The 57,671-nt window shown below is 46.2% G+C and carries 57 protein-coding genes (1 of these 57 running past the window's edge); 51 read left to right on the top strand and 6 right to left on the bottom strand.

Annotated features, from left to right (window positions below):
- The 13 genes from FFM80_RS05140 to FFM80_RS05080 all read left to right on the top strand — a co-directional run.
- On the top strand, window positions 1–118 hold the end of the coding sequence (locus FFM80_RS05140; RefSeq protein ID WP_137639822.1) for an Asp23/Gls24 family envelope stress response protein. Its footprint begins 341 nt before the window's first position; only the last 118 of its 459 coding nucleotides appear in the window; its start codon lies off the left edge, out of view; it ends in the stop codon at window positions 116–118.
- Window positions 115–534, top strand: coding sequence for a transcription antitermination factor NusB (nusB, locus tag FFM80_RS05135; RefSeq protein ID WP_137639821.1), 420 nt, complete (start codon window positions 115–117; stop codon window positions 532–534). Before FFM80_RS05140 ends, nusB begins: the two co-directional genes overlap by 4 nt.
- Window positions 535–678: 144 nt before the next feature.
- Window positions 679–1,539 carry a bifunctional 5,10-methylenetetrahydrofolate dehydrogenase/5,10-methenyltetrahydrofolate cyclohydrolase gene (locus tag FFM80_RS05130; RefSeq protein WP_137639820.1) on the top strand — a complete coding sequence of 287 codons (861 nt, stop codon included), beginning with the start codon at window positions 679–681 and terminating at the stop codon, window positions 1,537–1,539.
- Complete coding sequence (gene xseA / locus FFM80_RS05125; RefSeq protein WP_137639819.1) at window positions 1,532–2,884, top strand: exodeoxyribonuclease VII large subunit; 1,353 nt, start codon at window positions 1,532–1,534, stop codon at window positions 2,882–2,884. Before FFM80_RS05130 ends, xseA begins: the two co-directional genes overlap by 8 nt.
- Entirely contained in the window at window positions 2,877–3,116 is a 240-nt protein-coding gene (locus FFM80_RS05120) for an exodeoxyribonuclease VII small subunit (protein WP_137639818.1), read from the top strand. The genes xseA and FFM80_RS05120 overlap by 8 nt, the downstream gene beginning before the upstream one ends.
- Window positions 3,109–3,999 carry a polyprenyl synthetase family protein gene (locus FFM80_RS05115; RefSeq protein WP_137639817.1) on the top strand — a complete coding sequence of 297 codons (891 nt, stop codon included), beginning with the start codon at window positions 3,109–3,111 and terminating at the stop codon, window positions 3,997–3,999. Before FFM80_RS05120 ends, FFM80_RS05115 begins: the two co-directional genes overlap by 8 nt.
- 11 nt (window positions 4,000–4,010) lie before the next feature.
- On the top strand, window positions 4,011–4,826 hold the full coding sequence (locus FFM80_RS05110) for a TlyA family RNA methyltransferase (protein WP_137639816.1): 816 nt from the start codon (window positions 4,011–4,013) through the stop codon (window positions 4,824–4,826).
- A gap of 77 nt (window positions 4,827–4,903) precedes the next feature.
- On the top strand, window positions 4,904–5,362 hold the full coding sequence (locus tag FFM80_RS05105) for an arginine repressor (RefSeq protein WP_137639815.1): 459 nt from the start codon (window positions 4,904–4,906) through the stop codon (window positions 5,360–5,362).
- 73 nt (window positions 5,363–5,435) lie between these two features.
- The gene (gene recN, locus FFM80_RS05100; protein WP_137639814.1) at window positions 5,436–7,130 is read left to right on the top strand and encodes a DNA repair protein RecN; all 1,695 of its coding nucleotides are present in this window, start codon (window positions 5,436–5,438) and stop codon (window positions 7,128–7,130) included.
- Between the two features lie 215 nt (window positions 7,131–7,345).
- Window positions 7,346–8,554 (top strand): betaine/proline/choline family ABC transporter ATP-binding protein, encoded by a 1,209-nt coding sequence (locus FFM80_RS05095; RefSeq protein ID WP_171001041.1) that lies wholly within the window; start codon window positions 7,346–7,348, stop codon window positions 8,552–8,554.
- Entirely contained in the window at window positions 8,551–9,180 is a 630-nt protein-coding gene (locus FFM80_RS05090; RefSeq protein WP_137639812.1) for an ABC transporter permease, read from the top strand. The genes FFM80_RS05095 and FFM80_RS05090 overlap by 4 nt, the downstream gene beginning before the upstream one ends.
- Before the next feature lie 13 nt (window positions 9,181–9,193).
- Window positions 9,194–10,129, top strand: coding sequence for an osmoprotectant ABC transporter substrate-binding protein (locus tag FFM80_RS05085; protein WP_137639811.1), 936 nt, complete (start codon window positions 9,194–9,196; stop codon window positions 10,127–10,129).
- Window positions 10,129–10,782 carry an ABC transporter permease gene (locus FFM80_RS05080; RefSeq protein ID WP_137639810.1) on the top strand — a complete coding sequence of 218 codons (654 nt, stop codon included), beginning with the start codon at window positions 10,129–10,131 and terminating at the stop codon, window positions 10,780–10,782. Before FFM80_RS05085 ends, FFM80_RS05080 begins: the two co-directional genes overlap by 1 nt.
- A 161-nt stretch (window positions 10,783–10,943) precedes the next feature.
- Here the strand turns inward: FFM80_RS05080 and FFM80_RS05075 are convergent, their stop codons facing one another.
- Window positions 10,944–11,279 (bottom strand): hypothetical protein, encoded by a 336-nt coding sequence (locus FFM80_RS05075; protein WP_137639809.1) that lies wholly within the window; start codon window positions 11,277–11,279, stop codon window positions 10,944–10,946.
- Between the two features lie 199 nt (window positions 11,280–11,478).
- Between FFM80_RS05075 and gmk the strand changes: the two genes are divergently transcribed.
- The 11 genes from gmk to FFM80_RS05020 all read left to right on the top strand — a co-directional run bounded on the left by gmk (window position 11,479) and on the right by FFM80_RS05020 (window position 23,953).
- Window positions 11,479–12,099, top strand: coding sequence for a guanylate kinase (gmk, locus tag FFM80_RS05070; RefSeq protein ID WP_137635203.1), 621 nt, complete (start codon window positions 11,479–11,481; stop codon window positions 12,097–12,099).
- Window positions 12,096–12,308, top strand: a complete 213-nt coding sequence (gene rpoZ, locus FFM80_RS05065) for a DNA-directed RNA polymerase subunit omega (RefSeq protein WP_105448330.1) — start codon at window positions 12,096–12,098, stop codon at window positions 12,306–12,308. The genes gmk and rpoZ overlap by 4 nt, the downstream gene beginning before the upstream one ends.
- A 553-nt stretch (window positions 12,309–12,861) precedes the next feature.
- Window positions 12,862–14,076 (top strand): bifunctional phosphopantothenoylcysteine decarboxylase/phosphopantothenate--cysteine ligase CoaBC, encoded by a 1,215-nt coding sequence (gene coaBC, locus FFM80_RS05060; protein WP_137639808.1) that lies wholly within the window; start codon window positions 12,862–12,864, stop codon window positions 14,074–14,076.
- 31 nt (window positions 14,077–14,107) lie between these two features.
- Window positions 14,108–16,531 (top strand): primosomal protein N', encoded by a 2,424-nt coding sequence (gene priA, locus FFM80_RS05055; protein ID WP_137639807.1) that lies wholly within the window; start codon window positions 14,108–14,110, stop codon window positions 16,529–16,531.
- A gap of 15 nt (window positions 16,532–16,546) precedes the next feature.
- A complete protein-coding gene (gene fmt / locus FFM80_RS05050) occupies window positions 16,547–17,497 on the top strand; it encodes a methionyl-tRNA formyltransferase (protein ID WP_137639806.1) in 951 nt (316 codons plus the stop codon).
- Window positions 17,494–18,837, top strand: coding sequence for a 16S rRNA (cytosine(967)-C(5))-methyltransferase RsmB (gene rsmB, locus FFM80_RS05045; protein ID WP_137639805.1), 1,344 nt, complete (start codon window positions 17,494–17,496; stop codon window positions 18,835–18,837). Before fmt ends, rsmB begins: the two co-directional genes overlap by 4 nt.
- Before the next feature lie 20 nt (window positions 18,838–18,857).
- Complete coding sequence (locus tag FFM80_RS05040) at window positions 18,858–19,604, top strand: Stp1/IreP family PP2C-type Ser/Thr phosphatase (protein WP_137639804.1); 747 nt, start codon at window positions 18,858–18,860, stop codon at window positions 19,602–19,604.
- On the top strand, window positions 19,601–21,622 hold the full coding sequence (gene pknB / locus FFM80_RS05035; RefSeq protein ID WP_137639803.1) for a Stk1 family PASTA domain-containing Ser/Thr kinase: 2,022 nt from the start codon (window positions 19,601–19,603) through the stop codon (window positions 21,620–21,622). The genes FFM80_RS05040 and pknB overlap by 4 nt, the downstream gene beginning before the upstream one ends.
- A gap of 108 nt (window positions 21,623–21,730) precedes the next feature.
- Window positions 21,731–22,627, top strand: a complete 897-nt coding sequence (gene rsgA, locus FFM80_RS05030) for a ribosome small subunit-dependent GTPase A (RefSeq protein WP_137639802.1) — start codon at window positions 21,731–21,733, stop codon at window positions 22,625–22,627.
- 22 nt (window positions 22,628–22,649) lie between these two features.
- Complete coding sequence (gene rpe, locus FFM80_RS05025) at window positions 22,650–23,303, top strand: ribulose-phosphate 3-epimerase (protein WP_137639801.1); 654 nt, start codon at window positions 22,650–22,652, stop codon at window positions 23,301–23,303.
- Entirely contained in the window at window positions 23,303–23,953 is a 651-nt protein-coding gene (locus FFM80_RS05020) for a thiamine diphosphokinase (RefSeq protein ID WP_137639800.1), read from the top strand. The genes rpe and FFM80_RS05020 overlap by 1 nt, the downstream gene beginning before the upstream one ends.
- A gap of 622 nt (window positions 23,954–24,575) precedes the next feature.
- On the opposite strand, the gene rpmB is transcribed toward FFM80_RS05020, so the two are convergent.
- The gene (rpmB, locus tag FFM80_RS05015) at window positions 24,576–24,761 is read right to left on the bottom strand and encodes a 50S ribosomal protein L28 (protein ID WP_137607503.1); all 186 of its coding nucleotides are present in this window, start codon (window positions 24,759–24,761) and stop codon (window positions 24,576–24,578) included.
- A gap of 236 nt (window positions 24,762–24,997) precedes the next feature.
- On the opposite strand from rpmB, the gene FFM80_RS05010 reads away from it, so the two are divergent.
- The 16 genes from FFM80_RS05010 to FFM80_RS04935 all read left to right on the top strand — a co-directional run bounded on the left by FFM80_RS05010 (window position 24,998) and on the right by FFM80_RS04935 (window position 42,929).
- Window positions 24,998–25,360, top strand: coding sequence for an Asp23/Gls24 family envelope stress response protein (locus tag FFM80_RS05010; protein ID WP_105448342.1), 363 nt, complete (start codon window positions 24,998–25,000; stop codon window positions 25,358–25,360).
- Between the two features lie 35 nt (window positions 25,361–25,395).
- A complete protein-coding gene (locus FFM80_RS05005) occupies window positions 25,396–27,093 on the top strand; it encodes a DAK2 domain-containing protein (protein ID WP_137639799.1) in 1,698 nt (565 codons plus the stop codon).
- A 284-nt stretch (window positions 27,094–27,377) separates the two neighbouring features.
- Window positions 27,378–29,417, top strand: coding sequence for an ATP-dependent DNA helicase RecG (gene recG / locus FFM80_RS05000; protein WP_137639798.1), 2,040 nt, complete (start codon window positions 27,378–27,380; stop codon window positions 29,415–29,417).
- A 38-nt stretch (window positions 29,418–29,455) separates the two neighbouring features.
- Entirely contained in the window at window positions 29,456–30,502 is a 1,047-nt protein-coding gene (gene plsX / locus FFM80_RS04995) for a phosphate acyltransferase PlsX (RefSeq protein WP_137639797.1), read from the top strand.
- Window positions 30,503–30,540: 38 nt separating this feature from the next.
- On the top strand, window positions 30,541–30,786 hold the full coding sequence (acpP, locus tag FFM80_RS04990) for an acyl carrier protein (RefSeq protein ID WP_137635190.1): 246 nt from the start codon (window positions 30,541–30,543) through the stop codon (window positions 30,784–30,786).
- Window positions 30,787–31,559: 773 nt separating this feature from the next.
- On the top strand, window positions 31,560–32,261 hold the full coding sequence (gene rnc / locus FFM80_RS04985; protein WP_137639796.1) for a ribonuclease III: 702 nt from the start codon (window positions 31,560–31,562) through the stop codon (window positions 32,259–32,261).
- 24 nt (window positions 32,262–32,285) lie between these two features.
- On the top strand, window positions 32,286–35,855 hold the full coding sequence (gene smc, locus FFM80_RS04980) for a chromosome segregation protein SMC (RefSeq protein ID WP_137639795.1): 3,570 nt from the start codon (window positions 32,286–32,288) through the stop codon (window positions 35,853–35,855).
- Between the two features lie 15 nt (window positions 35,856–35,870).
- On the top strand, window positions 35,871–37,376 hold the full coding sequence (gene ftsY / locus FFM80_RS04975; RefSeq protein ID WP_137639794.1) for a signal recognition particle-docking protein FtsY: 1,506 nt from the start codon (window positions 35,871–35,873) through the stop codon (window positions 37,374–37,376).
- A 143-nt stretch (window positions 37,377–37,519) separates the two neighbouring features.
- A complete protein-coding gene (locus tag FFM80_RS04970) occupies window positions 37,520–37,867 on the top strand; it encodes a putative DNA-binding protein (RefSeq protein WP_137635186.1) in 348 nt (115 codons plus the stop codon).
- A 22-nt stretch (window positions 37,868–37,889) separates the two neighbouring features.
- Entirely contained in the window at window positions 37,890–39,344 is a 1,455-nt protein-coding gene (gene ffh / locus FFM80_RS04965) for a signal recognition particle protein (protein ID WP_137639793.1), read from the top strand.
- 96 nt (window positions 39,345–39,440) lie between these two features.
- On the top strand, window positions 39,441–39,713 hold the full coding sequence (rpsP, locus tag FFM80_RS04960) for a 30S ribosomal protein S16 (protein ID WP_003638633.1): 273 nt from the start codon (window positions 39,441–39,443) through the stop codon (window positions 39,711–39,713).
- A gap of 17 nt (window positions 39,714–39,730) precedes the next feature.
- Window positions 39,731–39,988, top strand: a complete 258-nt coding sequence (khpA, locus tag FFM80_RS04955) for an RNA-binding protein KhpA (RefSeq protein WP_137639792.1) — start codon at window positions 39,731–39,733, stop codon at window positions 39,986–39,988.
- Between the two features lie 61 nt (window positions 39,989–40,049).
- Window positions 40,050–40,574 (top strand): ribosome maturation factor RimM, encoded by a 525-nt coding sequence (gene rimM, locus FFM80_RS04950; RefSeq protein ID WP_137639791.1) that lies wholly within the window; start codon window positions 40,050–40,052, stop codon window positions 40,572–40,574.
- On the top strand, window positions 40,574–41,314 hold the full coding sequence (gene trmD, locus FFM80_RS04945; protein WP_137639790.1) for a tRNA (guanosine(37)-N1)-methyltransferase TrmD: 741 nt from the start codon (window positions 40,574–40,576) through the stop codon (window positions 41,312–41,314). Before rimM ends, trmD begins: the two co-directional genes overlap by 1 nt.
- A gap of 115 nt (window positions 41,315–41,429) precedes the next feature.
- Window positions 41,430–41,786: a 50S ribosomal protein L19 gene (gene rplS, locus FFM80_RS04940; RefSeq protein WP_137639789.1), complete on the top strand. Its 357-nt coding sequence runs from the start codon at window positions 41,430–41,432 to the stop codon at window positions 41,784–41,786.
- 276 nt (window positions 41,787–42,062) lie between these two features.
- A complete protein-coding gene (locus FFM80_RS04935; RefSeq protein ID WP_137635180.1) occupies window positions 42,063–42,929 on the top strand; it encodes an SPFH domain-containing protein in 867 nt (288 codons plus the stop codon).
- 185 nt (window positions 42,930–43,114) lie between these two features.
- Here FFM80_RS04935 and FFM80_RS04930 read toward each other — a convergent pair whose 3' ends face one another.
- Window positions 43,115–44,551: a C69 family dipeptidase gene (locus FFM80_RS04930; protein WP_137639788.1), complete on the bottom strand. Its 1,437-nt coding sequence runs from the start codon at window positions 44,549–44,551 to the stop codon at window positions 43,115–43,117.
- A 236-nt stretch (window positions 44,552–44,787) separates the two neighbouring features.
- Between FFM80_RS04930 and FFM80_RS04925 the strand changes: the two genes are divergently transcribed.
- From FFM80_RS04925 to lysA, 3 genes are all read left to right on the top strand, one after another.
- A complete protein-coding gene (locus FFM80_RS04925) occupies window positions 44,788–45,681 on the top strand; it encodes a YitT family protein (RefSeq protein ID WP_137639787.1) in 894 nt (297 codons plus the stop codon).
- Between the two features lie 78 nt (window positions 45,682–45,759).
- Window positions 45,760–45,900: a 2-hydroxymuconate tautomerase gene (locus tag FFM80_RS04920; protein ID WP_137639786.1), complete on the top strand. Its 141-nt coding sequence runs from the start codon at window positions 45,760–45,762 to the stop codon at window positions 45,898–45,900.
- A 133-nt stretch (window positions 45,901–46,033) separates the two neighbouring features.
- Window positions 46,034–47,359: a diaminopimelate decarboxylase gene (lysA, locus tag FFM80_RS04915; RefSeq protein WP_137639785.1), complete on the top strand. Its 1,326-nt coding sequence runs from the start codon at window positions 46,034–46,036 to the stop codon at window positions 47,357–47,359.
- A 100-nt stretch (window positions 47,360–47,459) separates the two neighbouring features.
- Here lysA and FFM80_RS04910 read toward each other — a convergent pair whose 3' ends face one another.
- Window positions 47,460–47,831: a pyridoxamine 5'-phosphate oxidase family protein gene (locus tag FFM80_RS04910; RefSeq protein WP_137635175.1), complete on the bottom strand. Its 372-nt coding sequence runs from the start codon at window positions 47,829–47,831 to the stop codon at window positions 47,460–47,462.
- A gap of 231 nt (window positions 47,832–48,062) precedes the next feature.
- Between FFM80_RS04910 and murI the strand changes: the two genes are divergently transcribed.
- From murI to FFM80_RS04875, 7 genes are all read left to right on the top strand, one after another.
- Window positions 48,063–48,845: a glutamate racemase gene (murI, locus tag FFM80_RS04905; protein WP_137639784.1), complete on the top strand. Its 783-nt coding sequence runs from the start codon at window positions 48,063–48,065 to the stop codon at window positions 48,843–48,845.
- Between the two features lie 111 nt (window positions 48,846–48,956).
- Complete coding sequence (gene lepB / locus FFM80_RS04900; protein WP_137639783.1) at window positions 48,957–49,583, top strand: signal peptidase I; 627 nt, start codon at window positions 48,957–48,959, stop codon at window positions 49,581–49,583.
- Between the two features lie 211 nt (window positions 49,584–49,794).
- Window positions 49,795–51,309, top strand: a complete 1,515-nt coding sequence (locus tag FFM80_RS04895) for a YhgE/Pip family protein (RefSeq protein WP_137639782.1) — start codon at window positions 49,795–49,797, stop codon at window positions 51,307–51,309.
- Window positions 51,290–51,910, top strand: coding sequence for a TetR/AcrR family transcriptional regulator (locus tag FFM80_RS04890; protein WP_171001040.1), 621 nt, complete (start codon window positions 51,290–51,292; stop codon window positions 51,908–51,910). Before FFM80_RS04895 ends, FFM80_RS04890 begins: the two co-directional genes overlap by 20 nt.
- A gap of 6 nt (window positions 51,911–51,916) precedes the next feature.
- Window positions 51,917–52,840 (top strand): cation diffusion facilitator family transporter, encoded by a 924-nt coding sequence (locus FFM80_RS04885; RefSeq protein WP_137639780.1) that lies wholly within the window; start codon window positions 51,917–51,919, stop codon window positions 52,838–52,840.
- Between the two features lie 218 nt (window positions 52,841–53,058).
- Entirely contained in the window at window positions 53,059–53,817 is a 759-nt protein-coding gene (locus FFM80_RS04880; protein ID WP_137639779.1) for a potassium channel family protein, read from the top strand.
- Window positions 53,818–53,955: 138 nt separating this feature from the next.
- Window positions 53,956–54,225 (top strand): hypothetical protein, encoded by a 270-nt coding sequence (locus FFM80_RS04875; RefSeq protein WP_137639778.1) that lies wholly within the window; start codon window positions 53,956–53,958, stop codon window positions 54,223–54,225.
- Window positions 54,226–54,301: 76 nt separating this feature from the next.
- On the opposite strand, the gene FFM80_RS04870 is transcribed toward FFM80_RS04875, so the two are convergent.
- Complete coding sequence (locus FFM80_RS04870) at window positions 54,302–55,111, bottom strand: Cof-type HAD-IIB family hydrolase (protein ID WP_137639777.1); 810 nt, start codon at window positions 55,109–55,111, stop codon at window positions 54,302–54,304.
- Between the two features lie 142 nt (window positions 55,112–55,253).
- Between FFM80_RS04870 and FFM80_RS04865 the strand changes: the two genes are divergently transcribed.
- Complete coding sequence (locus FFM80_RS04865) at window positions 55,254–56,621, top strand: RsmF rRNA methyltransferase first C-terminal domain-containing protein (RefSeq protein WP_137639776.1); 1,368 nt, start codon at window positions 55,254–55,256, stop codon at window positions 56,619–56,621.
- Window positions 56,622–57,064: 443 nt separating this feature from the next.
- Here FFM80_RS04865 and FFM80_RS04855 read toward each other — a convergent pair whose 3' ends face one another.
- Window positions 57,065–57,583 carry a MarR family winged helix-turn-helix transcriptional regulator gene (locus tag FFM80_RS04855; RefSeq protein WP_137639774.1) on the bottom strand — a complete coding sequence of 173 codons (519 nt, stop codon included), beginning with the start codon at window positions 57,581–57,583 and terminating at the stop codon, window positions 57,065–57,067.
- Window positions 57,584–57,671: the final 88 nt, after the last annotated feature.

Below are 57,671 nucleotides of genomic sequence, written 5' to 3'. Positions count from 1 at the left end.
TAACGTACACATTACTGGGATTGTTACCGAAAAGACAGAAAGTGCCATTGATCCGAATAATCTTTTCGGCGATGCTGACCCTGAAGCTGATGAAAATGAAGATGGTGAAGAATCTTGAGTTTAACGCGTCATGAAATCCGTGAAAAGGCGTTCCAAGCACTCTTTGCTTTGAACTCTAATCCGGAAGCTGATGAGAATCAGCTTTACCAACAGTTACTAAATCCTGATGAAACTGATGAATTAGAAATTCCCAGTTACCTCAGCACGTTGGTGACGGGGGTATTAACCCATCAGACGGAATTGGATGGCTTGATTCAACCTTATCTAAGCAGTACCTGGTCGCTTGACCGGTTAGCCAAGACGGATTTAATCATCTTGCGCATTGCCTTTTTTGAGTTGAATTATGTCGATGATGTTCCGGGCAAAGTGGCCGTCAATGAAGCTATCGAATTAACGAAGGCTTTCAGCGATGACCAATCTCGGAAGTTCGTCAGTGGGGTCTTAGGTAAGGCCGTTACCCACGACGCCATTTAGTCTAAAACCGAACAATATGATGTTCAACCTTGAAAGTCTGGCAATTTGCCAGGCTTTTTTTAACACTTTCTAAGTAAACCCGCTATTTATCACCGCTCAGAATATGCTAAAATGGGAAAAGACAAACGAAGGAGCGTGACAGGTGTGACAACAATTATTGATGGTAAACAAGTCGCCAAGCAAGTCAATCAAGCAACCCAAAATGAGGTGGCGGCATTAGCTGCCCAGGGGGTCCAACCTGGGATTGCGGTGATTATTGTCGGAGCCGACCCGGCTAGTCAAATTTATGTGCGGAACAAGAATCGTAAGGCTACTAAGCTTGGCATGCATTCAGTTGTTCGGGAATTACCGGCAACGACTACCCAAGCAGAATTACTATCAATCATTGCTGAATATAATGCCGACAATCAGATTCATGGCATTTTAGTTCAGTCGCCATTACCTAAGCAGATCAATGAACCACTCATTACCTTGGCCATTGATCCGCAAAAAGACGTTGATGGGTTCCATCCAACCAACATGGGTAAGCTGATCACCAACTTCCCGGGAAATTATCCAGTTGCTAATACGCCACGCGGTATTATGACGTTATTGCGGGCTTATGATGTTGACCCGGCTGGAAAGACCGCGGTCGTGATTGGTCGTAGTACGATTGTCGGTAAACCGATGGCTGCGCTGTTGACTAATGCTAATGCGACGGTCACGATTGCCCATAGCCGGACGAAGGATCTCAAGGCTTTGGCACGCACCGCGGATATTTTGGTGGTAGCGACGGGGATTGCTCATCTGATTACGGGTGCTGATATCAAACCCGGTGCCACTGTTATTGATGTTGGTATGGATCGTGATGAAAACGGTAAGCTTGTTGGCGACGTTGATTTTGATTCGGCTCAAGGCGTGGCTGGCTTGATTACGCCAGTACCCGGTGGGGTTGGTCCAATGACGATTGCCACTTTGATGCAGACGACCGTTGAATTAGCAAAATGGAGTGATTTGAGTGAGTAACAGTCAAGATTACTTGACAGTCTCCGCGTTGACCCAATATTTAAAACGTAAATTTGAAGTTGATCCGTATTTGGGCAAAGTCTATTTAACGGGTGAGATTTCTAACTATCGTCCGCGGGCGAATGCCCATCAATATTTTAGTCTCAAAGATGACCATGCCAAGATTTCAGCAATCATGTTTCGCTCGGCTTTTGCCAAAGTGAAATTTCAACCAGAAGTTGGGATGAAAGTCATGGTCGTTGGCCGAATTGGGTTATATGAACCCAGCGGTAGCTATCAGATTTATATTGAACGCATGGAACCCGATGGCGTGGGGGCCTTGTATCAAGCTTATGAACAATTAAAAAAGAAGTTAGCAACGGAAGGGCTATTTAGTGCGGCTAAAAAGCCCTTACCGCGTTTTCCTAAACGGATTGCGGTCGTGACCAGTCCGAGTGGGGCCGTCATTCGTGATATCATTACGACCACGCGGCGGCGTTTCCCAATTGCTCAGATTGTGTTGTATCCAGCGCAGGTCCAAGGCGATGCCGCTGCACCAGAGATTGCCCGACAAATTGCGCGGGCTAATCAAGCGGGGAACTTTGATACGCTGATTATTGGCCGCGGGGGCGGTTCAATTGAAGATTTGTGGCCGTTCAATGAGGAGGTCGTGGCTCGCGCGATTGCGGATAGTGCGTTACCGGTCATTTCGTCGGTTGGTCACGAAACTGATACGACGATTGCCGATTTGGTGGCGGATGTCCGAGCTGCAACGCCGACCGCGGCAGCGGAACTGGCGGTGCCAGTCTTCAATGAAGTCATGCTACAACTTAATCAAGACCAAACGCGGGTCTTTAATGCCTTTCAGAATCTGGTCCAACATGACCGGCAACGACTGGCTAAGTTACAAGCATCATACGTCTTTACCCAACCGAATCGACTGTATGAAGGCTATTTACAGAAACTAGACTTTTTGAACGAACGGTTAAAGCAAGCTGGCCAACAAAATGTGGCGCAGGCGCAACAACAAGCGCAACGTGTAGTCCAACGACTGGCCCAGCAGACGCCGATTCATCGGGTGCGCCAAGCCCAGACCCAGTTAACCAATCTACAGCAACGGCTTAATCGTGGGACTACGTTATTGATGAACGCCAAGCAGCAACAGTTAGCACGCGCGATTCAATCGTTAGATCTATTGAGTCCGTTGAAGATTATGGGTCGGGGGTATGCGTTTGTAACGCACGATGATCAGATTGTGCGTTCGGCAACTACCTTAGCCCCGGACCAGACTGTCCAGATTCACTTGGCAGATGGGCAAGCAACGGCGAAAATTAGTAAGGTTGATGGAGGAAAAACAAATGGCTGATAAACCAACTTTTGAAGCAAACTTAACCAGTTTAGAAACAATTGTGAATCAATTAGAAAGCGGCGATGTGCCGTTGGAACAGGCTTTAGACCAGTTCCAAAAAGGCGTTGCTTTGAGTAAACAATTACAAGCCACCCTTGCTGGGGCCGAAAAGACCTTAACGAAGATGATGGATGAAAATGGCAACGAGGTCCCATTTGAACAACCGAAAGCGCCTGACGCCAATGAATAGGCAGTTATTAGCTGACTTTGAAGCGACGTGGGTCCCGCGAGTGAATACTTACTTGGACGAGAATCTACGGGAGGTCAGTGACCGCGCTGAATTGACGGCTGCCATGCGCTATTCGGTTTTAGCTGGCGGCAAACGTTTGCGACCATTACTGAGTTTAGCGGTATTGGCCACGTTTAACCAGCCGATTACGGCCGCAGAGTTACGGGCGAGTGTGGCGCTGGAATTGATGCATACTTATTCGTTGATTCATGATGATTTACCAGCGATGGATAATGATGCGTTACGCCGTGGTCAGCCAACCAGTCACGTTAAGTTTGGTGAAGACTTGGCAATTCTAGCGGGCGATGCGCTGCAGCCCTTAGCCTTTCAATGGCTGGCTGATAGCGGCTTGCCAGCGGACAAACTGGCTAAGCTGACGTTAGGCTTGGCGCAAGCAGCGGGGCCCCAAGGGATGGTGGCCGGTCAAGTCGCTGATGTTAAGTCGACGGGGACGCAATTGACCTTACCTGTTTTGCAACAGTTACATCGAGAAAAGACTGGGGCCTTGATTCACTATGCTGTTTTAGCCGGAGCGATTCAAGCTGGTGTTAGTGAACCAGTTCAAGCAGCATTGACTACATTTGGCGATGCTTATGGGCTAGCTTTTCAGATCTATGATGATATTTTAGATGTCACCAGTACACCGGCTCAGCTCGGAAAAGCGACGCACAAGGATGCTGGTGAGCATAAGAATACGTATCCCGGCTTGTTAGGTCTTGCCGGTGCACGCCAAGCGTTGCAAACGGCAGTAGCCAGCGCACAAACGGCGCTCGACCGCACGGAAGCGTTAAGTCAGACGGATACCGCGTTATTAGCATCATTTTTAACGTATTTTACGAATTAGAGGATTATTAGATGGAAAAAGAACGGATCGACGTCTTATTAGTACAACAGGGGTTATTTGATACGCGTGAGAAAGCCAAGCGGGCAGTGATGGCTGGTGAAATTTTAGGGGTTAATGAAGAACGGTTGGATAAGCCGGGCGTGAAGATTCCCGTCACAACCGAATTACATTTAAAAGGCAAGCCGATGCCGTACGTCTCACGGGGCGGTTTGAAGCTGGAAAAAGCGTTAAAGAGTTTTAAGATTGATGTCAGTGGTCGTATTGTGTTGGACATTGGGTCCTCCACGGGGGGCTTCACCGATGTCATGCTACAGAATGGGGCGCAAATGAGTTATGCCTTGGATGTTGGCAGTAACCAACTTGTTTGGAAGCTACGGCAAGATCCACGGGTCGAGGTTATGGAGCATACTAACTTCCGGTACAGCAAGTTGGCTGACTTTACGCGCGGCCAACCTAGCTTTGCGTCTATTGATGTCTCCTTCATTTCATTGCATCTTATTTTACCGCCATTGCATGCGATTATTGAAACTGGCGGTGAAGTGGTGGCGTTAATTAAACCGCAATTCGAAGCTGGGCGCGAAAATGTCGGTAAGCATGGGATTGTGCGCGACCACAGTGTGCATGCTGACGTTTTAACGGATATTGTGACCTTCGCTCAAACTGCCGGCTACAACGTCTTAGGGCTGGATTATTCACCAATCAAGGGTGGCGAAGGTAATATTGAATTTTTGATTCATTTGCAAGCCACTGACCAGCCAGCCACGATTGCGCCCACGGTTTCAATTGAGCAGACCCAGCAAAGTGCTTACGATCAATTGAATAAGTAAGCGATTTTAAAACGAGCCTTTCATATTTATGCATAATAGCTTATTATATGACTATAAAGACTCCGGGGGTGATCGGTTTGAAGAAGCAAGAGCGCCAACGCTATATTAAACGATTGTTAAGCTCAAACGAAATTGAACGACAAGAAGACTTTGTCAGATTATTACGTGCTGAAGATATTGACGTGACGCAAGCCACGATTTCAAGGGATATTAAAGACATGCAGCTGGTCAAAGTGCCCTCGGTGACGGGCGGCTACCATTATAGTATGCCCGTCCAAAAGAAGATGGATACGGAAAAGAAATTGCGACGGACCTTAAAGGATGCCTATGTGTCCTATGCGACGCAAGATAAGTTCGTGTTGATCAAGGTTTTGCCTGGGAATGGACCAGCGTTAGCGTCATTAATTGAAGCGATGCATTATGACAATGTCTTCGGGACATTGGGGGATGATGACACCGTGTTGATTATCGGCAAATCGTTGGATGCCACCTTAGACTTACAACAAACGCTTCAGCGACTATTAAGCGATAACTAAGGTTGACCGGATGGTTATCACAGACCTGCGCACAGTTTCTGTGGCGGGTCGTTTTTTTTAGGGAGGAATCGCGGTGTTACAAGAACTTTCAATTACTAATTTTGCTATTATTGAACATTTAGATATTGCCTTTGAAAATGGGATGACCGTTCTGACTGGGGAGACGGGGGCCGGTAAATCAATTATTATTGATGCGGTTGGGCTATTGGCTGGTGGTCGCGGGTCACAAGAATTCATCCGGACGGGGGCCGATAAAGCGGTCTTACAAGGGATGTTTATTCTGCCAGCTGATGGGGTGACTGCGCAGCTGCTCGATGAAGCGGGAATTGATCACGCGGACAATACCGTGATCTTACAACGTGAGATTGCCAAAAGTGGTCGGAACACTTGTCGCATTAACGGCATGCTGGTCAACACCACCACGTTAAAACGGATTGGCGAGACGATTGTCGATATTCATGGGCAAAATGAACACCAAGAATTAATGCAGCCAGATAAACATTTGGGCTTATTAGATGAATTTGCGGCTAGTAAGATTCGCAAACTGAAAACCAAATATCGGCAGCAGTATGAAGACTATCAGCAATTAAATCAAGAATTACGGCAAAAGAATGCCAATGAAAAAGAATGGGCCCAACGTTTAGACATGCTGAACTTCCAAGTGGAAGAGATTTCGGCGGCCCAAGTGCGGGTCGGTGAAGAAGCCGAATTAACGGCTGAGCGTGATCGCTTAGACAACTATCAAACGATTAACCAGGCGCTCCAGCAAAGTTACACCTTGTTAGCTGATGGGGAAGAAACTCCAGGGGCGGTCGATACAGTTGGAACGGCGATGAACGCGCTTGAGACAATTGCCAACTTAGATCCGGCGTTTAACGAGATTACAGTGAATGTCAAAAATGCATTTTATGCGTTACAAGATGCAGCGGGCCAAATCTCAAATCAATTAGACTTGCAAGAGTTTGACGAAGGCCGCTTAGATGAAATTGAACAACGGTTAGATGTATTGGGTCAATTGAAGCGTAAATATGGCGATTCTGAGCAGCAGGTGTTAGATTATTACAAGAAAATCGCTGCTGAATTAGCAGAGATGACTGATTCAGAAGAAAACAGTGAAGGGTTATCGCAGCGAGTTGCCGAGAAGAAGGACGCCTTGTTAGCAACTGGCCGGCAATTATCAGATAAGCGGCGGACTTGTGCCAAGACATTGCAACGGCAAATTCATCAAGAACTAAAAGATTTGTATATGGATAAAGCTGTCTTTGAAGTCCGCTTTAAGCCGACGAAGGGGCAAATCTTTCGCAGTGGTTTGGATAGCGTCGAATTCTATATTCAAACTAACCCCGGCGAGCGGATGCGGCCGTTAGCGAAGATTGCCTCAGGTGGTGAATTGTCCCGGATGATGTTGGCCTTGAAGACGATTTTCTCGGAATCACAAGGGATTACCAGTATCATCTTTGATGAAGTAGATACCGGGGTCAGCGGGCGCGTGGCCCAAGCAATTGCTGAAAAGATCAGCGGCATTGCCCGTTTCTCACAAGTATTATGTATTACCCATTTGCCACAAGTGGCAGCGATGAGTGATCATCATTACTTTATTGCTAAGAAGATTACCGGACAACGGACCAAGACCAGCGTCACCAAAATGGATCAAAAATCACGAGTCCAAGAGCTAGCCCGGATGTTAGCTGGGACCAAAGTAACCAAGTTATCGCTAGAGCACGCCGAAGAACTTTTACGGCTGGCTGGTGAAGAAAAAGCTGAATAATGCCAGTTTAACGTGTTAGAGCCTGAGATTTTTCCGACAGGCTCTTTTTGGCGTCTAAGTAGGTTTTAAGCGCGGAAACGCGATTATGAAAATAACAATTGTGTGACGAGTTGTTTGCAATTAGGTTTCAGTATAAGTTATCATTTAATGTGTAATGCATTAAATTAGTAATTTATAATAATAAAAAGATTGGAGTGATGAGGTTGTTTCTGACAATGGAACATTTGAATAAAACTTATCCAGGCGGCAAAGTTGCGGTCGAAGATTTTAATTTGGAAATTGAAAAAGGTGAATTTGTTTGCTTTATCGGGACATCTGGTTCCGGGAAAACAACGACCATGCGGATGATCAATCGGATGTTAAGTCAGACCTCGGGGACAATTAAGCTAGAGGGTCAAGATATTGGTCAGATGGATCCCGTTAAGTTACGGCGCAAGATTGGTTATGTGATTCAAAATATCGGGTTAATGCCACATATGACGATTCGTGACAATATTACAATGGTCCCGAAATTGTTGAAATGGCCCCAAGATAAGATGGATGAACGGGCTAAGGAAATGATTAAGTTAGTCGAATTACCAGAAGACTACTTAGATCGTTATCCTTCCGAACTATCTGGTGGGCAACAACAACGGATCGGGGTTGTCCGGGCCTTAGCCGCTAACCAAGATTTAGTCTTAATGGATGAACCCTTTGGGGCGTTGGATCCGATTACTCGTGAAGCTTTGCAAGACTTAGTTAAAGACTTGCAAGAGCGACTTGGGAAGACATTTGTCTTTGTTACGCATGATATGGATGAAGCGTTGAAGCTATCGACGCGGATTGTCGTCATGGATGGCGGTAAGATTATGCAAGTGGACACGCCTGATGGCATCTTACGGCATCCTGCTAACGAATTCGTTGAAAACTTGATTGGGAAAGATCGCTTGATTCAAGCGCGTCCAAGTATCACGACGGTTGGACAAGTGATGTTGAAGAGTCCGATTGCAACGACCCCTGGCAAGTCATTGACGGATGCGTTGCGATTAATGCATGATAAGCGAGTCGATTCCTTATTAGTGACGGATGAAGCCGGCATTCTGAAAGGAATGATTGGCATTGAAGATGTGGACTACAGCTTTAACTCCGCCACCAGTGTCGATGACATTATGAAGCGGGATATCTTTTATGTGCAATCTAACTCGTTAATTCGGGATACCGTTGAGCGGATCTTGAAGCGGGGCTTTAAAAACGTTCCGGTCGTAGATGACCAACACCGGTTGGTCGGGATTGTTACACGGGCAACCTTGGTCGATATTGTTTATGATGCCCTTTGGGGTGACGAAGAAGAAGATGAAGAATCTGATAACATTCATCACGGAGAGGATACCACCAAGGCTAAAGCCAATGATCAGACTGGCGCTGAAGGCGGTGATCAGCAATGATCACGTTCTTACAAACATATGGCACGCAACTGTTGATGAAGACGTGGCAACATATCTACATCTCAGCGATTGCGTTGGCATTAGGGATTATTGTGGCGGTACCGCTTGGGATCTTGTTAACGCGAGTTAAAAAGATTGCGAACGTCGTCATGGCAATTGCCAGTATGCTACAAACGATTCCTGCGATGGCGTTATTAGCGTTAATGATCCCGTTCTTTGGGATTGGGGCCATTCCAGCTATCATTGCGTTATTCATCTATTCACTCTTACCGATTCTGCGAAACACGTATTTGGGGATGGAAGATGTGGAGCCAGCCTTGATTGATGCGGCCAAAGGTATGGGACTGACCGGCTGGCAATCAATTATTAAAGTGGAAGTCCCAATGGCGGCACCCGTAATTATGTCTGGGATTCGCTTATCGGCAACCTATGTGATTGCTTGGGCAGCCTTAGCGTCATATATCGGTGCTGGTGGTTTAGGGGACTTTATTTTCAATGGTTTAAACTTGTATCGGACGGATTTGATTTTAGGTGGTTCGATTCCCGTGATTATTTTGGCGTTAATTGTTGATTGGTTATTGGGTAAATTAGAAGCCGTTGTTACCCCGCGGACGTCACAGGCGTAAGGAGGGAAACGACATGCAAAAAATTAAAAAATGGATTTTAGGTGCCGTTGCCACGGTTGCCAGTGTGTTCGTCTTAGCGGGCTGCGGCTTTCCGGGCTTAGCTGGGACATCGTCAGATACGGTGCGGATTGCCTCCCAAAACACCACTGAGCAACAAGTGATGGCTTACATGATTCAGGATATGATTCAGCACTATTCCAAGATGAATACGACCATCATTAATAACTTAGGTTCTGGAACGGTTAGTTTTAATGCGTTGAAGAACAAACAGGCCGATATTTCCGCGATTCGGTATACTGGGACCGACTTGTCCACGATTTTAGGTGAAAAAGTCGACCGGGCACATATCAAAGAAACCGACCAAAAGGTTAGAGACCAATTTGATACGAAATATCAAATGCACTACTTCCCATCATACGGGTTTGCGGATACGTATGCTTTTATGGTGACGAAGCAGACGGCTAAGAAGTATAACTTAAAGACGGTTAGCGATATGAAGAAAGTCGCGTCTAAGTTAACAGTTGGCTTGGATCAAACTTGGCTGGAACGAAAAGGTGACGGGTATGATGCCTTTCAAACGTTGTACGGTTACCAGTTCGGTAAGACTTATCCAATGCAGATTGGGTTAGTCTATGATGCTTTGGAATCCGGTAAGATGGATGCCATTCTGGGTTATTCGACGGATGGTCGGATTGGCAGTTATGACTTGACAATCTTAAAAGATAACAAGAACTTCTTCCCACCATACAATGCTAGTGCGGTTGCGACGAATGCCATCTTGAAGCAGCATCCGCAATTAAAGCCGATCCTATCACGGTTGAACGGTAAGATTAGCTTGAAGACGATGCAAAACTTGAATTATCAAGTCGATAATGACTTGGTAGAACCTGAAGTCGTGGCCAAGCAATTTCTTGAACAACACAACTATTTTGAAGGGAGTGACAAATAATGGCTCATATGAACATGCTGCAACAATTGATTTACTATTATCAACAAAACGGCGCGTACGTCTTAAGTCAGTTTGCTCGTCACTTCTTGATTTCAATTTACGGGGTGCTTTTTGCGGCGATTATCGGGATTCCAATCGGGATCTTTATTGCCCATCATAGTCGGTTGAGTGCGACAGTGATTGCGATTGCGAACGTCATTCAAACGGTGCCATCATTGGCGATGCTGTCAATTATTATGATTGGCTTAGGCTTAGGCGTGAACACGGTGGTCGTGACGGTCTTCTTATACGCATTACTGCCAATTATTAAGAATACCTATACTGGGATGCAAAATGTCAGTCCGACAATCTTGGATTCTGGTAAAGGGATGGGTATGACCCGTTGGCAGATTTTGCGGATCGTGGAATTACCGTTATCCTTATCCGTTATTATGGCGGGCTTACGGAACGCGTTAGTGCTAGCGATTGGGATTACCGCTATCGGGACTTTCGTGGGTGCCGGTGGTTTAGGTGATATCATTATTCGTGGGACCAATGCCACGGACGGTGGTGCCATTATCTTAGCCGGGGCTTTACCAACGGCGTTAATGGCTATTATCTCCGACTTGATCCTTGGCTGGATTGAAAAGAAAGCTGATCCAACGCAGAAATAAAAGTAATAAAAAAGATTGATTTACAGGCGTCAATTCTAACTCATTCAGGGAAGCTAGTTGAACTGTAACATCAATCTTTTTGTTTGCATCAAAAACACCAGGTCAATCGGCAAGGTTTGATTGAGACTGATCACATCTTTTGATGCAAGGTCTATTAAAGTTTAAGCCCGTTGTAAATAACGGATTTGATCTAAATTAATTAAATGCGTCAGGTGTTTTTCACGATTGATCAAGACGAGTTGTCCAGACGCTAAGGTCTTTAAGACGCCATGAATATTGTAGGGATGCGTCTGCGTTAAGGCTGGTTGCATTTGCAACATCACTTGATAATGCCGTTGCTGTGCTTGCTCCAAAAACAATGTCCGTTGAAAGGCGGGCATTTGCGGAAGCAAGGGCGCACTGGCTGCAGCAGCTGTCGTAATCTCGTCAAAGATTTGACGATACGACGTTTGAAAATTCTTAGAAATAGTTTGTAGACGCGTTTGTTTATTTTGCATATTAGCCACCTCGAACGTTTGTTTGTGTTTTTATTATACGAACGAACGTTCTGAAAAGCAAGCAATATTTTCCGTTTTCGACTAAAAGTTTTTTGTCAACGGGATGAAAAATGGTGGCAAGCCTAATAACACTTGCAATTACGCGGTAAAAAGTGCAAAATAATCTTTAAAACATATTTAATAAGGGGAATTTGCGATCATGGCGAAACAAGGCATGTTAATCGTCTTATCAGGTCCCTCTGGTGTCGGTAAAGGTACCGTCCGGAAGGAAATTTTTGACTCAGATGATAATGATTTTCAATATTCAGTCTCGATGACCACGCGGCACATGCGGCCGGGTGAAGTTGATGGAAAGGACTACTATTTTGTCTCCAAAGATGAATTCGAGGATGAAATCAAGAGTGGCGGTATGCTGGAATACGCCAAGTATGTTGACAACTACTACGGAACGCCCTTAAAATATATTAAGCAGTCTTTAGCAGCTGGCAAAGACGTTTTCTTAGAAATTGAAGTTAACGGTGCGATGCAAGTGCGTGAAAAGATGCCAGACGGGGTCTTTATCTTCTTAACGCCCCCGGACCTCATGGAATTAAAACACCGCATCATCGGTCGGGGGACTGATGATATGGCCGTCATCAATAAGCGGATGGCTAAAGCAGTTGGTGAAATTAAGATGATGCGTAACTATGATTACGCGGTGGTAAATGATGAAGTTCCTTTGGCTGCTGAACGGATCAAAGCGATTATTCGCAGCGAGCGCTTCAGTGTCAAACGAGTGATGCCAGAGTATGAAGAAATGTTAGGAGATGCAGAATCTTGATCTTATATCCATCAGTTGATGATTTATTAAAGCAAGTTAATTCCCGTTACTCATTGATCATGTTAGCTAGCAAGCGCGCTCATGAATTGGACGCCGGCGCTGCTCCCATGTTAAGTGAATACAAGTCTGTTAAGACGATTGGTCGGGCTTTGGAAGAAATCGCGGCGGGCGACTTAATGATTGACCCGGACGAAACCGATAAAGACTAGGATGACCAAGAGCGTCGAGGCCGTGTGCCTTGGCGCTTTTTTTATGTCATCAGTCTTGAAGCTTCACGTGACTGTTGATTCTTGATACAATTAACCTGTGCATGTTTAAAAGTTATTCATAAATGTTATCATTGTTGCTCCAGTCGGCTCAGCTGATGCCGGAACGTGGTGGGCGCGATTGATAAGCCAAAGTGCGGTCTCATCAATCAGCCTTTGACTAACCTGAGTAAAAAGCACTCAGCTAAGTCTAATTTCACCGGCTGAGCCGACCTGCGCTAGTTAACTGGCAGGGGCATGATTTTGTTTGCTTGGCTAATTGCATGGCAGCGACTGTCTTAACGCCGGGCGGGCCGGACAATGCTCAGTGGTGTCGTTTATCTTAGTCGTGGTTTTCGACTTAGATAAAGCCCGGCTTGTGAGACCGATTTTTGGCTCACAAACGCGGCCACCACGTTCCGGCATTGCTCCGGTCCAACCAGAGTGGCAACATGAACAAAACTAAAAATGAAAATGATCAGTCGTCTAAACATGACTGAAAAAGGGTGTGACTGGTGTGAGTATTTGGCAAGATCAACATGTGACAGTGGTTGTGAGTGGTGGAATTGCGAGTTATAAGGCCATTTATTTGGTGCGGCAATTAATGAAGCAAGGTGCCACCGTACGGGTGACGATGACGGCGCATGCGACTGAATTTGTAACGCCGCTGACCTTTCAAACGTTAACGCAACAACCGGTGTTTAGCGATGAGTTTACGATGCAAGATCCTAAGCATGTCGGTCATGTTGCCTTAGCCGACTGGACGGACTTGATGATTATGGTTCCGGCCACAGCTAATCTGATTGCTAAAGTTGCCAATGGGATTGCTGATGATGCAGCCACAACGACGATTCTGGCCACTACGGCTCCCAAATATGTGGTCCCAGCAATGAATTCACATATGTATGCTAATCCGGCGACCCAACGCAACTTAGCACAGTTGCAGACAGATGGCCTGCAAGTGTTGACCCCCGCTACGGGAATGCTGGCAGAAGGTTATGTCGGTCGTGGGCGGATGCCAGAACCGGATGAGATTGTTGATTGGCTCACTCAGACGTTGATTGACCAGCAAACGGATTTACCTTTACATGGTAAAAAAGTCTTAGTCACTGCGGGCGGGACGCGTGAGATGATTGATCCCGTACGTTATATTTCTAATCGATCTTCCGGTAAGATGGGCTATGCAATGGCGACAGTCGCACGTGAATTGGGTGCCGAAGTGACGTTGATTAGTACCCCAACAGCCTTAACTCAGCCGGCTGGGGTTCAGTATATTGAAGTCTTATCGGCGGCCGAGTTGTTAACTCAAGTGACGGCCAAGTTTGCCACTACCGATATGTTAGTGATGGCCGCCGCCGTTTCAGATTACCGACCAGTCAAAGCAGTTGACCAAAAGATTAAGAAACAACCTGGTCAAACTGGATTGACCTTAGAATTAACGGAAACGGCTGACATTTTGAAACAATTAGCGGCCCAAAAGACGGGTCAATTTGTGATTGGTTTCGCGGCTGAAACCCAACATTTATTGGCAAATGCCGAGAAGAAGTTAGCCGAAAAGAAACTTGATATGTTAGTTGCTAACGATGTGTCGCAACCGGGAGTGGGCTTTAATGGGGATACCAATCAGGTCACTTTATTAACGCCAAATAGCACGCCGGTGACGACCAATTTATTATCGAAAACTGAGATTGCCCACAGTGTCTTGACCGCGGCGATTAATCGCGGTGCCTAGACCAATGTGGGGTTAAGAGAGGAAGTTGACGGTGGCACAAATTGCACAAGTTTTGGTCGATGTGCCAACGATGCAGACCAATCGACCGTATAGTTATCGTATTCCCGCGGCTTGGCGTTCACAAGTCCAGCCTGGGATGCGGGTAGTCGTCCCGTTTGGTCGCGGTAAACGCCGCGTTCAGGGATTTGTTTTGGCCTGCAATGATGAGGACGAACCGGCGTATGATGGTGAGCTAAAAGCCATTGATACCGTGGTCGATCTAGCTCCAGTCTTGAATTCGGAAGCATTAGCGCTATCGAAGTGGCTGGCTGATAGTACCTTTTCATTTCAAATTACCTGTGCCCAAACGATGTTACCAGCCGTGATGCGGGCCAAGTATGTCAAGTTATTACGGACGACGGCGACCACCCCTACGGCTATTCAAACGACGCTGTTTCATGGTCAGACGAGTGTGCCGTTTGACGACGTGGCTACGACACCCGCCCAAGTGAGTGAACTGTTACGTTTACAGGCTGCTGGGGCCGTAGAAGTTTATTTTCAAGTTAAGAACCAAGCTCATCATAAAACGATGGTCGGCATCACCGCTGCTTTGGATCAAGCGGATTTAGTTGCCGCTGAGAAGACGGTTCGTGCTGGCGCTGCCAAGCAACTGGCACTGTTAAAGGGGCTACAGACGCTTAACGGCGAAACACTAGCGCAAAAAAAGTTTAGTGAACAGTTCGCTGTCAGTGAAGCGGTGATCCGGACCGGTGAACAAAAAGGGTGGTTGAAAAAGACGCCGATTGAAGTTTACCGTGATCCGTATGCAACGGCTAATATTAAGGCGACCAAGCCGCTGAAGCTCAATGATGAACAACAAGTCGCCGTTGATCGGATTGTGGCTGCCGTTCAACAGCCCGCTAAAACCACGTTTTTACTTGAAGGCGTGACCGGTAGCGGGAAGACGGAGGTTTATTTACAGTCGATTGCGGCGGCATTGGCTCAAGGTAAGACGGCGCTAATGCTGGTGCCGGAAATCTCACTGACACCCCAGATGGTCCAACGGGTCAAAGGCCGGTTCGGGAAAGCCGTGGCCGTCTTACACAGTGGTCTGTCCAGTGGTGAGAAATATGATGAATGGCGTCGCATCAAGCGCCAAGAGGCCCAAGTGGTCGTTGGCGCACGGTCGGCGGTCTTTGCACCTTTAACTAATCTAGGCTTGATCATTATGGATGAGGAACACGAAAATAGCTATAAGCAAGACGACGCGCCGCGGTATCACGCCCGTCAAGTAGCCTTGTGGCGTAGTCAGTATCACGATTGTCCAGTCGTTTTAGGTTCGGCGACCCCATCGTTAGAGACTCGGGCGCGGGCTGAAAAGGGCGTGTATCAACGGTTGTTGTTAGCCGATCGGGTCAATCAGCGACCGTTACCGAAAGTCTCAATCATTGATATGAAAACCGAGTTGCAAAAGCACGCTGAAAGTAACTTTTCTCAAGCGTTATTAGTGGCACTACAAGATCGATTAGATCGCCACGAACAGAGTGTGCTGATGTTGAATCGGCGTGGTTATTCGTCGTTTGTATTGTGTCGGGATTGCGGGTTTGTCTTGAAATGTCCCAACTGTGATATTTCACTGACTTTGCACATGGATACGCATACGATGAAGTGCCATTATTGTGGTCATGAAGAAGCGATTCCGCGGATTTGTCCGAACTGTCACAGTCACCAGATTCGTTATTATGGTACTGGGACGGAAAAAGTCGAAGAAGAATTACGAGACTTGTTACCAGATGCCCGGATTATTCGCATGGATAATGATACGACCCGTAAGAAGGGCGCCCATGCGCGGTTGCTGTCACAGTTTGGCAGCGGTGAAGCCGATATTCTAATTGGTACCCAGATGATTGCCAAGGGACTGGACTTTCCTAATGTCACGTTAGTTGGGGTCTTGAATGCCGATACGGCCCTGGGATTGCCTGACTTTCGGGCCAGTGAGCGGACCTTTCAACTGTTAACGCAAGTTAGTGGCCGGGCTGGTCGGGCAGAAAAAAGCGGGCATGTGTATATTCAGACGTTTAATCCGGATCATTATGCGATTCGTTTTGCCCAGCATCATGATTATGAAGGTTTCTTTAAGTATGAGATGCGGATGCGTCATCAGGGCGGTTATCCGCCATACTACTTTACAGTTCAGATTACCGCGAGTGACTTAGATGAAGCCATCGCTGCTAAACGTATGTACCAGTTATTACAGTGGCTCAAACCGCGATTAACCCCGTCAACGCAGATCTTGGGTCCAACGCCTAAGCCGATTGCCCGGGTTAATCGCCGCTACTACTATCAAATCGTCATTAAATACAAGCGTGAGCCGAATTTGGCGGCGACGTTAACCACGCTGTTGCATGAGACCCAAGTTCAACAACGACAAGGGTTGCAGATTGCGATTGACGTCGAACCCTTGCATTTTATGTAATTGGAGGAAATCAAATTGACATCCATTGTCTTTATGGGAACGCCCGCATTTGCGGCGCCTATTTTAACCAGTTTAATTGAAAATGGTTACGACGTAAAAGCCGTTGTAACCCAGCCAGATCGCAAAGTCGGTCGGAAACACATCTTAACCGCCTCACCAGTCAAACAAGTGGCGGTCGCACACGACATTACGGTCCTACAACCCGAAAAAATCGGGGGCAGTCCGGAAATGCAACAAATCATCGACTTGCAGCCTGATCTCATTGTGACGGCGGCCTTTGGTCAATTTTTACCGACCAAGTTGTTGAAGGCGGCGCAGATTGGGGCCGTTAACGTGCATGGTTCTTTATTACCGAAATATCGGGGTGGGGCGCCAGTTCAATATTCAATCATGAATGGCGAAGCCGAAACCGGCATCACAATCATCTATATGGTCAAAAAGATGGATGCTGGCGATATGTTGGCCCAACAAGCGATTCCAATTGCAGCCAACGATGATACTGGCACGATGTTTGACAAGCTGAGTCTCGTCGGCCGTGATTTATTGCTCGAAACGTTACCCAAGTTGATTGCTGGCGAACTTAAAGCCACACCGCAAGCGGAAGACCAAGTGACGTTTGCCCCAACTATCAAGCCAGAACAAGAACAATTGGACTTCTTTAACCAGACGGCGGCTCAGATTGATGATCAAGTCCGCGGGCTACGGCCAGCACCGATCGCCTATGCGATGCTCGATGGCAAACGGACTAAGTTCTGGCAAGTAACGCCACTAACTGAAACGGTGACGCAAGCACCTGGGCAAGTTGTCCGCAAGACCAAGCATGAATTAGTGCTAGCGGCGGCTAATCAGACGGCGCTGTCAGTGCAAGAATTGCAACCAGCTGGGAAACCTAAGATGACCATCACAGCCTTTTTAAATGGGGCCGTGGATAAATTTAATACTGGAGAGCAGGTAATTACAAAATGAGTGAAGTCGGCAATAGTGCCCGTTGGTTAGCGGTTTCAGCGTTAGCTAAGATCAAAGACGGTGCGTATTCAAATCTACAATTAAATCAATTAATTAATCAACATTCCATGGATCGGCGGGATATTAACTTATTAACCAACATGGTCTATGGGGTGATTCAACATCGCTTGACCTTGGAATACTGGTTAAAGCCGTTTGTGCGCCATCCGCATCAGCTCGATCCATGGGTGCATGAATTGCTTTTGAGTGCGCTTTACCAATGGCAATATTTGGATAAGATTCCTAAGCGCGCCGTTTTCAACGAAACGATTGAAATCGCGAAGGTGAAAGGTCACCCAGGTATTCGGCGGTTTGTGACCGGGGTTTTACACGAAATGGATCGGCGTGGCTTACCTGACTTTAGTACCATTGAAAATCCTGATGAACGTTTAAGTGTCACTTATAGTATGCCAATCTGGTTAATTGAGGAATTACGGCGTCAATTAGGGGCGGACAAGATGCAACAATTGATTGCATCTCTGAACCAACCGGCTAAGCAGTCATTACGGGTTAATGCCGCTATGACTGATGTTGCTGGCGTGATGACCGTGTTGACTGAGGAAGGCTTAGACGTTGAAGCCAGCCAAGTTTCACCACTCGGGATTGTTGTTAATGAAGGCCAAGCCATCAATACGAGTGCCATGAAGTATGGGATGTTTACGATTCAAGATGAGAGTGCGCAACTGGTCGTGCCAGCTTTGGATGTTCAACCCAGTGACCTGGTCTTAGATGCCTGTGCCGCTCCTGGTGGGAAGACCACCCAAATTGCGGCGGCTTTAGACGTTGATCAAGGCGGCCAAGTCGTTGCCTTAGATATTCATGCGCCTAAGGTTCGGTTGATCGGTAAGAATGCGGCTCGCATGAACGTTGCTGATCGGGTAGCGGCCACCGAATTGGATGCCCGCAAAGCCGAAGCTGAGTTTGGAGCAGCCCATTTTGACAAAATCTTGGTCGATGCGCCTTGTTCTGGTTTGGGCCTAATTCGCCGGAAACCAGAAATTCGTTATGAAAAGTCGTTACAAGATAGTTTGAACTTACAAAAAGTCCAATTATCAATTTTAACGGCCGTGGCCCCAACCTTGAAAAAAGGTGGTATCATGACGTATAGCACTTGTACCATTCTCGAACAAGAAAACCAACAGGTGGTTAAAGCCTTCTTAGCAGACCACCCAGACTTTGAATTAGTTAAAACGCCGACTGCCAATCATTTAAAAGCAGATCGGCCTGACAAGACATTGTCAATCTATCCGGATGATTACTTGTCAGATGGCTTCTTCATTGCCTGCTTACGAAAAAAATAACAGTGGAGCGTGGATAAACCGTGGATTTTGCATACCGGTCTGATATCGGCCAACAACGCAAAGAAAATGAAGATTACGTCGGGGTTTTTAAGAACACCGCGGGGATTAATTTTGCCATTGTTGCGGATGGCATTGGTGGTCATCAAGGTGGCGATGTGGCGTCAGAAATGGCGGTCTCGCACATGGGCTATCGGTTTGAAAATACCACCTTTAGCGACCCAACCGATGCTGTAAAATGGTTAGCCGCTGAAGTTCAAGATGAAAATCAGCATATTATTGAGAAGGCCCGTGAGTTTTCAGATTTAAACGGCATGGGGACGACGATGGTCGCAACCTTGATGTTTAATGATGAATTCTTGATGGCCAATATTGGCGACAGTCGTGGTTATTTATTCCGCGATGGTCAGTTGCAACAATTGACGGAGGATCACTCATTAGTTAACGAGCTGGTGAAGCGGGGTGAAATCTCGGCGGAACAAGCGCGGCAACATCCGCAAAAGAATATCATTACCCGGACACTCGGTATCTCACCGGATGCCGATATTGATACCAACTTGTATAAGATGATTCCGGGTGACCAGTTACTTTTATGTTCAGATGGATTAACAAACATGGTTACGGATCAACAACTGACGACCGTTTTACAATCTGATCAACCCGTTGCTGATAAGTGCGCTACGTTGATCAAGTTGGCTAATTCAGCTGGCGGTTACGACAATATCACAGCTTTAATTGTGGCTGTGGATGGTGAGGTGGCCAGTAAATGACACCCAACTACACACTTAGCGGACGGTATCGCATTATCCGGTCTTTAGGTGAAGGTGGTATGGCGAATGTTTACTTGGCGCATGACTTAATATTGGACCGTGATGTGGCGGTGAAACTGCTGCGACTGGACTTGCGCGATGATCCGAAGACCATCAAGCGGTTTCAGCGTGAAGCGCTCGCCACCACGGAGCTTGTCCACCCGCACATCGTGAGTTTATATGATGTCGGCGAAGAAAATGGGATGCAGTACTTGGTGATGGAGTACGTCAAAGGGATGGACTTGAAGAATTACATTAAAGAACGTTTCCCGTTGCCGCTTCAACAAGTTATTGACATCATGGAACAAATATTAAGTGCGGTCGCCACGGCGCATGCGCATAACATTATTCATCGCGATTTAAAACCGCAAAACATTTTAATTGATGAAAATGGCAATGCTAAAATTACGGACTTTGGGATTGCTGTCGCCTTATCTGAACATACGATGACCCAAACGAATACGATCTTAGGGTCCGTGCACTATTTATCGCCGGAACAAGCCCGTGGTAGTATGGCTACTAAGCAGTCTGACATTTATTCACTGGGCATTATTTTATATGAGATGTTAACCGGGTCGGTGCCCTTTAAAGGAGAAACCGCCGTCTCGATTGCATTAAAGCACTTTCAAAGTGAGATGCCATCGGTTCGCGACTATGACAGTCAGATTCCGCAAGCGTTAGAAAACGTGGTCTTACAAGCCACGGCTAAAGACCCGCGGGATCGGTATGCCACGGTTGAAGATATGGCTAACGATCTTTTGACTACCTTATCCACGCTGCGAACGGGTGAAAAACGGTTTGAACCTAAAGATTTTGGAAATGATGAGACAAAGATCATGCCGAGTGCCCAGATTGCGGCTGCGATTGACGCACATCGGCAAGCTGAAGCAACCCAGGCGATGCCGAAATTGTCTGCACAAACGACAACGCCACCCACTGAACCAGCATCAACACCAGCTGATGAGTCCCCGTTACCCAAACGGTCATGGTCCAAACGTCATCCGTTTCGGCGTAAACTATTGATTATTGGGGCGATTGTACTGCTATTGTTGGGCGCTCTAGGTGTTGGCTTAGAACTTAGTCGGCCCAAAGAAACCACGGTACCGCGAGTTTCAGGCTTGACCCAAGCGTCAGCGGCGAAGCTATTGGCGAAGCATCATTTGTCAGTCGGCACGGTCAAACGGGTCAAAAGTAATCGCGTGGCGAAAAACCATGTGATTAAAAGTTTGCCGGGAGCACGGTCAACGGTCCAAGAACGGTCACGGATTAATCTGACCCTCAGTAATGGGTCGAAAAAGATTAGCTTTGGCAACTATGTCAATGAGACTTATACCGACGTGAAACGTGATTTGGAAGCAAATGGGTTTGACGTTAAAGAACGGTTCAGTACGTCTGAAGTTGCGACGGGTCAAATCATTAGTCAAGATGTCGTGGCTAATAGTCAAGTGTTGCCTAGTAAAACAACCGTGACGTTTACGGTTAGTTCTGGTAGTCGGCTAGTGACGCTGAAAGATTTAACGGGTGAAAGCCGCAGTGATATCTTGAATTATGCGCACAGCAATCGCTTGAATGTTGATCTCAAGCGGGGGTACTCAGACGAACAGAAAACGGGCTATTCTTATTCACAATCGCCAGAAGGTGGGACTGAAGTGCGGGCCGGGGCGACGATTACGGTTAATATGTCAAAAGGTAATCGGCCAACTAGCAGTACGCCAACCAAGAGCTTTTATGTCAAAACGACAGTTCCTTACCAAACGTTAACGACGGCGACGTCGCAATCCAATGATGTCAAAGTCTATATTCAAGATGATAGTCATCTAATTTCGTCGCTGTATCGCGATCTGACCATTACGCGGGATACCCGCTTAAGCATTCCGTTCCAATTATCTGGTAAACAAGTTGGACAGTATCGGATTGTTTGCAATGGGACCGTGGTGGATGAGAATTTAAAGGTAACTAACAAAGATGCAACTAATTAATCACTAAAAAAGTCATGCTTCGGCATGACTTTTTTAGATTATCTTTGGTACAATAGGTTATAAAGTTAAAAGTGGACCGTACCAAATAAAAAATAAGGTGGTGCTAGTTTGAAAATTGGACAAATTCGCCAATCCCTAAGCGGCTTTTATGACGTGTATGCGGATGGCCAACTCTATCGGACCCGGGCGCGAGGGAATTTTCGCAAGCGTCGGATTACCCCATTAGTAGGGGATCAAGTTGAGTTTGATAGTACAACGCCTCAAGAGGGGTATATTTTAAAAGTGTTAGCGCGTGAGACCGAACTGGTACGGCCGCCAGTCGCTAATGTTGATTTGGCTATTGTGGTGACAGCCACGACGGCCCAGGAATTTTCAACCAATTTACTTGATCGACAATTAGTTGCTTTGGAGGTGGCTGGTATTCAACCAGTCATTTACATGGCCAAGACGGATTTACTCAGCGATGAGGTGTACGCTCAGCGTGCAACATTGGCAGCGGCGTATGAAGCGATTGGGTATCAAGTAGTGATGGACCGCGCGGCCTTTGCACCTAGTGCGATGACCGCCATTAAACAAGCGTTGGCGGGTCACGTCGCCGTGGTCATGGGTCAGACTGGGGCTGGTAAATCAACGTTGTTGAATCATTTACGACCGGGCTTGGACTTAGCGACGGGTGAAATCTCACAAGCTTTAAATCGTGGGAAACATACGACCCGGAAGATTAGCTTGATTGAGATTGCGGATGGGTTAGTTGCGGATACCCCCGGTTTTTCGTCATATGAAGTCTTTGATATTGCTGCTAACGAACTGACGCATTATTTCCCAGAATACGTCCGCCTAAGTGCTGATTGTAAGTATCGTGGCTGTGTGCATATCAATGAACCGAAGTGCGCGGTAAAAGCGGCTTTAGCGGCTGGCGAATTGCTGCAATCGCGTTACGATGATTATTTACAATTCTATGAAACGATTAAAAATAAAAAAGTGATTTATAACAAGAAAAAGTAATTTAAAAAGTGAGTGAAGACTAATGATAAAAATTGCCCCTTCAATTTTAAGCGCTGATTTTGCCAACTTGCAACGCGATGTTGAGTTGGTTGATCGTGCGGGCGTCGATGCGCTACACATTGATATCATGGATGGCCAGTTTGTGCCTAATTTATCTTTTGGGATGAGTATGGTGGCCGCCTTACGTCCGGTGACCTCCTTACCATTAGATTGTCATTTGATGATTGTTGAACCAGAACGGTTTGTCCAACAGTTTGCCCAAGCTGGCGCAGACTTGATTGGGGTGCATGTTGAAAGTACGCACCATATTTATCACGTGTTACAGTTAATCCGCCAGGCTGGCGCTAAAGCTGAAGTTGTGGTTAATCCGGGAACTCCGATTAGCCAGATTGTGGATTTGTTGCCATTAGTCGATCAAGTGCTAGTGATGACGGTTAATCCTGGCTTTGGCGGTCAACATTTCTTAACGCCGATGTTGAAAAAGATCCACGCACTTGAACAATTAAAGCAACAAGGCGGTTATGACTTTGACATCGAAGTCGATGGTGGCATTAACGAAAAGACGGCCAAATTATGTTATGATGCGGGTGCAACCGTGGCTGTGGCCGGGTCTTATATTTATGACAGTCAGGAACCAGAACAACGGATTCAAGATTTAAAGGTGGCGACAAACTAATGACGACAACGGTTAGATTGTTAGTTGGGGGACCAACCACAAGTTGGCCAACGAATCTAGCCCAGTTACCCGGTCCTTGGGTGGGGGCAGATCGTGGTGCGTTACGATTAGTGAAGTTAGGCATTCAACCGACGATTGCGGTCGGGGACTTTGATTCAATTGATGATCGGGAGTTAGCCACGGTTAAACAGGCCTTAACGGGCACGGTCGTTGTTAAACCGGATCAGGATCAAACCGATACGCAATTGGCGGTTAAGACGATTTTTAACCGGTTACAACCCGATGAGTTGGTGATTTATGGTGCCACAGGTGGTCGCTTAGATCATTTGTTAGCCAATCTATGGCTAGTATTAGACCCACAGTTTCGGGCTTGGGCGCCTAAGATAAAATTGGTTGACTTGCAAAATACGGTACAATTCTTTTTGCCAGGGGATTATACGTTGACAAAAGAAGCCGATAAAAAGTATTTAGCATTTGTGCCAATGCTACCAACACATTTAACGTTGCGCGATGCTAAGTATCAACTACATGACGCTTATAATGATTATCCAATCTCATGGGCTAGCAACGAATTTGTGGGCACGACGAGTCACTTTAGCTTCGATCAAGGAGTTGTTGCCGTGATTCAGAGTTGTGATGCCAAAAAGTAGTCGCTATTAATAACGATGTAAATTAAAAAATGATCGGTCGTATTTTGAGGTAAACTCGAAATGATTACCGATCATTTTTTATTAACGCGATGATAGTTAGTACACATTTTAGTTGGCCTAGGACTTTATGTCAGGCATGTCGGCACTTAGTAGGACTTGAATGGTGTAAACGTAAAAATGTGCTTTGGTTTTCCAGTAGCTACCCATCCAAATTGTTGCGGTAAGAAAATCAATCATGATTTAACCGAGCAAAAGGATTTAGAGTCATTGAAACATCAATACGACTTAGCCACGGCATTGGTCGGTAATAGTAATGGACCTAAAGTCTTCTCCGACTATGTTAAGCTGCGATATAATGATCCTATAGAATCACGTTCAATACCGATAGTCGTGCGTATAATTAGAATGCCGCTGTTGTAGGGTACTGTCATGATCAGAAAATCAAGAAGGCCGCTTTAAAGAAAATGTAATTACGATTAATCGTACTAACAGAAAAAACGACCCGCCGATTTTGAAAATCAACGGGTCGTTTTCTAAAGTTTATAAAAAGTTGGGACTGAATGCTGGATTTTGGGTAACAAAAAACGCCACGCGCAAAATTTTGCGGTGCCGCTTTGTTGCGCTAAACGCGCGTTACTTTACCTGATTTCAAAGTCCGAGCTGAAACCCAAACCTTCTTTGGTTTACCATCAACTAAAATGCGAACTTTTTGCAAGTTAGCTTTCCAGCTGCGGCGGCTGTGGTTCAAAGCATGAGAACGCGAGTTACCAAAGTGCGTCCGTTTGCCTGTAACGAAGTCTTTTGCCATGTTGATCTGCCTCCTTCGGTAATCATTGATAAAAGGTCGATGCTTTATCATTCACTAGAATAATTTATCATAGATTAATAAAGGTTGCAATACATTTCTATCAAGTAATTTTACTTTACTGCTAAATTCGGTCATTTCGGGCTTTCAAACGGCAGGCGCTTAATTTTTCTTTCACTGGTTGTTGTGCTATGATAAACTATCGTAAATGAACGCGTTAAAACAAGGAGGCTATTTTCATGGCTGTCAAAATCAAAACGCAATTTGGAACAATCGATATTGATAACGATGTGATTGCGACGGTAGTTGGCGGAGCAGCAACGGATAACTACGGAGTCGTTGGTATGGCTAGTCGTAACCAAATTCGTGATAACTTAAATGAAATTTTACGCCGCGAAAACTTTGCACGAGGTGTGGTTGTCCGGCAAGAAGATAATGGGGTGGCGATTGAAGTCAACATTATCGTCAGTTATGGGACCAAAATCTCAGAAGTTTCCCGGAACGTGCAAGCCAAGGTCAAATATAACTTACAAAACATGCTTGGCGTTGCGGCCAATTCGGTCAACGTCATTGTCCAAGGTGTTCGGGTAATGAACGACTAATCGAAATTGGTGTGAGCCAAGGAGGAATTTTGAAATTGAAAATCACCAAGATAACGAATCTTGAATTCGGCAAGATGGTGCAGGCGGCTTCACAAAAGCTGAACCAACGCGCTGAATTTATTAATTCTCTAAATGTATTCCCAGTGCCAGATGGTGATACTGGGACCAATATGAGTTTATCAATGGCGAGTGGCGCGAAGTATGAGCGTGACGAAACCAGTACCAAAGTTGGCGACTTAGCGTCAGCGTTAGCTAAAGGACTATTAATGGGTGCGCGGGGTAATTCCGGCGTTATTTTATCGCAGATTTTCCGGGGCTTTTCTAAAAATGTCGCTGGTAAGGAAGTCTTGGATGCTAATGATTTAGCAGAAGCCTTCGCTGCGGGTGCTCAGACGGCCTATAAAGCCGTTATGAAGCCAACTGAAGGAACTATCCTAACTGTAATTCGGAAAGCGGCTGGTGCCGGTAAAGACGCCGTTAAGCAGTCGGACGATATCTGTGTGGTTATGACAGCCGTGGTGACTGCTGCGGAAGCCGCTTTGAAGTCGACACCGGACTTGCTACCCGTTTTAAAGCAAGTTGGGGTTGTGGATTCTGGTGGCCAAGGGTTAACCTTTGTCTTAGAAGCCTTTAGTGATGCCTTAAGTGGGAAAGTTGATGAATCAACAGACTACAAGCCGGACGATGCTGAGATGGATTCGATGATTGATGCCGCCCATCACCAAAGTGTACAGGGTAAGCTTGATCCGAATGATATTAAGTATGGTTACTGTACTGAAATCATGGTTCGAATCGGTGATGGTAAATTAGTTGATCAAAAATTCGACTATGATACTTTCTATGATTATTTAGCTAAGCTGGGTGATTCTTTACTCGTGATTAACGATGATGAAATCGTTAAAGTTCATGTGCATACGGAGCATCCTGGTGATGTCATGACCTGGGGCCAACGTTTTGGGGCTTTGATTAAAGTCAAAGTTGATAACATGCGGCTACAACAAGAAACCATTATGGAACACGATGAAACGGAACAAGCTGCGGCCGTTACGACACCAGTTGAACCCAAGCCTGATATGCACGGCTATGCCATCGTGTCGATTTCATCCGGTAATGGTATCGGTAAGTTGTTCCAAGGCCTGGGAGTCACGGACATTATTGCCGGTGGTCAGACGATGAATCCTAGTACCGCTGATATCGTTAAAGCGGTGAATGCTAGTGGCGCGGATAAAGCGTTAGTGTTGCCCAACAATAAGAACATCTTTTTAGCTGCGGAACAAGCCGCGGAAGTTGCGGATATTCCGGTAAAAATCGTGCATAGCAAGACGATCTCGCAAGGGATGACTGCCATGTTGGCGTTTAATCCAGAAGCCGACTTAGCTGATAACCAAGCTGAAATGGAAGATACGTTGGATACGGTGGTCAGTGGTCAAGTGACGCATGCCGTGCGTGATACGACGATTGATGGCTTGGAAATCCATAAAGACGATTTCATGGGCTTAGTTGATGGTAAGATCGTGGTAACCGATGCTGATCGGCAAACGACGACGGTCGAAATGGTCAAGCAGATGCTCGATGAAGATAGTGAATTAGTCACGATCTTTTACGGCGCGGATGCGACTAAAGCCGATGCTGACAAGTTAGCGTCAGCGGTGGAAGCCTTGGATGATGAATTAGAAATTGAAATTCATGAAGGCGACCAACCAGTTTATCCATTCCTGATTTCGGTTGAATAGCGGACTTAACTGATTTAATTAAACATGCAATCAAAATGGTCGGTAATACTTGGGGTAGTCCAAGCTATTACCGACCATTTTAACTTGCTGACAGTCAGGTTTCTGATGAGCTAACAACGCAAATCGCGTGAGATTTTGGTATAATAAAACTATTATAGATTAAAGTTATCATTGATTAAATTGTCGTCAAGATACGCTTAGTACTAGTTAGATTAAGTGGGCCAACACCGGTAAGTGGCAAGTTTAACTAGCACCAAACGTGTCTAAAGAAAGGGGGCCACATGATGGCGATTGCATTATCAGATCCAGTCGGGGTTATGACTGGAGTTGGACCAACGCGGCAAAAAGCTTTGGCCGAGCTAGGAATTAATACCGTGGCTGATCTATTGACTTATTACCCCTTTCGGTATGAAGATTTACAAGTAAAAGATATTAATGAAATTGCAGACCAAGAAAAAGTGACGCTTAAAGGCACGGTGGCGTCTGAGCCAGTCCTAGCGCGATTTGGCCGTAAGAAGAACCGCTTGAACTTTCGGCTGCTAATTGACCATGATGTCTATATGATTACGTTTTTTAATCAGCCGTACTTGATGAAGCAGATTGAAACTGGCCAGGATTTAGCCGTTTATGGGAAGTGGGATGCGACCCGTAACAGCATGACTGGCATGAAGATTATCAATCCTAACAAGGCGGATCAAGCATTTGGTTCGATTTATCCCGCTAGTAAGTCGATTCGCCAAGGCACGCTCCAAAAGTTAATTAAACAAGCTTATGAGACTTACGGCGACCAAATTGTCGACATTGTGCCGGCACCGTTGATTGCAAAGTATCGGCTGCTACCACGGCGACAAATGATTCATGATATGCATTTTCCGGCCAGTCAGGCAGCTTCAGCGGCCGCCCGGCGTTCAGCGACCTATGAAGAGTTTTTGCTGTTTCAAATGCAGATGCAGGCCTTGAAACAGGCTGATCGTGAAACGGATGGGATTGCGATTCATTATGATAACGACGCGCTAAAGGCGTTTATTAAGACGTTACCGTTTGAATTGACTCACGCGCAAAAGCGGGTGGTTAATGAAATTTGTTTGGATTTGAAGTCGCCTAAGCATATGAACCGCTTACTGCAAGGTGACGTGGGTTCTGGGAAAACGATTGTCGCCGCCATCGTGATGTATGCGGCGATTACAGCGGGTTATCAGGCGGCATTAATGGCGCCAACGGAAATCTTAGCGGAGCAGCACGCTAATAACTTAGCCCGAGTCTTTGCGGATACGCCGGTCAATGTGGCATTACTGACGGGGTCAACCAAGCCAGCTGCGCGGAAAACTTTGTTGGCTGCTTTGGCGGATGGTGAGATTAACCTATTGATCGGGACTCATGCCCTCATCCAAGATGGGGTGGATTATGCCAATTTAGGGTTGGTTATTACTGATGAGCAACATCGATTTGGGGTTAACCAACGGGCTGAATTCCGACAAAAAGGCCATCAACCGGACGCTTTAGCGATGACGGCCACGCCGATTCCGCGAACTTTAGCGATTACCGCTTATGGAGAGATGGACGTTTCAGAAATCGATGAGTTGCCGGCAGGTCGGCAACCAATTCAGACGACTTGGGTACGAAGTAATCAGGCCAATTCCGCATTAAGCTTCGTACGTAAGCAGTTAGCGGCCGGCTCACAAGTCTATGTGGTTACGCCGTTAATTGAAGAATCAGAAACTTTGGATGTTAAGAATGCTGAAGCACTATCGGCTAATTTGCAGGAATACTTTGCGCCGGATTATCAGGTCGGGCTATTACATGGCCGGATGAAGCCGGATGAAAAAGAAGCCATCATGGCTGACTTTAAAGCGAATAAGATTCAATTATTGGTGTCCACGACCGTCATTGAAGTCGGGGTGGATGTTAAGAATGCGACTGTGATGATGATTTATGACGCGGACCGCTTCGGCTTGGCGCAACTACACCAGTTGCGTGGTCGAGTTGGTCGAGGCGATAAAGCTTCATATTGCATCTTAGTTGCTGATCCGAAAAATCAGCAAGGTATCGAGCGGATGCAGATTATGACGGAAACGACTAATGGGTTTATCTTAGCCCAAAAAGATTTGGAGCTCCGTGGTTCCGGGGAGGTTCTCGGGGTCAAGCAATCAGGAATGCCAACCTTCAAGGTGGGCGATCCGATTGCTGATTTAACGGTCTTACAAGTCGCGCAACAAGATGCGCACGCGTTAGTTGCAACGCCAAATTGGGAGCAACAACCGGCCAACTTAGCGTTAGCCCAAGTTTTAAAAACGAAATTAGCAGCCGTGGGAACCTTAGATTAAGGACCCGTGACTGACACTGAGAGGAACTGGTGACAAAAATGGTAAAAATTGCAATTGATGCCATGGGTGGCGATCACGCGCCGCAAGCAATCATTGAAGGGGTCGAACAAGCCCGCGATTTATTTGAAGATACGATTTTCTTATTGTACGGCAAACGGGATGTGATCAATCAGTATTTGAAGAAGTGTGACCGGATTCAAGTCATCAACGCGGATGAAGTGATTACCATGGAAGATGAACCGGTTCGGGCAGTTCGACGTAAGAAGAACTCTTCAATCGTGATGGCTGCACAAGCAGTTAAGGATGGTCAGGCCGATGCCTTTTTCTCAGCCGGTAACTCTGGGGCGGTCTTAGCCGCCGGGTTATTTATCGTTGGTCGGATCAAAGGGATTGATCGTCCCGGCTTGGTCACAGCCTTGCCAGTTGTCCGGAATGCCAAGCAATCAAACTTTGTCATGATGGATATTGGTGCCAACGCTGACAGCAAGCCAACCAACTTACAACAATATGCCATCTTGGGGACGTATTACGCTGAACGGATGATGTATGCCAAGCATCCACGCGTGGCGTTACTAAATAACGGAACCGAAGATGACAAGGGGAACAAGGTGCATAAAGCGGCGTTTGATCTTTTACAACAAACCGCGGATATTAACTTTGTTGGTAATGTGGAATCCCGCGACTTGTTAAATGGGGTCGCTGACGTGGTTGTGACGGATGGTTTTACGGGTAATGCCGTCTTAAAGAGTATCGAAGGCACGGCCCGGTCAATGCTCGGCTTGGTCAAAGATGCTGTTTATAATACCGGCATCGGTGGCAAACTTGGTGGGCTATTGTTAAAGAACGGTTTCAATCAGATTCGCTCACAAATGGATTATTCCCAATATGGTGGGGCCGTCTTGTTAGGCTTGAAAGCGCCAGTTGTCAAGGCGCATGGCTCTAGCAAGGCCCCAACAATTGTGAATACCATCCGACAAATTCGCCAAATGGTCAGCACGGATATCGTCCCAGGGGTGGCCGATTACTATGCTAACCAACAAGCTAATCAGGCGGCAGGTGTAGACAAGCCGGCCGAAAACGATTAGAATACTTTAGTGAATTTAAGTTAGCGAGGGATATTCGAATGACAAAAGAAGAAATTTTTAACAAAATTGCCGGCATCATCGCCGACCGCTTTGAAGTTGACCAGAGTAAGGTCACTAACGAAATGAACCTACAACAAGACTTGGACGCGGATTCAATTGATTTCGTTGAATTTGTTTTGGAACTTGAAGATACTTTCGGTAGTGAAATTTCTGATGAAGATGCTGAAAAGTTGAACACGGTTGGTGAAGTTGTCGATTACGTGGCAGCTCATCAAGCTAAATAAGTGGTTATTAGTTATAAATGCAAAAGCAGCCCTTTCGTAGGCGCTGCTTTTAATTTGCACTGATTTCTAGTGGATCATGATTAATTTTCGCTCCGGACGGGCTGGGCTGATGCTGGAACGTGGTGGCCGCGTTTTCGAGCCGAGGAGCGGTCTCGAAAGCCGGGCTTTTACTAGGCCGGGGAAAATCACCCCAACCAAGTAAAATTTCACCACTGAGCATCACCCAGCCCGTCCTGCACTAGTTGACGGGATTATTGGCGATTAGGTGTGAAATTAAGTTTAGGAGAAGTCTAATTGAAAATATGTGATTTTGAGCGGTATCAATCGGTTGTTATGAGGCTGACTAATTGAAAAAACAGCGGGGTCGCAATTGCTAAAACTGTTGATTAACTTTCAGGTGTAGTTTCATTGAAAGTACATTGATGTCGCTTATAAACGTTGTTATAACATACTCAGTAATCGATAAATAAAATGGCCTTTAGGTGATTCTCAGCCAAAAGTATGATCATTATTAGCGTGGGGCGGGCAGAATGGCGCTCAGTGGTGTCGTTTGACTTAGAGCGGCTTAGTCAAAGCCCGGCTGGGAAGCCCGCACGATGGCTGCCAAACGTGGCCACCACGTTCCAGCGTCAATTCTGACCAACCGTAGCGACAAATTTAACCAATCCACGACACAAAATCCTAATTTTCCCCGGATAAAATTGTTAATGAAACCACAATCATAGTATAATAGTTTAACGTATCGGTATTTTAATTATGAAAGGATGCTACCCATGATTACAGAATTAGCAGCAATGCTGCAAGAACGCTTTGGTATTACCTTTAAGAACCCTGATTTATTGGCGGAAGCTTTTACACAAGCGTCATATGTCAATGAACATCAAGAACAACCGTTAAAATTTTACGAACGGGTCGAATTTTTGGGGGATGCCGTCTTGGAATTGATCGTATCCGAATATTTATACAAACGGTATAAAGACATGCCCCAAGGTAAGTTGACTCGCTTACGGGCAGCGATGGTCTGTGAAGACAGTTTCGCTAGCTTTGCCCGTGAGTGTGACTTTCCACAGTATATTCGCCTCGGTAAGGGTGAACAAAAAGCGCGGGCGTGGGAACGGGATTCATTACTTTGCGATATTTTTGAATCATTTGTTGGCGCTCTTTATTTGGACCAAGGCCGCGCGCCCGTTCAAAAGTTTGTCGAAACGGTGATCTTTCCTAAGTTGGATGAAGGCCGTTTTGATGGCGTCTTTGACTATAAGACTACGCTACAGGAATACTTACAACAATCCGGCGACGTTGAGATCGACTATCAATTAGTCGAACAAGATGGTCCCGCTAACGAACGCTCATATGAGATTGCGGTCGCTGCCAATGGTCAAAAGATTGGTGAAGGCTGGGGGCATTCCAAGAAGGAAGCCGAACAAAGTGCTGCGCGCCAAGCGTACACACAACTACAACAACGTCACGATTAATTACTAACAGGAAGTTTGGGTCGAATGCAACTTAAATCATTAGAAATCAGCGGCTTTAAATCTTTTGCCGATAAAACCAAAATTGATTTTCAAGCGGGCATGACCGGTATTGTCGGACCGAACGGCAGTGGGAAAAGTAACATTATCGAAGCGATTCGCTGGGTCTTAGGCGAGCAAGCGGTTAAAAGTTTACGGGGCACTAAAATGACGGATGTCATCTTTGCTGGTTCCGCCCACCGTAAGCCGTTGAATCTGGCCAAGGTCACCATCACGTTTGACAACAGTGATCACTTTTTACCACTGGATTACGCTGAAGTTAGTATCACGCGGAAGCTGTTTCGGAACGGCGATAGTGATTATTTAATTAATAATCAGAGCTGCCGCTTAAAAGATATCACCACGCTAATGGCCGACACGGGCCTTGGGAAAGACTCTTTTTCAGTTATTTCACAAGGACGGGTCGAAGCTGTTTTTAACGCGAAACCAGAAGATCGCCGTAGCATTATTGAAGATGTTGCCGGTGTCTTGAAGTATAAAAAAGATAAGTTAACCACCGAGTCAAAGCTCGCGGAAACCACGGATTATTTAGATCGTGTCAACGATATTATTGCGGAATTAGCCCAACAAAAAGGGCCGCTGGAAGAACAAGCTAGTCTAGCCCGCGATTATCAGGACCAAAAACAAAAGTACGATTATTTAGACCGGTCCCGTTTGGTTAAAAAGGTGACGATTGCGCATGATCAATTAGTGACGGTCAATACCCAATTAGCCAAAGCGAAGACCTTGATGCAGGACTATCAACGTCAAGCGCAAGTTGGTGCGACTAAGCTAGCGAAGTTTAAGGCACAACAAGCAGAACAATTACAATTAAAAGATCAACTGGCTGACCGCAACTTAGAACTAACTAAAACGATCGAAAATACTCAAGGTCAACAAGGCGTCGATGCGGAACGGCGGCAAAATCAACAAGCCACGCAGGCACGGTTGACGGCAACGTTACAGACGGCGACTCAGCAAGTTAATCAGTTGACGCAACAACGCGATGAGTTGACGGCTCAGCTAACCAAGCAACAACAAGCTGTCAAAACGAAGCAAGCGGCCGTCAATGAACTGACAACGGCCACGAGTGAACAGGGTCGGCAACAATTAGCTGATCAGTTAACGACCTTACGTAATGCGTTTATTGATGAGAAGCAAGTGCAAGCGTCGTTGAATAACGAAGCGAAAAACTTAACGAAACAGCATCAGCAAACTGGCAACCAAAGTGATGCGTTGGCGCAACGGTTAGCAACTGCACAAACGCAATTAAAGCAAGCCGAGACGACGGTCAATATTCAAAACCGGGATCAAAGCGCGCTTGCTAACCAAGTCACAGCGCAACAAACGTTGTTACAACAGCAACGTGATCAGCTTAAAACGAATGCAGTCCAAACCGATGATCAACAACAACGCTGGTTAGCAGCGGCGGGGATGATGGAAAAGGCTAAGTCACAATTAGAGACTTTGCAATCCGTTCAGGAACGTTATACGAACTTCTATGCTGGGGTTCGAACCGTTTTACAGCATCGACAACAGTTTCCTGGCGTTGACGGCGCAGTGTCCGAACTTTTAACCGTACCGAGTGATTACACCAAGGCAATTGAAGTGGCGTTAGGCGGTCAGTTGCAAAACATCGTCTGTGAAACGCAACAAGTAGCTAAAACGGTCGTAAATTTCCTAAAAACGCAACATTATGGCCGGGCAACGTTCTTACCAATCGACCGAATTCAAGCCCGACAATTGCCAAGCAACACTGTTCGTGATTTACAGCAGCAACCAGGGGTTTTAGGGATTGCGAGTGAACTCGTCAGCTGTGGAGATCGCCATGTGGCCATTAAACGCTATTTACTTGGGACCACGGTGATCGTTGATACTTTAGATCATGCACTGGCTTTATCACGGACGCGTCGGTTTCGTTGTAAGTTAGTCACGGTCGGTGGTGAAACGATTGCCGCGAGCGGGGCTATCACTGGTGGCGCCACACGGCATGATGATCAAGGCCTCTTGCAGCAACAACAACGCAGTGAACAGTTAGCTGCCGATATTGACAAGATGCAAGCAGCGTTGATTACGCACGAGCAAGCCCTAGCTAAAGCCAAACAAACGGCTAAGGACTTGACGGCGCAAGTTGAGACTACCCAGCAACGACTGAGTGATTTGAAGGATCGTTATAGCCAAGCGCAAGGGCAATTGCAGGCCGCTCAAAGTGAACAGCAACAGCTGGCTCGGCAAGTTAAAGCGTTGAATTATGAACAACAGCAACGCGCCGATGCCAATGACAGCTATGCGGATCAGGTAGCACGTAACCAGCAAGCTTTAGCTGATAATAAAGCGAAGCTCGCGGATTATGAACAACAGATGCACACGGTTGAACAACAACAAAATGATTATGAGCAGTATCAAAAAGCCCAAGCAGGTAAGTTACAAACACAACGTGAAGCACTAGTAACCTTGACGGAACATTGTAAGCAAACGCAACAACAAGTCAGTCAGTGTGCCCAACAGTTAGCTACGCAACAAACAGCTGTCACACAAGCCCAGTCAGAGCTGGCGACGGTTAAAGACACACTCAGCAGCCAACAATTGTCGGGACAAGAACGGACCGAACGCTTGGCGAGTGCCCAAGCTGACCAGCAAAAGGTAGTGGCCCAGCAAGCGACCGTTCAAGCGACCTTAACGGACTTGAATGATGCAGTTGCTGAGTTGAGTGATGATCAGACCCGGACGCAACAATTGGCCGCGGCCGCGACTGATGATTACCGGCGCCTAGAATTGAGTCAAACGAAGCTGACGGGTGAAGTCGAACATGCAACTGCTGATTTGAATGAAAAGTATCAGTTAACCGTTACGGCAGCCCAAGCCGATGTGAGTGACCTAGACTTACCAGCGATTACCGAACAATTAAAGCTGTTAAAACGCGGGTTAGATGAGATCGGCACCGTTAACTTAGGGGCGATTGATGAATTTGAGCGGGTCGCGCAACGTTATGACTTTTTAACCAGCCAAGCCGTTGATTTAAAAGCGGCTAAAGCGCACTTACTACAAACGATGGCTGACCTGGATGAGACGGTCGCTACCCGTTTCAAGACCGCGTTTGATCAAGTCGCGCAAGAATTCAGCCAGATCTTTGTCCAAATGTTTGGCGGTGGTAAAGCTGAGCTGATCTTGACGGATCCGGACAATTTATTGACCAGCGGGGTCGATATCATGGCGCAGCCGCCGGGCAAGAAGTTCCAACGATTAAGCCTATTATCTGGTGGTGAACGGGCCCTAACTGCGATTACCTTGTTATTTGCGATTTTGGCCGTACGACCAGTCCCGTTCAGTATTTTGGATGAGGCAGAAGCCGCGTTGGATGATGCGAACGTGGATCGTTTCAGCCAGTATTTGAATGATTTCCAGACGGGGACGCAATTTGTCATTATTACCCATCGGAAAGGCACTATGGTACATGCCAATGTCTTGTATGGGGTCACCATGGAAGAATCCGGCGTCTCAAAGATGGTCTCGGTATCCCTAGATGATTTAAAGGATCAGACCACGAAACCTAATTAAAGGAGCAATCAAAAAATGGGATTATTTAGTCGCCTTAAACAGGCTTTTAGTCAACCAGAGTCAACCGAACCGTCTCAAGCAGCGGCCGCTGAAAGCAGTGCCACTAGTACCGTTGCTAGCCAAGCTGAAGCTGTGACTAGCGCACCAGCTTCAGCGACTAGCAGCGTGGCCGCCGTTAGTGACGTCGCGGCTACCACGACTAGTACCGCCGTAACGCCAGAGTCACCGTCGAGTGCGGCATCAGAAACGGCCGCAGTTACGAGTTCGGTCACGGCCATGAGTCAGGTCAGCGAATCGGTCGCAACGAGTGCTGAAGCTGAACCGGTCAGTCACGAAATGACTGCGACTGAAAGTATGGCTGCGCGGATTAAAAGCGCGCAAGCTAGTGTGGCCAGCGCAACAGCGAGTTTAGCTGGTACGCAAGCGCATGACGTTGTGGCCAGCAGTGCCGCCGTTACGTCAGTTACCAGTGACGCGCCAAGGGCTAGTTCTGAAGCAGCAGTTTCACCGGTGTCTAATGTTGAACCGGCCGTGTCGGCGGCAACGGTGGTAGACTCAGAGGCCGCCACCACGTCAGCGGAACCAACGGAAGCTCAACGTTATGATGAAGGGTTAAAGAAATCGCGGAAGACTTTCGGCGATCGAATCAATGCCTTTTTAGCTAACTTCCGCCACGTTGATGAAGATTTCTTTGATGATTTGGAAGATACGCTGATCGAATCCGATGTTGGTTACGAGACGGCGATGCAGATTAGCGAAGACTTGCGTGATGAAGTTAAGCTTAAAAATGCTAAGAGTAAAAAAGAAATTTCGAGTGTTATTGTTGAAAAGTTAGTCGATATGTATGGTGAAGCTGGTGAAGGTGAAGATAATTCGATTCACTTAGCTGAGTCTGGTCCAACGGTGATCTTGTTTGTGGGGGTCAATGGGGCTGGTAAGACGACCACCATTGGTAAGATGGCCAACATGTACAAGCAACAAGGTAAAAAGGTTTTATTGGCGGCTTGTGATACGTTTAGAGCCGGGGCCATCCAACAACTCCAAGTTTGGGGTCAACGCGATGGTGTCGACGTGGTTGCCGGGGCCGAACGCAGTGATCCAGCGTCAGTTTGTTTTGATGCAGTCAAAAAAGCCAAAGCTGAAGACTACGACATTCTCTTCGTGGATACCGCGGGCCGCTTGCAGAATAAGGTCAACTTGATGAACGAGTTGGAAAAGATCAAACGGGTCATTACGCGTGAGATTCCAGCAGCACCCCAAGAAGTTTTATTAGTCTTGGATGCGACGACTGGTCAAAACGCCTTGAATCAAGCGAAGCTGTTCAAACAATCGACGGCGGTAACTGGCATCGTGTTAACCAAACTAGATGGGACCGCCCGTGGTGGGATTGTCCTGGCTATTCGTAACGAGCTCCATTTAGCTGTAAAGTATGTCGGCTTAGGTGAAAAGGTGACGGATTTACGGCCATTCAACGCCAACGACTTTGTCTATGGCTTATTTAAAGATGTGATCACTGGTTAGTCGGTGATGGAACGGTTTTTCGGGTGACGGAAGACCGTTTTTATTTTTTCATCAGAAATGGCAACAGTTAGTTGACGGATTACTGAAAAATCGGTAATCTTAACTAGTGTGTAGTCAGACTGAATGGACTTGAGGAGCTGCTGATGGAAATTGAAAAAAATTATCGTATTAATTCGCTATTTGAATTCTACGAGCCCTTATTAACGAATAAACAAAAATCGTATATCCAGCTCTATTACGGTGACGACTATTCCTTAGGCGAAATTGCTGCGGAATTCTCGGTCTCACGGCAAGCGGTCTATGACAACATTAAACGCACTGAAAAGATTTTAGAAGGGTATGAGACGAAACTACACTTATACCATGCGTTTGTGGAACGTAATCATGAAGTCGATGCGATTTCTGATTACATCAAGCAGCATTACCACGGTGATGCAACGTTAACCAAGATGATTCAACAACTAGTCAACTTAGAAGCTGACTCAGAATAATAATAAAGGTTAGGTGACACTAATGGCATTTGAAGGCCTAACAGAACGTTTACAAAAAGCGATGACCAACCTCCGCCGTAAAGGCAAGGTTTCAGAAAGTGATTTGCGGCAGACCATGCGAGAGATTCGCTTGGCTTTACTTGAAGCCGATGTTAACTTTACGGTCGTCAAAGACTTTGTTAAAACGGTCCGTGACCGGGCACTCGGGGCAAAAGTTCTCGAAGGATTAAATCCGGCCCAACAAATTGTTAAAATTGTCGATGAAGAATTAACGAAAACAATGGGGGAAACGGCGGTACCCCTGAATAAGTCCGCTAAGATTCCAACTATTATCATGATGGCTGGGCTACAAGGGGCCGGGAAAACGACCACGGTCGGTAAGTTAGCCTTAAAGCTTAAGAATGAACAAAATGCGCGGCCATTAATGATTGCGGCCGACATCTATCGGCCGGCTGCGATTCAACAATTGCAACAGGTCGGTGACCAAATCGACGTGCCAGTCTTTCAATTAGGGACCGATGTTGATCCAGTTGAAATCGTCCGGCAAGGGTTAGCAGAAGCCGAAACTAAACATAATGACTACGTCTTCATTGATACGGCTGGTCGGTTACAGATTGACGAACAGTTAATGGATGAATTAGCCAATATTAAGGCCTTAGCGCATCCGGATGAAATCTTGCTGGTCATTGATGCCATGACTGGGCAAAATGCGGTCAACACCGCGCAAGGCTTTGATGACAAGCTAGATATCACCGGGGTTGTCTTAACGAAGTTAGATGGCGATACCCGTGGTGGGGCCGCGTTGTCAATTCGAGCAGTGACCGGAAAACCAATCAAGTTCATCGGGCAAGGTGAAAAGATGACTGATTTGGATGTCTTCCATCCAAATCGGATGTCTAACCGAATCTTGGGCATGGGTGACATGCTGACCTTGATTGAAAAGGCGCAACAGCAGTTCGATGAAAAAGAAGCCGAAAAAATGAATCTCAAGATTCAGGAAAACAGCTTTGATTTCAATGACTTTATTGCCCAATTGGACCAAGTCGACAAGATGGGGAACATGGAAGATATCATGAAGATGATCCCCGGGATGGCGAATAATCCCGCGATGAAGAATATGAACATGGATCCAAAAGATATGGCACATGTCCGGGCCATCATTTATTCGATGACTGAACAAGAGCGAACTGATCCTGATGTGTTAAATCCCTCACGGCGGCGGCGAATCTCAGCGGGTTCTGGTCGACCAATTCATGAAGTGAACCGGATGATTAAGCAGTTCAATCAGACTAAAAAGATGATGAATCAAATGTCCAAAGGTAACTTTGCGGGCATGGAAGGTCTGATGGGCGGCGCTGGTGGCGGTAAAGGTATCGGCGGCAAGATGCAGCAGATGGCGATGAACCGGATGGTGCGACAAACGAAGAAACAAAAAAAGAAGCGTTTAGCCAAGGCAATGCGCCGTCGCAAGCGTTAAGCTGAAACAATTTTTAGCCTGTCAAGAAAAAAACCTTTACAAGCTATTGATTTACTGGTATATTATTATCTGTTAAAGAATTCGGGAGGTGTTTAAATGTCAGTCAAGATTCGTCTAAAGCGGATGGGTTCTAAGAAAAATCCATTTTACCGGATTGTCGTTGCAGACTCACGGTCACCACGTGATGGTCGTTTTATCGCCCAAGTCGGCACATACAACCCACTTACAGAACCAGCCCAAGTCAAACTTGAAGAGGAAGATATCCTCGGTTGGTTGAACAATGGTGCTCAACCTTCAGATACGGTTAAGAATATTTTATCCAAAGCCGGTATCATGAAGAAGTATCATGAAGCTAAGTTCACTAAATAATAAAGCGGTAATAGATCATGGCAGATATTAAAGCTTTAATCACCACGGTCGTAACGCCCCTCGTTCAATATCCGAACGATATTGCGGTTAGTTTCAAAGAAACCAATCGTTACTTGGAATATAACTTAACGGTTAATCCCGAGGATATCGGCCGGGTCATTGGTCGCCAGGGACGGGTTGCTTCAGCAATTCGTACGATCGTGTATAGTGTCCGGGTTTCAGGACCTAAACGAGTTCGTCTTACGATCGAAGATGGACAGAAAAAAAACTCTTGAGCGAAGCAGCAATGTTTTGTTCAGGAGCTTTTTTATTACAATCATACTAGGAGGCCAGTATATGGATTATTATCGAGTCGGAACATTAGTGAATACACACGGCATTCGTGGTGAAGTCAAAGTCGTTGTGATTACTGATTTCCCAGAAAAACGCTTCGCCAAAGGGCAACAACTCTTTTTATTTAAGGACGCGGATGCCACGACTGGTAGTGTTAAAGTGACAGTTGACAAATCACGGACACAAAAAGGGCTCTTTTTCCTGACATTTAAAGGGTTAGACAATATAAACGACGTTGAAAAATATAAAGGTTGGACCATTAAGATTGCCGCGGAAACGTTGCACGACTTACCAGCCGGCGAATATTATTATCACCAAATCATCGGCTTAACGGTAGTGACGACGGACGGTGAGACTCTGGGTAAGATCAAAGAAATCTTGTCACCCGGCGCTAACGATGTCTGGGTCGTCCAACGTGACCACGGGCAAAGTGATGTGTTATTACCAAAGATTCCTCAAGTGATTAAAACCGTTGATTTGGACGCAGGAACGGTCACGGTGGAATTGATGGAAGGATTGATCGACTAATGCGGATCGATATTTTAAGCTTATTTCCACAGATGTTCGATGGGCCGTTGCATGCATCGATGATCGGCAATGCCATTGAAAATAAGGTCATTGATGTCGGGGTCACGAACTTTCGCGACTATACAACGGATAAGCACAACCATGTCGATGATTATCCATATGGCGGTGGCGCTGGCATGCTACTCCAACCCCAACCGATCTTTGACGCTTTAGCCGATGTGCAGGAAAAGCATCCGGCAAAGGGGCGCGTTATCTTGTTAGATCCAGCTGGCGTTCAGTTTAACCAAAGCGTCGCGGAAGATTTCGCCAAAGAAGACCACCTAACCTTTATCTGTGGTCACTATGAAGGCTATGATGAACGGATTCGGTCATTAGTGACGGATGAAGTCTCATTAGGTGACTATGTCTTGACCGGTGGCGAACTGGGCGCGATGGTGATGATTGATGCCACCGTCCGATTGATTCCAGGGGTCTTGGGCAATGCCGAATCCGCTCCTGGCGACTCATTTTCAAGCGGCTTACTCGAATATCCTCAATATACCCGGCCGGCCGATTTCCGGGGGTTAAAGGTGCCAGATATCTTGTTGAGTGGTGATCACGGTAAAATCGATGACTGGCGACTACAACAAGCTTTGAAGCGAACCTACGAACGTCGCCCTGATATGTTAGCCGACCTAAAGCTTAGCGGTCAGGCTCGCCAACTGTTAGCCGATATTCAAGCTGATGCTGAAGATTTGTAAAGAATCCTTGCACTGGTTTGATGGGTATGTTATTCTGTTTATTGGCTATTACGCCCATTAACGACATTCCGCTGACCAAGTTGTCACGAATATCGGCGAAAGGAAGAAATAAATTATGCGTCAAAATCAATTGATCGAAAAGATCACTAACGACCAACTTCGGACAGATATTCCTGATTTCCGAGCTGGGGATACGGTACGGGTACATGCCCGCGTTGTTGAAGGGACCCGTGAACGGATCCAATTATTCGAAGGTGTCGTTATCAAGCGTCACGGTTCTGGTATCAGCGAAACCTATACTGTTCGTAAGATCAGTAACGGTGTCGGTGTTGAACGGACTTTCCCATTACACACACCACGTGTTGCATCAATCGATGTTGTACGTCAAGGTCGTGTCCGTCGTGCTAAGTTGTACTACTTGCGTGACTTACATGGTAAGGCTGCTCGGATTCCAGAACGCCGTCGTGGCTAAATCCAAGCAAATTAATCATTTATTGGTAGCGTAAGTTAACAATAAAGATGAAATTGAGTCGACTGAGTTTATCAGTTGGCTCTTTTTTTACGCCTAATTAGGCTTCAATCAATGATGGTAGACCAATTGTATGGGTTAGTTAAGGATGCTTAGTAAAGTAGGTTTTAAGCAAGAACTTGCGGTCGGGTACCACTATAATAGGCCCCAAGCGTGGGACAATCGTATTAGGTTCCAGTCGATGAGACGTGTATACTGTGATCAAAGGGGGACTTTAAATTGAAGGAAAAACAAGTTTTTCATATTAATGGGTATATTGGCTTAGTTCTAGCAATCTTGTTCGTGATCGCCGGGGGTTGGTTGATTTGGCAAGGTGGCACCGGGGATAACATGATTAGTATCTTGTTAGGGGCGCTACTAATTATTGTGGCTGCGTTTGGGGCCAGTTCGCTGACCATCATTGGCCCGAACCAAGCGAAAGTGTTAACTTTTTTTGGCCGGTATATTGGGACGATTCGAGACTCGGGGTTATTTATGACAGTGCCGTTGACGAATAAATTTTCGATTTCGTTGCGGGTGCGTAACTTTAACAGTGCCATTCTAAAAGTGAATGACTTACGCGGGAATCCGGTTGAGATTGCGGCGGTCATTGTCTTTAAAGTCGTTGATACAAGTATGGCCTTGTTTGCCGTGGATGACTATGAACAATTCGTCGAAATTCAAAGTGAATCTGCGGTGCGGCACGTGGCTTCTGAATATCCATACGATACTTTCGATGATCAAGAAAAGTTAACGTTGCGGAGTAATCCAACCGAAGTTTCAGATCGGTTAACGCAAGAATTACAAGAACGATTAAATGTCGCCGGTGTGGAAATTGTCGAAACCCGATTGACGCACTTAGCCTACGCCACAGAAATTGCCAGCGCCATGTTACAACGGCAGCAATCATCGGCAATTCTATCTGCCCGTAAGGTGATCGTTGAAGGGGCCGTCTCAATTACTGAAGAAACGATTCAGCGGCTGGAAAAAGATACCGGCATGAAGATTTCGGACGATAAGAAGCTTCAGTTGATGAACAACCTCATGGTGACCATTATATCGGAGCGTGGGACGCAACCGATGATTAATACGTCGAACATCAAGTAAAGCGATTGATAACGTTATTTTGAAGAACTGTCTTGCCATAGTTAGTGGCCAGATGGTTCTTTTTAGTTGTTTACTACAATATTAGCTTATGCTCTAGTCGACAATTAGAGTGGCAAGCAAAGACGCATGGTACTAGCTGACAACAAAAAACGACCACCAATCAATTGGCAGTCGTTCAGTCGGGCTTATAGATTCAAATCAGTTTGATAATTCAGCGGTGAAAAGTCGGTGCTAGCTGTAATTAAATCAGCAATTAACGCGGTCATCTTGGTGAGAGTGAGGGTCGCGGCTTGTTCGTTAGCCGCTGTTAATAATGTCGTTAAGTCGGCGGCGGTTTGTTTAGCCTGAGCATCGGTCGTTATCACGTGATGGCCTAATGCAATCATCAAGTCTTTTTGCACCGTTTGCAGCTGTGTGTGCAAGTCATGGTAGTGGGCATCGACTAGAATCCCCGCCTGCTTGAAGATCCAGTAGGCTGATGTTGGGTCATAAGTTTCAGTCGCCACTTGATAGGCTGCTGGCGTCGTGTCGGCACCGGCATAGAATGGGACGTAGACGCTTTCAGCGGCTACCCCCATGGCTAACCAATGGATCCCGCTTAACGCAACCGGCATATCTGGCCGAATTTGGAGCACATGAGACTCTTGGGTCTTAGCGAGACTAATTGGCCGGTAACGATGTTTATCGGCGTCAGAGCCACCGCCAACGGGGTCAAACGGCGTGCCCTCATAATGAGAAGCTAAATAATGTTGGGCTTCGTCAATATGGATCAAACGATTAGCGCGCCGAATGAAAGGTAAGTCAAAGGATTCTGGATCTTGCTCAACTTCCGGATTGAAGTATCGTTGCCCATCCCAGACACGTGGTGTGTTGTAATGTTGATCGGATAAGTCGCGAGTTCCGAAAGCTTCTCGGAAGTTAAAACCGTTAGCGCTGGTGGCTAGATCGTTATCGACGACGAAATCACGAATGTTTTTTGCAAATAAATAGTTTTCATGATCGGATAAGTCGATTTCTTGAATGGCGAGTTGGTTAGCAACCACCGCGTACCCGTCATCGGGAATCCGTTCAGCGACCCAATAATGCCCAGCACCGGTTTCCATGTACCAGACTTCTTCAGCATCGCTGAATAAAATTCCGTTAGTTTCGTAAGTGCCGTGGGCTTCGATAATTTGGCCTAACCGTTGTACGCCTTCGCGGGCGGAGTGAATGTACGGTAAGGTTACGGTAACCATCGCTTCTTCGCCGATACCGTCTTTGACGTAGGGGTCAGCGGCTAACACGCGGGGATTGCAGTAGGCGCTTTCCGTGGCACTCATGGCGACACCATATTCGTTGATGCCATCTTCTTCAAAAAGCCCGTATTTCGGCGTCCATTCAGGCGTTGCCGTATATTTGGCCCGAATCGTCGGTAAGGTCATGGTAAAGGGATGATCAGCATCTTGTGAGGTAAAGGTTTGGGGTTGATCGAATTCATGATGGGCGTGGACCACAAACTTTTTAGCCCAGGCTGACCGTGAATCTTCATTGCGGCCAATCATGGTTGAACCATCGGCCGTGGCATTTTTACCGATTAAAATACTTGTACAAGCTGAGTAGGGATTAAACTGATGCGTCAGCATAAAGTGCCTTCTTTCTGTTAACTAACATGATAACTTTTATAAACTAATTTTATCATTTAACCGGTAAAAAAGGGATTTTTCGCTTATAATAAATACGCTTGGTGTTAGGAGCAGGAAGTTGCTACTCGGGTTGGATTGGCTTTCAAGCCGGTGCAATCTAAACCAGTCGGCGGCAATTTTAACCAGCATTAAGCGTCATAAATGTAATTAAACATAATGGAAAGCAGGTTGGACAGATGGCACACATTTCTAATCCGCGGTGGGCCTTTTTATGGCAATTGGTCGTGATGGTCGCCTCAGCGGTAGTTTCAGCGTTTGCATTAAATGAGTTTCTAATTCCCGCTAATACCTTTAGCGGTGGAGTGAATGGGATTGCGCAGATTCTGTATTCGGCAGGGAAGCCATTGGGACTGCACATTAATACGGGTTATTACATATTACTGTTTAACATGCCGATTGCGCTACTGGGTTGGTTTAAGCTGGGACATAAATTCACCATTATGAGTTTTGCGACCGCCTTTTTAACGTCCGCGGCAGCGGTGTTACTGCCAGTCGTGAATATTGCGCATAATCCTTTATTAGGGGCCTTATTTGGCGGTATCTTAACTGGGATCGGTATTGGGATTACGATGCGGTATGGCTTTTCCACGGGTGGTTTTGATATTATCATCTTAGTTTTAGAACGGGTGACGGGGCGAACGGTCGGCAGTCTGATGTTTATTATTAACTTCATCATTATTTTAATGTCGGGGGTCGTCTTCAGTTGGGAAAACGCCTTATTCACGATTATTTCGATTTATGCGGCCACGCGGTTAGTCGATTTAATTCATACGCGGCATCAGAAGCTGACAGCGTTGATTGTGACGCATGATGCTAAGCCAGTGGCGACTGCGATTCAGCAGGCCATTTTGCGTGGCGTGACGGTCATGCCATCGCAAGGGGCGTATTCCGGGCAACCGAATGCGACCTTGATGGTGGTCCTCAATCGCTATGAGCTCTATGCCCTGCAAGAAGCCGTTAACGCGACTGACTCGCAGGCATTTATTAATATTTTGAATACCGTTGATACGACTGGGAAGTTTATGAGTGAACGGGAGCAAACTGAGCAGCGACAACAGTTAAAAAACTGATTCGTTGATTTGGTTGCTGAAACGTAAAGATTAAGGTATGATTAGATTCTAGAAAGATAATAGAGGAGTGTGACAACGATGCCAATCGTACACATTGATTTAATTGCCGGTCGGTCACAAGACCAACTTAAAGGCCTAGTTAAAGATGTAACGGCCGCTGTTAGCAAGAATACTGGTGCGCCCGCTGAACATATCCATGTCATTTTAAGTGAAATGTAACCAAACCGCTATAGTGTTGGCGGTGTTTTAAAGAGTGACGAAGCTGCTAAATAAGCAGTTTGTCTCAACCGGCCAGTTTAACGGCCGGTTTTTTTGAAAATTGGCATGTTGTTGAAAAAAGTGAGGTTAGATCGTGAACGAACAAATTACGAATGCCGATTTAAATGCAGCCCATCATTTAACCGTCGGCGGTGTGGATACCCTGGACTTGGTCCAAAAGTATCAAACGCCGCTATACGTCTATGATACCGGCGCAATTCGGCAAGAGATTCAAGCATTTAAGCAAGTCTTTGAGGCCAATGATGTGAACTATCAGATTAGCTATGCTAGCAAGGCTTTTGCGGCTGTTGCGATGTATCAGGTGGCTGCGCAAGCCGGGATTCATTGTGATGTTGTTTCGGGTGGTGAGATGTACACGGCCAAGCAAGCGGGCTTTCCCATGGCCAACTTATCCTTTCATGGGAATAATAAGTCATTGACCGAATTAACCGAAGCCTTGGATTACGGCGTCGGTTGTATTATTGTTGATAATTTCTATGAATTGGCCCAATTAACGCAATTAACCACGCAACGGGAACAACTGACCAAGATTATGTTGCGCGTGGCGCCAGGAATCTCAGCGCATACTCATGAGTACATCTCGACGGGGCAAGAAGATTCTAAGTTTGGTTTTGACCTGAATAGTCATCAAGCTGATAAAGCGGTTAAGCAGGCTCAGGCTGCCCCGTACTTAGATTTGATTGGGATTCATTGTCATATTGGTTCGCAAATTTTTGAATTAAATGGGTTTAAGATGATCGTTGATAAGCTGGTGACGTTGTTCGCCCGTTGGCAGACCGAATTAGGCTTTTATCCACAGATCATCAACGTTGGCGGGGGCTTTGGCGTGAAGTATACGTCTGAAGATCAGCCATTATTGCCGACGGAATTTGTCGATGCGATTATCAAAGAGACCATCGCACAAACTAAGGCTAAGCATGTACCAATGCTTGAAATCTGGATTGAACCGGGGCGTTCACTGGTCGCAACGGCGGGGATGACGCTGTATACGTTAGGTGCCAGCAAGGAGATTCCGGGGATTCGAAAGTATCTGGCGGTTGATGGTGGAATGGGCGATAATATTCGGCCAGCACTCTATGAAGCTAAGTATGAAGCGGTTTTGGCGAAAGATCCTACTTTACCGAGTGAGCAAGTTGCCTCGATTGCGGGTAAGTATTGTGAATCCGGTGATATGTTAATCTGGGATCAAAAATTGCCTGCTACTAAGCCCGGTGATGTTTTAGCCGTGCTAGATACGGGGGCTTACGGGTATTCAATGGCCAGCAACTATAACCGTAATCCGCGGCCAGCGGTGGTCTTTTGTGAAAATGGGCATAGCCAATTAGTCGTACAGCGCGAAACTTACGCCGACTTAACGCGCTTAGATATTCCGTTAGCCACACCGGAAGATGTTAAATAGTGATGGAAACGATTTGCCAGCTAAACTGGTGAATCGTTTTTTTTAGTAAAAAACGCCCAGTCAATGGTTGTAAAACCAATTAACTGAGCGTTACGCTTAATTAGATTTTTTGTTCAATATCATGGACAGTGACTTTCAAGACTTCCCGAATCCAAGGAAACTTGGCTTGCATCGTGTCAAAGGCTGCCCCACTGGCGATAAATTCGCCAGTTCCGTGAACGTGGAAGCCGGCGCCGGGGCCAACGGTGCCTTCGACGGCTTTGCTGCCCATTGTCAAAGTCACCGTGTTATCCGTCTTAAAGTCGGCTTCAATACTGTGCATGCCAGCGGCCGGGATTAATAAGTAGTTGTCATCCGCGTGAACGTCGACGTATGACATCCAAGTATTGACCACGCTGGCTGGGTGGGCGTTAATCGTCACGATGGTTACTGGACCTTCGTGCTGCATCACATCTAAAAACTTTGCATCCATGATAAATCACCTGAGTTTCATTATTTTGGTGCTGATAACGGTCGGCACTAACCAGATTGATAAATTATAGTTATATTTTTTGAACTATTATTTAACTATCAACAATTACTTAGTTTACACTTTTTGGAGTTAAAAAGACAATCAATGGTCTTGTTAGCCTAAAATAATGGCGTCACATGATATAATATTATTAATCACGAAAAATTAAATCTAATTGAGAAGGGTTAGAAAATGGTTGATCAAAATGCACCAATTGGGGTTTTTGATTCAGGTGTGGGTGGCATTAGTACATTACGCACGCTAGCACGAGTTTTGCCGAACGAGGACTTTATTTTTTATGGCGATTCTGCCAATGCACCCTATGGGGAGAAATCAGCGACAACGGTGTGTCATTTGGCCAGCCACGTCATTGAACAATTACAGGCTAGGGCCGTCAAAGCAGTGGTCATTGCCTGCAATACGGCGACCAGTGCCGCTAAACCACAATTAATGGCCCAATTCCCAGAGTTACCGATTGTGGGGATTGAACCGGCTTTAAAAGAGGCGGTCGATGCTGGTGAGCAGCATATTTTAGTCATGGGGACGCCCTTAACCTTGAGCTTGCCTAAATATCAAGCGCAGTTAGCCAAGTTTGGCGCGCGGACTAATATTTACTCCTTGCCTTGTCCTGGTCTAGCTGATCGCATTGAGTTAGGATCAGCTGGGTTACCACAGATTAAAAGTTTGTTGGCGGATTTAATGGCGCCGATGCTGGAACATCCGATTGATGCGGTCGTACTTGGCTGCACCCACTATCCATTTATTCAGGAATTGATTACTAGCAAGATTCCACGTCCAGTGCGTGTTTATACGGGGTATGACGGTATTGCGCGGCAATTGACGGCGCAATTAACGCAGCGTCAACTTTTGCGGCCTACTAGTGAGGCACCTCGGACGATTGAATTCATGAGTAGTCGGAATACGCCGGCGGAATTGGCGTTGTATCAAGATTTATTTGATCATGGGATTGACTGAAATATGAGCCGAGATTGTCGTGCCATCATAATGCGACAGTCTTTTTTTGGTTCTGTAAAGACTTAATTTCAGGTATAATAAACGCATTAGACGGAATTAGGGAGAATTTTAGTGAAAATAATCAAGCGTAGTTTAAGTTGGATTTTGCCGATTGTGATTGGATTAGGGCTAGGGATGCTGGTCCGTCAATTCTGGTTTACTATGGTACGAGTCGATGGAAGGTCGATGCAACCGAACTTGCAAAATAACGAACGGGTAGTGGCATTTAAGACTGGGCAGATTAAGGCCGGCTCTGTAGTCGTTTTTGATGCCCACGGGGTGAGTCCGGATGCCACGACACCGAACACCGTTTACGTCAAACGAGTGATTGGAATGCCTGGCGACACGGTCACCTATACGAAAACTGGCCAATTATATGTTAATCATCGGTTGATCAAGCAGACTTACCTCAAGAGTAGTTTCCAGCAGACAACCGGGACATACATGGCCAATTCGCATGGTCAAGTGACAGGGTGGACCCTAACGAGTTTGGCGCATGATCAGCCCGACTGGCAGTTATCGGCTAAGCCAAAAAACAATCGGGTTCCCAAAGGACATTACTTTGTGATGGGTGATCATCGTAGCGTGTCTAGTGATGGCCGCTATTGGGGATTTGTTCCCCAGCGTAAGATGATTGGGGTCGTGAAAGCCTGGCCATGGCAAAACCGGCGCCAAGCGATTAATGCGTATCAACCATAAGCTTCAGGACTTCGAATGAGTGCATTCGAGGTCCTTTTTTAGTTTGGACACTTAACATTGGTTCTGATTGTTCTTAACCATCCATGATAATGGGTAGCCGTTATACTTAAAGTTAGACAAAAACGCTTAAGCTGTTTATTGAAGTTGTCGGCGGCCCCGCCTAAACTACGATATTGAACATCGCATCTAGTTAAGACGAGGAGGGGTTGCAATGTTTAAAAGTGAATGGCAGCATTTATGGCATGATCATGGGATGATGATCGTGCTGGTCGCGATTGCGTTAATTCCAGCACTTTATTGCTGGTTGTATCTATCATCAATGTGGAACACATATGGTAAATTAGCAGATATTCCGGTGGCACTAGTTAATCATGATCAACGTCAGCGTGATCATGGTTATGAGCTAGCAATCGGGCGACAATTGGTTAAGAATCTCAAGCAATCCGATGCACTCGATTATCATGAAGTTAGCCGCCAAACGGCTGAACGGGGCTTGAAAACGGGTCGTTACTATATGATTGTTACGATTCCGCGTGATTTTTCAGCGCATGCAACCACCCTGTTAAGTGCGCATCCGCAACAGTTAACGATTGATTATCGGATTAGCTCCGGCCGTAATTTTATTGTGTCAAAAATGACGACTGGGGCGGCCGCTAAGATTGAATCCAAAGTGGCAGCGCAAGTGACCAAGCTTTACACACAGCAATTATTGACGATTTTAGCCGGCGTCAAGCATGGGTTGCAGACTGCTAGTGCTGGTGATACCCAGCTTGCTAAAGGTGCCGGTCAGTTACAAACAGGTGAACAGCAAACGCTGGTTGGCGAACAGCAGCTATCGGATGGCTTGTCACAGTTAGATAACCATGCAGCGGCTAATTTAGGTATGCGGCCGTTCAGTCAAGGACTAGGTCAATTGGCTAGTGGGGCGGTCAAACTGCAGACCGGTACACAATTTGGCCTTCAAGGGGCGAGCCGGTTGCAACTAGGTAGTCAGACTGCGGCCGCTAAGTTAGCGGCAAGTGGTCAACGGTTAAACGCGGTCCAAACACGGACGCAAAATGCGACTGTCATTGCCAATCCAGTCCAGACTAAATTGACGGATGAAGCGCCCGTTCCCAATAATGGTACGGGCATGGCACCATTTGCGATTGCCATTGGTTTATTTGTTGGTGGGATTGCGGTTGGGACGATGTTTGATGCGGTTACGCCCTATCGGCGACCCCGTAGTAGTGTGACTTGGTGGAGCAGTAAGTGTTCAGTGGTTGGGCTTGTTAGTGGCTTGCAAGCTGGGTTGCTATACGGTGTGTTGCGTGGGGGCATCGGGCTGAAAGTTCAATCTAATGGTGACTTATTCAGCTTGTTGTTATTAGGCAGTTTGATGTTTCTAACGATTATTTTTGGTTTGCAAATTTGGTTAGGTGGTTTTGGGACCTGGTTGGTGACGATTATTTTAGTCTTACAATTGTCGGCGTCGGCTGGTTTATATCCAGTCCAATTGACGAGCAGTTTTGCCAGTCGCTTAACGCCGTATTTGCCGATGACCTATTTGATTGATGGCTTGCGGCACGCGATTTCATTAGGCGGTGGCATTGGAACTGATCTCATCGTTATGGCTAGCATATTAGTAGTGGTTAATTTATTGATTATCTTTAAGTTTTATTTAAAGATTCATCAACGGCAATTTGATGATTGGGAGGTTGTGGAAGATGCTGAATCAGACAAATGATCGTACGCTTAAGACAAAACGGCGGTTGCAACAAGCATTGATAGCGCAATTACAGCAGCAGACTTTTCAACAGGTAACGGTTGGGGATATCTTAACGACGGCCCAGGTTGCTCGGGGGACCTTTTATCGGTATTATCTGGATAAATTTGACTTACTAGCGGCGTGTGAAGATCAACTGATTCAGACGTTAACAATGATTTTTGGTCAGTTCTCCAAGCCAGAGTTAACGGCTTTATCGGCGGATGAACAAGATAATGCGTTTTACGCAATGCTAGTTTATTTGGCAGCCCAGCGTGCCACTGTGACGAGTCTCATGCAGTGTCCGGACTCAGCTTTGTTGCCTAAAATCCATGATGTGATTGCGACTTTAGTGGTGAGGGATACGGCTGAACAGACAACTGTCGTGGCGCCAGATCAATTAATTACTGGAACGTTGGCACGAGAGTTGATTATCCAAAATGTCATGACGATTTTAAGCTACTGGTTGCAGCAAGCGGAACCAGTGGATGTCGTAACGGCCTATCGGGTATTTCTACGTAGTCGTAGCTTGTCCCCGCAGGATTTAGCGACCATCGTGGCTTGGCAACAACCGGGCCAGTAACGCACCATGGCAAAAATAAGGCTTTCTGGGCCACTGATTTCAGCGACGACTACCGCTGCTAATCGGATGAAGATAAAGCGTGCCCAGCATTGGCTCAGCTTGAATCTAGGATTGTATGTGCTAATTGCGGGGATTGAGTTGCTGGTTGGTTGGCAAACACATGCAGCAGTGTTACTTGCCGATGGTGAAAATAATGTGACGGGTAGTTTTGCGACAATCCTGTTATTAGTTGGTTTGCACTTTGCCGCCAAACCGAGCGATGCCTATCATGTGGAAGGACACTGGCAATTTGAATCGTTAGCGGTCTTTTTATCGGGATTGTCAATGGTACTGGTCGGGCTTAATTGTATCTGGTTAGCCTTGCGTCAGACTTGGTCAGTCTGGCAACTGGGTCGTGGCACGTTGAGTGGGATAGTGTTGTATCCAGCTGGGGCTTCTGCGGTGATCTTATTAGTTGAAGCGGGTTTGAATCATTGGCAAGGACAACGTTTTTCAGATTCAGCGTTGCTGGCCTCGGCGCAGGATTACTTTAGCGATGCGGTGACGTCTGGGGTGACGGTGCTGGCGTTGTGTCTGACCATGGTGACACACTGGCCGCTTATCGATACATTAAGCGCGGTGGGGTTGGGTAGTTATATTTGTTGGACTGGTGGACAGATTTTAAGTCGCAGCGCGGCTAAGTTGTCAAATGGCTTTGATCCTGAGAGACAAGTTGGCATTGCGGCACTAATCTTAACAGTGCCGGGCGTTCAGGGGATTAAGGCCGTTCATGGGCGTTATGTTGGCGATAGTATTGTTTTGGAACTCGCAATTCAAGTCGCACCACAGTTAACTGTTACAGATACGGTTCGGCTGCGGCAACAGTTGTGTCAGCGATTGGCTAGTCAGGAAAGTTTATTGTATTGTTGGATTGAATTTTGGCCAAGCTAAATGGTCATGGCGTCAACCGAAAGTGTTAATAAAACTTAGCAGTTATTAACGCTCGGTTGGCGTAAAATACATAGATGTTAGTTAATATTTGGGTGCTTCAAATAGTTAATTGCCACTAGCAAGTTGCTGAACTGACAGTTATCTTAATTTTAAGACTAGCAATCGGTTTATAATCAGACTATATTATAATTAAACTTAAAGTGATGGGGTGTGAGCCAATGAAAAAGCATAAATGGACACGATTAATCATGTGCTATCATGTTATCGTGACAATCTTGACATTGTGGTCAGTAGTCAATGTGATTTTACTGACGTTTCATTGGGGCGATTGGCAGCTTGAAAAGCACATTGCGGATGCCCTATTAGGTGTTTTCGCGGTTGACTATGTGAGTCGTTTTGTCACAACACCTGATCGGAAGACGTTTTTAATTCATTCCGCCTTTGATTTGTTAGGGATTATCCCGATGCATCCAGTATTTGCATTGTTTCGGTTAGGACGCTTGGCGCGGTTGATCCGCTACCATCATCTCTTCTATCGACTCGGTTGGGATGGCAAGTGGACGCATGATTTTCATCGTTTTATTTATAGCACCGGGTTTATCTATTTATTCTCGATCAGTATTGCGATTATTGTCCTGAGTGCCTTATTGTTTTCCGTCTTCGAGCATCAGAGCTTATCAGACTCGCTCTGGTGGGCGATTACAACGGCGACAACGGTCGGTTATGGTGATGATACGCCGCATACCCCGGTTGGCAAAGTGATCGCCGTAGGGTTAATGTTCGGTGGGATTGGGTTTATCGGGTTGTTAACGAGTACGATTACGGATTTCTTTACCACCGATACGCAACAAGCGGAGCAAGCCGAAGTCACCGTAACCTCAACTGAGGTGAACTTATTACTGACAAAAATCGACCAGTTAACCACTAAGGTTGATCAATTGCAGGCGGACTTGGACCGATTAAAACATAAGCATTAGAGGGTGGCCTGATTCAGTCAGCCATCTTTTTTGTATTCGGCAGGTTAACAAATGAAAAACTTTCCTTTTCATTTAGCAAGTAATGCGGTAAATTTGAGATTAATTCAGGTTGGTGACGCTGTGAATGGAGGGGCTAGTATGAAAAATCATTGGTTATTGGCGGTTATTACCAGTGGCTTGTTATTATTGGGGACTAGTGGAACGGTGATGGCTGCCGGCTTGGCGGGGCCAGTGAGAACCACCGTGACGCAATCGTCCTTGGAAATTGACGACAGTCGGGTACGACCACTGCCACAGACGAAACAAGCTCGACTACTGAAAGTCAATTTGACTGGTGCCGCGATTGTGACTGCTAGTGGTGGCATTGGCCTCGCTTGTTGGTATCGCGCACATCGATACCATGCCTAAACAAAGGCTGTTTTTTAACGACAAAAAATAGGGTTCAGAAATTCGTTTAAAATTTCTGGACCCTATTTGAATGCGGTTATTCAGCCATACCAAAATAATGTGTTAAGTAACGGGCCACCCCGTTTTGATCATTATCATAAGTGGTGACATCGTCTGCAATTGATTTAATGGCGTCGGTGCCGTTAGTCATGGCGACGCCCAGACCGGCGTATTGCAACATTTCTAAGTCATTATGTTCATCGCCAAACGCAATCACGTTTTGCCGATTGATGTGGAAATAGTCAGCTAAGTAGGCCACCCCTTTAGCCTTGTGTACACCCTTTGAGGTGACTTCTAAGATGGCATCGGGTCCGCCCCAAACACCAACATCCACGACTTCACCGAAATGGTCATTAATCCAGTCAACAATGGCGGAACGCCGGTCGAGTTGGACTAATAAGACGAGCGAATTGGGATTACGTGTTAAGGTTTCGGGAGTTAGTCGCGGACTATCCGCGATTTCTGGAAAGAACTTGCCCGCGACAATATCTTGCCCCGCGGTCATGGTGCTGGTCTTGTTCTCGGCAATGATCTGGTTGATGCCCAATTGTTCACGATATTTGACCAAGGCTAAAACGACCGCTTTATTTAACGTAAACTGATATTCAGACGCCCAGCTTTGGTGTGGGAGGTGACCAAGCGACCCATTAAAGTTGATCATCGGGCTGGTTAAGTGCAAGTCATCATAAATATGTTGTGAGCCTTGGTACGACCGGCCAGTGATGATACTGACGATGTGGCCTGCCGCTTGCAGGCGCTGCATTGTTTGGATAGTGGCCGAATTAAGTTGAGAGGCGGCGTTTAAAGTCGTCCCGTCTAAATCTAACGCAATTAATTTTCTTTCCATTCCAAAAGTCACCTCAATTATCCAGATTAGCTTAGTCATTACAATTTAGCATATTTTCTGAAAAAAGGCGAATCATAACGTGTCAGGCGGTGGGAAAAGTATGGTAACCTAGTTAAGGAATGATTTTCGAGGAGGAAAAAATGTGCAGTTACCAGCAGAGTTTATTACAAAATATCAAGCCTTATTAGGTGATCAAGCGGCCGCTTTTTTGGCGGCGTTTGATGAACCCGTTGAAAAAGGGTTTCGGGTCAATCCAAACAAGCCCGTGACATCCGCAATGCAAGCAAAGATGACTGATCCCATTGCCTATAGCAAGATTGGGTATTATGGCAAAGTGAACGGCAATGCGCTCGAACATTTAGCCGGGGCCGTCTATAGTCAGGAACCGAGTGCCATGACCGTTGGCGAAGTCGCTCGGCCGGAACTAAACGAACGCGTCTTAGACTTATGCGCCGCGCCCGGTGGTAAGACGACTCATTTGCTAAGCTATTTAAAGCAAACTGGATTACTTGTGACTAACGAGATTAATCCGAAACGGGTGACCGCTTTAGGCGATAATGTCGAACGTTATGGTGCCCGAAATGCGGTGATTACGAATGAGACGCCCGCACACCTAGCCAAGGCCTTTCCGCATTTCTTTGACCGAATCTTAGTAGATGCGCCGTGTTCGGGTGAAGGGATGTTCCGTAAAGACCCGGATGCAATGCAATATTGGAATGTGGATTATCCCGCGGAATGTGCGGCCCGACAACGAGAAATCTTAACGGAAACGGTTAAAATGATGCGGCCCGGGGGTCATCTGATCTATTCAACGTGTACGTTTGCGCCTGAAGAAGATGAACAGATGATAGCCTGGTTGCTTAAAACGTATCCGGACTTTGAGTTAGAACCGATTGAAAAAGTTGCTGGAATGGTCGATGCTAAGCCGGAGTGGGCAGATGGCAACCCAGAATTGAAAAAGGCGGCGCGATTATTCCCACATTTGATGCGGGGCGAGGGACATTTTATTGCGAAGTTAGTCTATCGTGGCGCGGATAAAGTCAAAGACTTACGGACTGTTCGTGATAGCTTGAAGCCCAGCGAGCGCCAGTTATGGACGCAAGCGCAGCAACAATTGAATGTGCCAGAGTTACCTAACTTAGCCTTACAAGTGCATGGTGACCAATTATACGGGGTCCCCGAAATGATGCCGGTAACGCGCCGGTTAAAAGTCTTTCGACCAGGGATTCAGCTGGGAACGTTCAAAAAGAAACGTTTCGAACCGAGTTATGCGTTAGCGCTTGCTAGCGATGACTTAGCTTTACCGAAAGTTGCGATAACGAGTGCACAATGGCAAAAGTATGTCCATGGTGAGACCTTTGATCTCGACCAAGCCGGTCAAAATGGGTTTACCGTGTTAACTTGTGCGGGTTTACCGGTTGGCTTCGGTAAAGTTGTCAAGCGCACGGTGAAGAACTTCTTTCCCAAGGGGTTGCGCTTCTTAGCCACTGACGATAATACTAGCTTATAATCAAAAAGACTGCGGCCTTAATTCAGGTCGCAGTTTTTTGTCGTTAAATCGTTGTTTGATTCGGCTGTAATGTAGCGCGTCGATAAATGAGTTCTAGGCATGCTGGACAATAAACCACGGCATTATTTTTCAAAAAAGTGTGTACTTCAGTGAGTGATCGAGGTGGAATTTGCATTAAGAAGTAAGCATTATCCCACTTGTGTAAGGTTTTACCACAATTTTGGCAAGTAAACATGGTCGACACCTCCAGTTAACGTTAGTTTAAACTAGTGTTGACCAAAATAGTCTGTGGCACGAATGTTTGGTTAACTAGCTTAGCAACGTGTATGGGTTAAGCATCGATGAAGGTAGCGGCTCGTTTTGAAACACTGAATACTGCCAGCCACTTAAAAATGCGATCAGTCCTTAGTTGGATTGATCGCATTTTTGGCGTTGGTCCTAAATTAAAGAAACCAGTCGCGTAACGTATCAGCCACGGTTTGTTGAAACTTGGTATGCCAGCTTGGATTGTAGGTGTTGATTTCATCATAAAGACTAGCGTTGATTTTCGTCAAAATAGTTGCGAATTGGTCAAGCTCGGTATCAGTTAAGGTATTTAGAAACTCAGGTACTTTGACTGATTCAGTTGCGGCCGTTTGCCGACCCGAATCGGTCAGGCGAATAATGGTCTTACGACGATCAGCCGTGGACTTTTCTTTAGTAACTAGTTGTTTTTTTACGAGTTTGTTGACGAATTCGGCAGTTGATTGTGCGGTTAAGTTAAGGCGGGTCGCTAGTTCTTTTTGGGACTGACCATCTGTCTGTGCCAAGGCCAAGAGAATCTTGCCCTGACCTTGAAACCGTAATTGGTGCTCACCCTTATTTTGGTGACGACGGTGAGTAATCTCATCGGCCGTTTGGCGGACCATGCCAAATTCAATCAGTTTGCCGGCGACGTTTTTTTGTTTACTTAAATTAGGCATCTGAACGCCTCCCTCGTATTATATAAATAATCAATCAATTAACAGCTTAGACGTTGCGTGATATTCTCTAATAGTTCATTGGATTTAG

It is taken from the genome of Lactiplantibacillus dongliensis, from assembly GCF_005405105.1.
GTDB classification, from domain to species: Bacteria; Bacillota; Bacilli; order Lactobacillales; family Lactobacillaceae; genus Lactiplantibacillus; species Lactiplantibacillus dongliensis.
Note: the sequence above shows the minus strand (reverse complement) of the source record. Positions and strands in the feature narration are given on the sequence as shown.

Bases quoted from the DNA above. Each gene is read 5' to 3' on its own strand.
- rpmB (WP_137607503.1), bottom strand. From the start codon at position 24,761: ATGGCAAAAGACTTCGTTACAGGCAAACGGACGCACTTTGGTAACTCG.
- FFM80_RS04895 (WP_137639782.1), top strand. From the start codon at position 49,795: ATGTTTAAAAGTGAATGGCAGCATTTATGGCATGATCATGGGATGATG.
- FFM80_RS05075 (WP_137639809.1), bottom strand. From the start codon at position 11,279: ATGCAAAATAAACAAACGCGTCTACAAACTATTTCTAAGAATTTTCAA.
- khpA (WP_137639792.1), top strand. From the start codon at position 39,731: ATGGCAGATATTAAAGCTTTAATCACCACGGTCGTAACGCCCCTCGTT.
- FFM80_RS04875 (WP_137639778.1), top strand. From the start codon at position 53,956: ATGAAAAATCATTGGTTATTGGCGGTTATTACCAGTGGCTTGTTATTA.
- FFM80_RS04890 (WP_171001040.1), top strand. From the start codon at position 51,290: ATGCTGAATCAGACAAATGATCGTACGCTTAAGACAAAACGGCGGTTG.
- rpsP (WP_003638633.1), top strand. From the start codon at position 39,441: ATGTCAGTCAAGATTCGTCTAAAGCGGATGGGTTCTAAGAAAAATCCA.
- FFM80_RS04855 (WP_137639774.1), bottom strand. From the start codon at position 57,583: ATGCCTAATTTAAGTAAACAAAAAAACGTCGCCGGCAAACTGATTGAA.
- FFM80_RS05110 (WP_137639816.1), top strand. From the start codon at position 4,011: ATGGAAAAAGAACGGATCGACGTCTTATTAGTACAACAGGGGTTATTT.
- ftsY (WP_137639794.1), top strand. From the start codon at position 35,871: ATGGGATTATTTAGTCGCCTTAAACAGGCTTTTAGTCAACCAGAGTCA.
- rpe (WP_137639801.1), top strand. From the start codon at position 22,650: ATGATAAAAATTGCCCCTTCAATTTTAAGCGCTGATTTTGCCAACTTG.
- rplS (WP_137639789.1), top strand. From the start codon at position 41,430: ATGCGTCAAAATCAATTGATCGAAAAGATCACTAACGACCAACTTCGG.
- rimM (WP_137639791.1), top strand. From the start codon at position 40,050: ATGGATTATTATCGAGTCGGAACATTAGTGAATACACACGGCATTCGT.
- rnc (WP_137639796.1), top strand. From the start codon at position 31,560: ATGATTACAGAATTAGCAGCAATGCTGCAAGAACGCTTTGGTATTACC.
- ffh (WP_137639793.1), top strand. From the start codon at position 37,890: ATGGCATTTGAAGGCCTAACAGAACGTTTACAAAAAGCGATGACCAAC.
- smc (WP_137639795.1), top strand. From the start codon at position 32,286: ATGCAACTTAAATCATTAGAAATCAGCGGCTTTAAATCTTTTGCCGAT.
- FFM80_RS05085 (WP_137639811.1), top strand. From the start codon at position 9,194: ATGCAAAAAATTAAAAAATGGATTTTAGGTGCCGTTGCCACGGTTGCC.
- FFM80_RS04930 (WP_137639788.1), bottom strand. From the start codon at position 44,551: ATGCTGACGCATCAGTTTAATCCCTACTCAGCTTGTACAAGTATTTTA.
- FFM80_RS04920 (WP_137639786.1), top strand. From the start codon at position 45,760: ATGCCAATCGTACACATTGATTTAATTGCCGGTCGGTCACAAGACCAA.
- pknB (WP_137639803.1), top strand. From the start codon at position 19,601: ATGACACCCAACTACACACTTAGCGGACGGTATCGCATTATCCGGTCT.
- FFM80_RS05090 (WP_137639812.1), top strand. From the start codon at position 8,551: ATGATCACGTTCTTACAAACATATGGCACGCAACTGTTGATGAAGACG.
- FFM80_RS05115 (WP_137639817.1), top strand. From the start codon at position 3,109: ATGAATAGGCAGTTATTAGCTGACTTTGAAGCGACGTGGGTCCCGCGA.
- acpP (WP_137635190.1), top strand. From the start codon at position 30,541: ATGACAAAAGAAGAAATTTTTAACAAAATTGCCGGCATCATCGCCGAC.
- FFM80_RS05020 (WP_137639800.1), top strand. From the start codon at position 23,303: ATGACGACAACGGTTAGATTGTTAGTTGGGGGACCAACCACAAGTTGG.
- FFM80_RS05095 (WP_171001041.1), top strand. From the start codon at position 7,346: ATGGAACATTTGAATAAAACTTATCCAGGCGGCAAAGTTGCGGTCGAA.
- FFM80_RS04880 (WP_137639779.1), top strand. From the start codon at position 53,059: ATGAAAAAGCATAAATGGACACGATTAATCATGTGCTATCATGTTATC.
- FFM80_RS04925 (WP_137639787.1), top strand. From the start codon at position 44,788: ATGGCACACATTTCTAATCCGCGGTGGGCCTTTTTATGGCAATTGGTC.
- FFM80_RS05010 (WP_105448342.1), top strand. From the start codon at position 24,998: ATGGCTGTCAAAATCAAAACGCAATTTGGAACAATCGATATTGATAAC.
- FFM80_RS05080 (WP_137639810.1), top strand. From the start codon at position 10,129: ATGGCTCATATGAACATGCTGCAACAATTGATTTACTATTATCAACAA.
- FFM80_RS05120 (WP_137639818.1), top strand. From the start codon at position 2,877: ATGGCTGATAAACCAACTTTTGAAGCAAACTTAACCAGTTTAGAAACA.
- FFM80_RS04910 (WP_137635175.1), bottom strand. From the start codon at position 47,831: ATGGATGCAAAGTTTTTAGATGTGATGCAGCACGAAGGTCCAGTAACC.
- FFM80_RS04870 (WP_137639777.1), bottom strand. From the start codon at position 55,111: ATGGAAAGAAAATTAATTGCGTTAGATTTAGACGGGACGACTTTAAAC.
- trmD (WP_137639790.1), top strand. From the start codon at position 40,574: ATGCGGATCGATATTTTAAGCTTATTTCCACAGATGTTCGATGGGCCG.
- plsX (WP_137639797.1), top strand. From the start codon at position 29,456: ATGGTAAAAATTGCAATTGATGCCATGGGTGGCGATCACGCGCCGCAA.
- FFM80_RS04885 (WP_137639780.1), top strand. From the start codon at position 51,917: ATGGCAAAAATAAGGCTTTCTGGGCCACTGATTTCAGCGACGACTACC.
- murI (WP_137639784.1), top strand. From the start codon at position 48,063: ATGGTTGATCAAAATGCACCAATTGGGGTTTTTGATTCAGGTGTGGGT.
- rsmB (WP_137639805.1), top strand. From the start codon at position 17,494: ATGAGTGAAGTCGGCAATAGTGCCCGTTGGTTAGCGGTTTCAGCGTTA.
- FFM80_RS04970 (WP_137635186.1), top strand. From the start codon at position 37,520: ATGGAAATTGAAAAAAATTATCGTATTAATTCGCTATTTGAATTCTAC.
- recG (WP_137639798.1), top strand. From the start codon at position 27,378: ATGGCGATTGCATTATCAGATCCAGTCGGGGTTATGACTGGAGTTGGA.
- gmk (WP_137635203.1), top strand. From the start codon at position 11,479: ATGGCGAAACAAGGCATGTTAATCGTCTTATCAGGTCCCTCTGGTGTC.